This is a genomic window from Rhizorhabdus sp. GW822-FHT03C02, from assembly GCF_058801765.1.
The window spans coordinates 308,261-364,073 of the sequence record NZ_JBXANN010000004.1; the positions used below are offsets into that span (position 1 = coordinate 308,261).

Annotated in this window: 55 protein-coding genes (2 of these 55 cut by a window edge); 24 read left to right on the plus strand and 31 right to left on the minus strand. The window is 67.4% G+C overall.

Annotation, left to right across the window (positions count from 1 at the left end; translation table 11 throughout):
* Positions 1-359: the start of a formate dehydrogenase accessory sulfurtransferase FdhD gene (fdhD, locus tag AC1RM6_RS13800; RefSeq protein ID WP_493102084.1), read on the minus strand. 451 nt of this gene lie to the left of the window's left edge; 359 of the gene's 810 nt are visible here — the first part of the coding sequence; it begins with the start codon at positions 357-359; its stop codon lies off the left edge, out of view.
* 239 nt (positions 360-598) lie between these two features.
* On the opposite strand from fdhD, the gene AC1RM6_RS13805 reads away from it, so the two are divergent.
* Together AC1RM6_RS13805 and AC1RM6_RS13810 are read left to right on the plus strand one after the other, a co-directional pair.
* Entirely contained in the window at positions 599-1,204 is a 606-nt protein-coding gene (locus tag AC1RM6_RS13805) for a DUF4142 domain-containing protein (protein WP_493102086.1), read from the plus strand.
* Positions 1,205-1,509: 305 nt separating this feature from the next.
* The gene (locus tag AC1RM6_RS13810; RefSeq protein ID WP_493102088.1) at positions 1,510-3,903 is read left to right on the plus strand and encodes a membrane-bound PQQ-dependent dehydrogenase, glucose/quinate/shikimate family; all 2,394 of its coding nucleotides are present in this window, start codon (positions 1,510-1,512) and stop codon (positions 3,901-3,903) included.
* A 371-nt stretch (positions 3,904-4,274) separates the two neighbouring features.
* Here AC1RM6_RS13810 and AC1RM6_RS13815 read toward each other — a convergent pair whose 3' ends face one another.
* Positions 4,275-5,258, minus strand: coding sequence for a DUF6607 family protein (locus tag AC1RM6_RS13815; RefSeq protein WP_493102090.1), 984 nt, complete (start codon positions 5,256-5,258; stop codon positions 4,275-4,277).
* Positions 5,259-5,295: 37 nt separating this feature from the next.
* Positions 5,296-7,512 carry a TonB-dependent hemoglobin/transferrin/lactoferrin family receptor gene (locus AC1RM6_RS13820; RefSeq protein WP_493102092.1) on the minus strand — a complete coding sequence of 739 codons (2,217 nt, stop codon included), beginning with the start codon at positions 7,510-7,512 and terminating at the stop codon, positions 5,296-5,298.
* 122 nt (positions 7,513-7,634) lie between these two features.
* Between AC1RM6_RS13820 and AC1RM6_RS13825 the strand changes: the two genes are divergently transcribed.
* Positions 7,635-8,423 carry a DUF4198 domain-containing protein gene (locus AC1RM6_RS13825; protein WP_493102094.1) on the plus strand — a complete coding sequence of 263 codons (789 nt, stop codon included), beginning with the start codon at positions 7,635-7,637 and terminating at the stop codon, positions 8,421-8,423.
* Positions 8,424-8,559: 136 nt separating this feature from the next.
* Positions 8,560-9,477, plus strand: coding sequence for a polyphosphate kinase 2 (ppk2, locus tag AC1RM6_RS13830; RefSeq protein ID WP_493102096.1), 918 nt, complete (start codon positions 8,560-8,562; stop codon positions 9,475-9,477).
* Positions 9,478-9,628: 151 nt separating this feature from the next.
* Here the strand turns inward: ppk2 and AC1RM6_RS13835 are convergent, their stop codons facing one another.
* The 3 genes from AC1RM6_RS13835 to AC1RM6_RS13845 form a co-directional block, all read right to left on the minus strand.
* Positions 9,629-10,597 (minus strand): transporter, encoded by a 969-nt coding sequence (locus AC1RM6_RS13835; RefSeq protein WP_493102098.1) that lies wholly within the window; start codon positions 10,595-10,597, stop codon positions 9,629-9,631.
* A gap of 228 nt (positions 10,598-10,825) precedes the next feature.
* Positions 10,826-12,442 (minus strand): inorganic phosphate transporter, encoded by a 1,617-nt coding sequence (locus AC1RM6_RS13840; RefSeq protein ID WP_493102099.1) that lies wholly within the window; start codon positions 12,440-12,442, stop codon positions 10,826-10,828.
* A gap of 301 nt (positions 12,443-12,743) precedes the next feature.
* The gene (locus tag AC1RM6_RS13845) at positions 12,744-13,835 is read right to left on the minus strand and encodes a citrate synthase (RefSeq protein ID WP_493102101.1); all 1,092 of its coding nucleotides are present in this window, start codon (positions 13,833-13,835) and stop codon (positions 12,744-12,746) included.
* Between the two features lie 119 nt (positions 13,836-13,954).
* Here AC1RM6_RS13845 and AC1RM6_RS13850 point away from each other — a divergent pair, with 119 nt between their 5' ends.
* Positions 13,955-15,094, plus strand: a complete 1,140-nt coding sequence (locus AC1RM6_RS13850) for a citrate synthase (RefSeq protein WP_493102103.1) — start codon at positions 13,955-13,957, stop codon at positions 15,092-15,094.
* Between the two features lie 127 nt (positions 15,095-15,221).
* On the opposite strand, the gene AC1RM6_RS13855 is transcribed toward AC1RM6_RS13850, so the two are convergent.
* Complete coding sequence (locus AC1RM6_RS13855) at positions 15,222-15,833, minus strand: hypothetical protein (protein ID WP_493102105.1); 612 nt, start codon at positions 15,831-15,833, stop codon at positions 15,222-15,224.
* 119 nt (positions 15,834-15,952) lie between these two features.
* A complete protein-coding gene (locus tag AC1RM6_RS13860) occupies positions 15,953-19,240 on the minus strand; it encodes an amidohydrolase family protein (protein ID WP_493102107.1) in 3,288 nt (1,095 codons plus the stop codon).
* Positions 19,241-19,570: 330 nt separating this feature from the next.
* Here AC1RM6_RS13860 and AC1RM6_RS13865 point away from each other — a divergent pair, with 330 nt between their 5' ends.
* The 4 genes from AC1RM6_RS13865 to AC1RM6_RS13880 all read left to right on the plus strand — a co-directional run bounded on the left by AC1RM6_RS13865 (position 19,571) and on the right by AC1RM6_RS13880 (position 24,937).
* The gene (locus tag AC1RM6_RS13865; protein WP_493102109.1) at positions 19,571-21,403 is read left to right on the plus strand and encodes a diguanylate cyclase; all 1,833 of its coding nucleotides are present in this window, start codon (positions 19,571-19,573) and stop codon (positions 21,401-21,403) included.
* A 325-nt stretch (positions 21,404-21,728) separates the two neighbouring features.
* Positions 21,729-22,760 (plus strand): hypothetical protein, encoded by a 1,032-nt coding sequence (locus tag AC1RM6_RS13870; RefSeq protein ID WP_493102111.1) that lies wholly within the window; start codon positions 21,729-21,731, stop codon positions 22,758-22,760.
* A gap of 208 nt (positions 22,761-22,968) precedes the next feature.
* Positions 22,969-24,384: a mechanosensitive ion channel family protein gene (locus tag AC1RM6_RS13875; RefSeq protein ID WP_493102113.1), complete on the plus strand. Its 1,416-nt coding sequence runs from the start codon at positions 22,969-22,971 to the stop codon at positions 24,382-24,384.
* A 163-nt stretch (positions 24,385-24,547) separates the two neighbouring features.
* Entirely contained in the window at positions 24,548-24,937 is a 390-nt protein-coding gene (locus AC1RM6_RS13880) for a hypothetical protein (protein WP_493102115.1), read from the plus strand.
* Between the two features lie 16 nt (positions 24,938-24,953).
* Here the strand turns inward: AC1RM6_RS13880 and AC1RM6_RS13885 are convergent, their stop codons facing one another.
* The 3 genes from AC1RM6_RS13885 to AC1RM6_RS13895 all read right to left on the minus strand — a co-directional run bounded on the left by AC1RM6_RS13885 (position 24,954) and on the right by AC1RM6_RS13895 (position 29,983).
* The gene (locus AC1RM6_RS13885; protein ID WP_493102116.1) at positions 24,954-25,286 is read right to left on the minus strand and encodes a hypothetical protein; all 333 of its coding nucleotides are present in this window, start codon (positions 25,284-25,286) and stop codon (positions 24,954-24,956) included.
* 183 nt (positions 25,287-25,469) lie between these two features.
* Positions 25,470-28,175, minus strand: coding sequence for an adenylate/guanylate cyclase domain-containing protein (locus AC1RM6_RS13890; RefSeq protein ID WP_493102118.1), 2,706 nt, complete (start codon positions 28,173-28,175; stop codon positions 25,470-25,472).
* Positions 28,172-29,983: a GAF domain-containing protein gene (locus tag AC1RM6_RS13895; protein WP_493102120.1), complete on the minus strand. Its 1,812-nt coding sequence runs from the start codon at positions 29,981-29,983 to the stop codon at positions 28,172-28,174. The genes AC1RM6_RS13890 and AC1RM6_RS13895 overlap by 4 nt, the downstream gene beginning before the upstream one ends.
* A gap of 368 nt (positions 29,984-30,351) precedes the next feature.
* On the opposite strand from AC1RM6_RS13895, the gene AC1RM6_RS13900 reads away from it, so the two are divergent.
* The 6 genes from AC1RM6_RS13900 to AC1RM6_RS13925 all read left to right on the plus strand — a co-directional run bounded on the left by AC1RM6_RS13900 (position 30,352) and on the right by AC1RM6_RS13925 (position 35,374).
* Positions 30,352-31,095, plus strand: coding sequence for a hypothetical protein (locus tag AC1RM6_RS13900; protein ID WP_493102125.1), 744 nt, complete (start codon positions 30,352-30,354; stop codon positions 31,093-31,095).
* Positions 31,092-31,523 (plus strand): hypothetical protein, encoded by a 432-nt coding sequence (locus AC1RM6_RS13905; RefSeq protein WP_493102127.1) that lies wholly within the window; start codon positions 31,092-31,094, stop codon positions 31,521-31,523. The genes AC1RM6_RS13900 and AC1RM6_RS13905 overlap by 4 nt, the downstream gene beginning before the upstream one ends.
* 248 nt (positions 31,524-31,771) lie before the next feature.
* Positions 31,772-32,626 (plus strand): hypothetical protein, encoded by an 855-nt coding sequence (locus tag AC1RM6_RS13910; RefSeq protein ID WP_493102129.1) that lies wholly within the window; start codon positions 31,772-31,774, stop codon positions 32,624-32,626.
* Between the two features lie 174 nt (positions 32,627-32,800).
* The gene (locus AC1RM6_RS13915; RefSeq protein ID WP_493102131.1) at positions 32,801-33,706 is read left to right on the plus strand and encodes a hypothetical protein; all 906 of its coding nucleotides are present in this window, start codon (positions 32,801-32,803) and stop codon (positions 33,704-33,706) included.
* 565 nt (positions 33,707-34,271) lie between these two features.
* Complete coding sequence (locus AC1RM6_RS13920; protein ID WP_493102133.1) at positions 34,272-34,757, plus strand: WapI family immunity protein; 486 nt, start codon at positions 34,272-34,274, stop codon at positions 34,755-34,757.
* Between the two features lie 161 nt (positions 34,758-34,918).
* Positions 34,919-35,374, plus strand: a complete 456-nt coding sequence (locus AC1RM6_RS13925; RefSeq protein ID WP_493102134.1) for a YiiD C-terminal domain-containing protein — start codon at positions 34,919-34,921, stop codon at positions 35,372-35,374.
* Between the two features lie 16 nt (positions 35,375-35,390).
* Here AC1RM6_RS13925 and AC1RM6_RS13930 read toward each other — a convergent pair whose 3' ends face one another.
* The 5 genes from AC1RM6_RS13930 to AC1RM6_RS13950 all read right to left on the minus strand — a co-directional run bounded on the left by AC1RM6_RS13930 (position 35,391) and on the right by AC1RM6_RS13950 (position 37,607).
* Positions 35,391-35,873: a hypothetical protein gene (locus tag AC1RM6_RS13930; protein ID WP_493102136.1), complete on the minus strand. Its 483-nt coding sequence runs from the start codon at positions 35,871-35,873 to the stop codon at positions 35,391-35,393.
* A gap of 43 nt (positions 35,874-35,916) precedes the next feature.
* A complete protein-coding gene (locus AC1RM6_RS13935) occupies positions 35,917-36,546 on the minus strand; it encodes a GNAT family N-acetyltransferase (protein WP_493102138.1) in 630 nt (209 codons plus the stop codon).
* Positions 36,543-36,878: a hypothetical protein gene (locus AC1RM6_RS13940; RefSeq protein ID WP_493102140.1), complete on the minus strand. Its 336-nt coding sequence runs from the start codon at positions 36,876-36,878 to the stop codon at positions 36,543-36,545. Before AC1RM6_RS13940 ends, AC1RM6_RS13935 begins: the two co-directional genes overlap by 4 nt.
* Before the next feature lie 49 nt (positions 36,879-36,927).
* Complete coding sequence (locus tag AC1RM6_RS13945; protein WP_493102142.1) at positions 36,928-37,314, minus strand: hypothetical protein; 387 nt, start codon at positions 37,312-37,314, stop codon at positions 36,928-36,930.
* Between the two features lie 68 nt (positions 37,315-37,382).
* The gene (locus tag AC1RM6_RS13950) at positions 37,383-37,607 is read right to left on the minus strand and encodes a hypothetical protein (RefSeq protein WP_493102144.1); all 225 of its coding nucleotides are present in this window, start codon (positions 37,605-37,607) and stop codon (positions 37,383-37,385) included.
* Positions 37,608-37,856: 249 nt separating this feature from the next.
* Between AC1RM6_RS13950 and AC1RM6_RS13955 the strand changes: the two genes are divergently transcribed.
* Both AC1RM6_RS13955 and AC1RM6_RS13960 read left to right on the plus strand, forming a co-directional pair.
* Complete coding sequence (locus tag AC1RM6_RS13955; RefSeq protein ID WP_493102146.1) at positions 37,857-38,597, plus strand: tetratricopeptide repeat protein; 741 nt, start codon at positions 37,857-37,859, stop codon at positions 38,595-38,597.
* A gap of 225 nt (positions 38,598-38,822) precedes the next feature.
* Entirely contained in the window at positions 38,823-39,059 is a 237-nt protein-coding gene (locus AC1RM6_RS13960; protein ID WP_493102147.1) for a hypothetical protein, read from the plus strand.
* Positions 39,060-39,075: 16 nt separating this feature from the next.
* Here AC1RM6_RS13960 and AC1RM6_RS13965 read toward each other — a convergent pair whose 3' ends face one another.
* From AC1RM6_RS13965 to AC1RM6_RS14025, 13 genes are all read right to left on the minus strand, one after another.
* Positions 39,076-39,468, minus strand: a complete 393-nt coding sequence (locus AC1RM6_RS13965; RefSeq protein WP_493102149.1) for an SseB family protein — start codon at positions 39,466-39,468, stop codon at positions 39,076-39,078.
* A complete protein-coding gene (locus AC1RM6_RS13970) occupies positions 39,465-39,692 on the minus strand; it encodes a hypothetical protein (RefSeq protein WP_493102150.1) in 228 nt (75 codons plus the stop codon). Before AC1RM6_RS13970 ends, AC1RM6_RS13965 begins: the two co-directional genes overlap by 4 nt.
* Before the next feature lie 2 nt (positions 39,693-39,694).
* Positions 39,695-40,390 carry a hypothetical protein gene (locus AC1RM6_RS13975; protein WP_493102152.1) on the minus strand — a complete coding sequence of 232 codons (696 nt, stop codon included), beginning with the start codon at positions 40,388-40,390 and terminating at the stop codon, positions 39,695-39,697.
* Between the two features lie 144 nt (positions 40,391-40,534).
* Positions 40,535-42,400, minus strand: coding sequence for an LPD3 domain-containing protein (locus tag AC1RM6_RS13980; protein WP_493102154.1), 1,866 nt, complete (start codon positions 42,398-42,400; stop codon positions 40,535-40,537).
* Positions 42,401-42,813: 413 nt separating this feature from the next.
* The gene (locus AC1RM6_RS13985; protein WP_493102156.1) at positions 42,814-43,272 is read right to left on the minus strand and encodes an Imm30 family immunity protein; all 459 of its coding nucleotides are present in this window, start codon (positions 43,270-43,272) and stop codon (positions 42,814-42,816) included.
* Positions 43,269-46,088, minus strand: a complete 2,820-nt coding sequence (locus AC1RM6_RS13990; protein WP_493102158.1) for a PBECR3 domain-containing polyvalent protein — start codon at positions 46,086-46,088, stop codon at positions 43,269-43,271. Before AC1RM6_RS13990 ends, AC1RM6_RS13985 begins: the two co-directional genes overlap by 4 nt.
* Positions 46,085-46,762 carry a hypothetical protein gene (locus AC1RM6_RS13995; RefSeq protein WP_493102160.1) on the minus strand — a complete coding sequence of 226 codons (678 nt, stop codon included), beginning with the start codon at positions 46,760-46,762 and terminating at the stop codon, positions 46,085-46,087. The genes AC1RM6_RS13990 and AC1RM6_RS13995 overlap by 4 nt, the downstream gene beginning before the upstream one ends.
* A 2-nt stretch (positions 46,763-46,764) precedes the next feature.
* On the minus strand, positions 46,765-48,099 hold the full coding sequence (locus tag AC1RM6_RS14000; protein ID WP_493102162.1) for a hypothetical protein: 1,335 nt from the start codon (positions 48,097-48,099) through the stop codon (positions 46,765-46,767).
* Positions 48,100-48,476: 377 nt separating this feature from the next.
* Complete coding sequence (locus AC1RM6_RS14005; protein WP_493102164.1) at positions 48,477-48,674, minus strand: hypothetical protein; 198 nt, start codon at positions 48,672-48,674, stop codon at positions 48,477-48,479.
* 119 nt (positions 48,675-48,793) lie between these two features.
* Positions 48,794-48,943: a hypothetical protein gene (locus AC1RM6_RS14010; protein WP_493102166.1), complete on the minus strand. Its 150-nt coding sequence runs from the start codon at positions 48,941-48,943 to the stop codon at positions 48,794-48,796.
* A 185-nt stretch (positions 48,944-49,128) separates the two neighbouring features.
* The gene (locus tag AC1RM6_RS14015) at positions 49,129-49,395 is read right to left on the minus strand and encodes a hypothetical protein (protein WP_493102168.1); all 267 of its coding nucleotides are present in this window, start codon (positions 49,393-49,395) and stop codon (positions 49,129-49,131) included.
* Entirely contained in the window at positions 49,395-50,165 is a 771-nt protein-coding gene (locus AC1RM6_RS14020) for a hypothetical protein (protein ID WP_493102170.1), read from the minus strand. The genes AC1RM6_RS14015 and AC1RM6_RS14020 overlap by 1 nt, the downstream gene beginning before the upstream one ends.
* 79 nt (positions 50,166-50,244) lie before the next feature.
* On the minus strand, positions 50,245-50,511 hold the full coding sequence (locus tag AC1RM6_RS14025) for a spike base protein, RCAP_Rcc01079 family (protein WP_493102172.1): 267 nt from the start codon (positions 50,509-50,511) through the stop codon (positions 50,245-50,247).
* A 1,065-nt stretch (positions 50,512-51,576) separates the two neighbouring features.
* Here AC1RM6_RS14025 and AC1RM6_RS14030 point away from each other — a divergent pair.
* The 7 genes from AC1RM6_RS14030 to AC1RM6_RS14060 all read left to right on the plus strand — a co-directional run bounded on the left by AC1RM6_RS14030 (position 51,577) and on the right by AC1RM6_RS14060 (position 54,678).
* Positions 51,577-51,708: a hypothetical protein gene (locus AC1RM6_RS14030; RefSeq protein ID WP_493102174.1), complete on the plus strand. Its 132-nt coding sequence runs from the start codon at positions 51,577-51,579 to the stop codon at positions 51,706-51,708.
* The gene (locus AC1RM6_RS14035) at positions 51,692-52,066 is read left to right on the plus strand and encodes a hypothetical protein (RefSeq protein WP_493102176.1); all 375 of its coding nucleotides are present in this window, start codon (positions 51,692-51,694) and stop codon (positions 52,064-52,066) included. Before AC1RM6_RS14030 ends, AC1RM6_RS14035 begins: the two co-directional genes overlap by 17 nt.
* Positions 52,067-52,117: 51 nt before the next feature.
* Positions 52,118-52,462, plus strand: coding sequence for a VOC family protein (locus AC1RM6_RS14040; protein WP_493102178.1), 345 nt, complete (start codon positions 52,118-52,120; stop codon positions 52,460-52,462).
* Positions 52,463-52,475: 13 nt separating this feature from the next.
* Complete coding sequence (locus tag AC1RM6_RS14045; protein ID WP_493102180.1) at positions 52,476-52,772, plus strand: ArsR/SmtB family transcription factor; 297 nt, start codon at positions 52,476-52,478, stop codon at positions 52,770-52,772.
* 74 nt (positions 52,773-52,846) lie between these two features.
* The gene (locus AC1RM6_RS14050) at positions 52,847-53,092 is read left to right on the plus strand and encodes a hypothetical protein (protein WP_493102182.1); all 246 of its coding nucleotides are present in this window, start codon (positions 52,847-52,849) and stop codon (positions 53,090-53,092) included.
* Positions 53,093-53,277: 185 nt separating this feature from the next.
* Positions 53,278-53,820: a DUF3429 domain-containing protein gene (locus AC1RM6_RS14055; RefSeq protein WP_493102184.1), complete on the plus strand. Its 543-nt coding sequence runs from the start codon at positions 53,278-53,280 to the stop codon at positions 53,818-53,820.
* Between the two features lie 93 nt (positions 53,821-53,913).
* Positions 53,914-54,678, plus strand: a complete 765-nt coding sequence (locus AC1RM6_RS14060) for an EAL domain-containing protein (protein WP_493102186.1) — start codon at positions 53,914-53,916, stop codon at positions 54,676-54,678.
* Positions 54,679-54,836: 158 nt separating this feature from the next.
* On the opposite strand, the gene AC1RM6_RS14065 is transcribed toward AC1RM6_RS14060, so the two are convergent.
* Positions 54,837-55,352, minus strand: coding sequence for a thermonuclease family protein (locus AC1RM6_RS14065; protein ID WP_493102188.1), 516 nt, complete (start codon positions 55,350-55,352; stop codon positions 54,837-54,839).
* A 152-nt stretch (positions 55,353-55,504) separates the two neighbouring features.
* A protein-coding gene (locus AC1RM6_RS14070) for a sensor histidine kinase (protein ID WP_493102190.1) crosses the window boundary here: on the minus strand, positions 55,505-55,813 show its final stretch. It continues 1,323 nt past the right edge of the window; 309 of the gene's 1,632 nt are visible here — the last part of the coding sequence; its start codon lies off the right edge, out of view — the gene reads right to left on this strand; its stop codon occupies positions 55,505-55,507.

A 55,813-nucleotide genomic window follows, 5' to 3' on the forward strand; every position in this document is an offset into this window, starting at 1 on the left:
CCGCACAGCCCGCACGCCGATTCGGAGACGCGGTGGCGCACCCGGTCGAGCACGCGGCGACGGTTGGCATCGGCGAGCGCGAGGCGCAGGATCATGCCGTTCGCGGCGTCATGGCAATCGACGTCGATGAGGTCGGCGGCACGATCGATCAGCCGCTCGGCGAGCGCGAAGCCATAAGCGAGATCGACCAGGTCGGTGGGGGTCGCCATCAGCACCGCATAGCCGATCCCGTCGATCTCGATCGCGACCGGAACCTCTTCGGCGACGCTACGGGCGATCGGCGCGGCGGCGGCATCGGGCATGATCCGCAGGAAATCGATCGCCACCGATCCGGTCACTGCTTCGTCCCTGCTGTCCATCGGCGATCTTGTAGGGCGAAGCCGGTTGGTCGCGCAACGGACCGGGCTATCCCTTCGCCGTCATGCTGAACTTGTTCCAGCGTCCACCGTGCGACAAGGGGCCGTTCCCGAGAGGAAGAGTGGATGCTGAAACAAGTTCAGCATGACGAATTGGGGAGCGGTCCCGAGGCAGGGAAGGCGATCGGGAACGCGGTCGGGGCCAAGGCGTTGAGGGGGCTTCATATTCCCGGAGAGGTAAAATGCAGAAAATCCTGACGATCACGTCGGTCGCGGCGCTGGCGCTGAGTCTGGCGGCGTGCGGCCCCAAGGCCGAACAGAAGACCGATGCCGCGGTCAACCAGGCCGGCGACGCGATGGCGGCGGCAGGCGAGATCGCGTCGAACGCCGCGCAGGACGTCAAGGAGGCGGTGACCCCGACCCCGACCGGATCGGAGTTCGCCAACACCGCCGCCAAGAGCGACGCGTTCGAGATCGCCGCCGCCAAGCTCGCCGCGGCCAATGGCGCCTCGACCGAGGTCAAGAGCTTCGCCGCCGAGATGGTCAAGGCGCACACCGAATCGACCGCCAAGATCAAGGCCGCGGCCGCCAAGGCGAGCCCGGCGATCACCCCCGACGCGACCCTGACCGAGGACCAGACCGAGGATCTCGCCAAGCTCAAGGGGCTCAAGGGCGCCGATTTCGACACCGCCTATGTCGACGGTCAGATCGACGCGCACCAGGACGCGCTGTCGCTGATGCAGGGCTATGCCAAGGACGGCGAGGTCGCCTCGCTCAAGACCGCCGCCGGCGAGATCGCGCCGGCCGTGTCGCATCATCTGGAGATGGCGAAGGCGCTGAAGAAATAAGGGGGCGGGCGGGGCTTTCGCGGTCCCGCCGCCTTCGAAATTTGCGTCATCCCGGACTTGATCCGGGATCTCACTTCTTCTTCGGCCGCAAAAGGCAAAGAGATCCCGGATCAAGTCCGGGATGACGAAGAAGGATAGAGAGGTAAGTCAGGCCTCCGCCGGGATGACGTGTTATTTGAAGGGCGACGCACGCCGACCGCTCGCCCTCCCCATGGAACCATATAACATCACCGTCCGTTTTCCCGGCCTCGCCTGACGCGGCGATCGTCCGCGCCCTTTGCCGTTCGTTTCGAAAGCTATCGATCATGGCCCATGCCGACCGTCTTCCCTCCCGCAGCAACTGGGGGGCGATGCTCCTCGGCGGCCTGATCGCGCTGATCGGGCTGGTCCTTACGATCGGCGGGGTGTGGCTGCTCGCGGTCGGCGGTTCGGCTTATTATGCGATCACCGGCATCGCGATGATCGTCGCGGGTGTGCTGCTGGTGCGCGGAAGGTTGGCGGGCGGCTGGCTCTATATCGCGATCTTCGCGGTCACCCTGGTCTGGGCCTTCTGGGAGGTCGGCGCCAATGGCTGGGCGCTGGTGCCGCGGCTGTTCGCGCCCTTGGTGCTGCTGATCTTCACGCTGCCGGTGATGGCGTCGCTCGACGCCACCGAACATCGCTGGCGCAAGGCCTGGACCGCGGTCGGCGCGGTGCTGCTGGTCGCGGTGGTCGGCGGGGTGGCGATCGCCAAGGCCGATGAGCCACCCGTGCTCGCGTCGCTTCCGTCGGCGGGCACGGGGATGGCCGATCCGGCGCTGCTGCAGGCGGGCGCCGACTGGCCGCAATATGGCGGATCCTTCGCCGCGCGCCGCTATTCGCCGCTCGCCCAGATCACCCCGGCGAATGTCGGTTCGCTCAAGCGGGTCTGGTTGACCCACACCGGCGACCTTCCGTCGAACCCGATGATCCGCAAGACCTATGGCGCCGAGAATACCCCGCTCAAGATCGGCGATACCCTCTATGCCTGCACCCCCAAATCGATGGTGATCGCGCTCGATCCGGCGACCGGCAAGCAGCGCTGGCGCTTCGATCCCAAGGTGCCCGACACCGCGATCCCCTATACCGCCGCCTGTCGCGGGGTGAGCTATTATGCCGTCCCCAACGTCGCCGCGACCACGCCCTGCGCCACCCGGATCATCTGGGGCACGCTCGACGCGCGGGTGATGGCGATCGATGCGCGCACCGGCGCGCGCTGCGCCGATTTCGGGACCAATGGCCAGGTCTCGATCACCGAGGGGATGGGCAATGTCCCCGACGGCTTCATCTCGATCACCTCGCCGCCGACGATCGTGCGCGGGGTGGTGGTGACCGGGCACCAGGTGCTCGACGGGCAGGACCGCTGGGCGCCGTCGGGGGTGATCCAGGGCTATGACGCGGTCACCGGCAAGCTGCGCTGGGCGTGGGACATGATGCATCCCGAACGCAACGGCGCGCCGCCGGCCGGCCAGATCTATGCCCGCGGCACCCCGAACATGTGGACGATCGCCTCGGGCGACGAGCAACTCGGGCTGGTCTATCTGCCGATGGGCAATGCCGCGGCCGACTATTATTCGAGCCTGCGCCGCCCGCAGGAACATGCGTTCGCGACCTCGCTGGTCGCGCTCGACGTCACCACCGGCAAGCCGAAATGGCGGTTCCAGGCGGTGCGCCACGATGTCTGGGACTATGATTTCGGCGCACAGGCGACGCTGATCGACTATAAGGGCGTGCCCGCGCTGGTGCTGCCGAGCAAGCAGGGCGACATCTATGTCCTCGATCGCCGCACCGGCCGCGCGCTGACCCCGGTCGGACAGATCCCGGCGCCGGCCGGCGGGGTCGAGCCCGCGCAGCGATCGCCGGTGCAGATCGTCTCGCTGTGGCAGACGCTGCGCAAGCCGATGCTGACCGAGCGCGACATGTGGGGGATGTCGCCGATCGACCAGATGATCTGCCGCATCCAGTTCCGCCAGGCGAGCTACAAGGGCTTCTTCACCCCGCCCGAGGAAAGCCGGCGTTCGATCGAATATCCGGGCTATAATGGCGGCACCGACTGGGGCGGGATCGCGGTCGATCCGGCGCGCGGGGTGATCGTCGCCAATTATAACGACATGCCCAACTATGTCCGGCTGGTGAGCCGCGCCGAGGCGAATAAGCGCGGCTGGGCGCCGCGCGACCAGGCGCGCGGCCAGATCGGCGGCGCCGAGGGCGCGGGCGATCCGCAGGCGCACACGCCTTATGCGATCGACGTCAATGCCGGCTGGCGGCTGCCCTTCACCGGCATGCTGTGCAAGCAGCCGCCTTATGGCGGGATCCGCGCGATCGACATCGCCACCGGCAAGACGATCTGGGACCGGCCGCTGGGATCGGCGCGCACCAACGGCCCGTTCGGCATCCCGTCGATGCTGCCGCTGACGATCGGCACCCCGAACAATGGCGGATCGGTGGTGACTGCAAGCGGGCTGATCTTCGTCGCCGCGACCACCGACAATCTGATCCGCGCGATCGACCTGAAGACCGGCAAGGAATTGTGGCACGACGTGCTGCCTGCCGGCGGCCAGGCGACGCCGATGGTCTATCAGGCGGGCGGACGCCAGTTTCTGGTGATCATGGCCGGCGGACACCATTTCATGGAGACGCCGATCGGCGATGCCGTGGTGGCGTACGCGCTGCCGCGCTGATTTATCCTCTCCCCTTGTGGGAGAGGATGCCAAGACTTGGCAGCCTGCTGCCTAGTCGCGGCTGGAGAGGGGGCGATTGCGCAGCAATCGCGCGGCGCTTTGCGCCGCACCCCTCACCCTCCCAAACCTGCGGTTTGGGCCCCTCCCTCTCCCACAAGGGGCGAGGGGAAATGGTGGCAAGGACCTTTCCGCATCCGCGTTCCCGATGACTGGACCGATGGACGGGCCAAGAAAACGGACCACGGAAAGGCCCTTGCCCACCCGCACCCGGGAGGGGGGCGCGGGCTATTCTAAAGGGGTGCCGAGCCCGGCTGGACAGGTCCTGCGCCGTCCAGCCGGGCTCGACGCATCATGCGCGAGAGCAAGCGTCCCTACTTGCCCGTTTCGCGCACGATGATCGCATGGGCCTCGCTCTTCGCGGTCGCGAGCGGGGCTTCGCCGCTGGCGACGTCGTCGGCCAGCAGCATCAGGTCGTGGCCCGAGGTCGAGCCGTTATCGGGTTCCTCGCCGAGTTTCAGGCCCCGCGTCGTTGCGATCACCTTGTCCCAGTCGGCGCGCACCGCCGCCCAATAGTCGGCGGTCTTGCTCCAATAGGTGTCGGCGGCGGCGACCGGGAAATCGGTCGCGGGGACATAGCTGTTGATCACCACCTCGTGCGCGAAGGTGACCGGCTTCCCGTCCTTGCTGCCGATCTTGGCATTGTCCTGTTCCTGGACCCAGCCGGCCGGGGTCAGCGCATGGCGGTTGGTGCCGAGATAATGGTCGTAGGGCGGCTTGCGGGTGGCGTCGCGGCGGGCGAGGGGGCGCATCGTCTCGTCGCTCATCCAGCGGGTGACGCCGTCGTCATAGCGCCAGCGGCCGACCGCGCCGTAGCGCGGGCTGTCGTCGGTCTGCCACACCGTCTGCGACCAGGCGCCCTTGCGCTGGGCGGCGGGCACCGCCGCGAGCGTCCAGCGGCCGGGACCGGCATAGACCAGCACGCTCGCCGGCTGCCAGGTCCAGTCCTGCCGCCAATGCTTGATCACCAGCGGCTCCTTGGTGCCGCTGTCGACCACCAGCAGATGCTGGAGGATGATCAGGTCGGGGGTGTCTACGATCACCTTGACCACCTCGTGCCCGCCGCTGAGCTTGGCGGGATAGGGGGTGTAGCCTGCGACGAACGGCACGGTCTCGCGCATGTCGAAGGTCACCTTGTAGGTGCCCGACATCGCCAGGATCGCGGTGCGGTCGCGCGCCTTGTCGCCATATTCGGCCGCGGCCGACGCCGGCGCCGGCAGGATCGCGGGGGCCAGCGTCGCGAGCAGGAGTGCGGCGCCGGCAAGGAGAGGAGAGCGGAACATGGGACGTTTGTTCATATCTCGGCCTTCGCTTGTTCGGTTGCAGGGAGGATGATCAGAGCGTCAGTGCCAGCGACAGGCCGAAATTGCGGCCCGGCTGCGAGTAGGCGTCGCGGATCGTCGAGGTCGAGGCGAGCCCGCGCACGTCGCTCCACCAGAAATATTTCTTGTCGAACAGGTTGAACAGCCCGGCGCGCACCGTCGCATGGTCCATCACTTTGTACGAGACGGTCGCGTCGACGATCCAGAAGCCCGGCGGGGTGAAGCAGACCGTGGTGGTGGTGTTGCAGCTGTTGTTGGTGCGCGACTGTTTCTTGCCATCCGAATGGGTGGCGACGATTTCGGCGCGCAACGGGCTGTCGTCCTTCTGGTAGAAGAGGCCGCCGACGAACTTGATCGGCTCGACGCTGTCGAGCGGGGCGGAGACGCCGTTGCTGCGCACCGTGCCCTTGGCATAGGAGAAGGCTGCGCGCGCGCCCACGCCGCTGTCATGCCGATATTCGCCGGTCGCCTCGATCCCGTGGATCTTCACCCGGCCGATGTTCACATATTGATAGACCGCCGGATTGGCCGCGGTGAACGCGCCGCTGATCTGCACCTGGTCGATAAAATTCTTGTAGCGCCCCGAAAAGGCGGTGGCGCTCGCCGACCAGGCCGAACCGTTGAGGCGAACCCCGCCTTCATAGGCGCGGCTGGTCTCGGGTTTGAGATCGGGGTTGGGGATCGACCGGTAATTGGCGACCAGATTGGCGAAGCCGTTGTTGATCTGGTTGGGCTCGGGCGCCTTGAAACCCTGGGTGTAGTTGGCGAACAGCCGGACCATCTCGGTCGCCTTGACCACCACGCCGATCCGCGGGGTGACCTTGGAGTCGCCCTGGCCGCGCGGCACGAAGGTGGTGAACAGCGGGTCGTTCTTCGGATCGAGCTTGTAATGGTCGTAGCGCAGCGCCGGGTAGAGCAGAACCCGGCCGTCGGCGATCGAGATCTCGTCCTGGAGGAACAGCCCGGTCAGCGTGTAGTCGGTGGTCGGGAAGGCGCGGGTCGGGAAGGTTTCGCCGGCCGGCGGCACGGTGCCGTCGCGCAGGCCGGTCTGCCGGGTGTGCGAGGCATCGCCGCCATAGACGAGCAGATGCTCGACGCTGCCGGTCTCGAACCTGCTTTCGAGCTGGATCATCCCGCCATAGACTTCATTGTCGAAGCGGTTGATGCGGCGGCGGTCGGCGGCGGTGTTGCGGTCCTCGAACGCGTCCTGCAGCGTCGTGCTCTTCTGATAATAGCCGGCGACCCGGGCGCCGCTGACGAAACCCTCGCCGATATAGCGATAGTCGATCGTGCCGCGGTTGCGCTTCGTCGTGTCGTCGGCGGTGAGGCCGAGCACCGAGGTGGTGGCGAGCGGCGGCTTGGCGATCGCGCTCAGCACATTGGTTTCGACGTCGGAATCGAAATGCTCATAGGTGAAACGCAGCCGGTGCGCGTCGCTCGGCTGCCACACCAGCCGGGCGAGCACCGCGTTGCTGTCGATGTCCTGCGGATTGGGGGTGGTGCGGTCGGTGTTGGCGCTGTCGTTGCTGCCTTTGTTGTCGAGTTCCTTGCCGTCGCGGCGGGTATAGGCGACCATCGCCGAGACGGTGCCGGCCTGTCCGGCCGCGACCGCACTTTTGGTCCAGCTTTCGTCGGTGCTGTCGTAACCGATGCGCACGCCGCCGCCGATCGACTGGCCGTCTTTCAGGAAATCCTGCGGGTCCTTGGTGATGAAGCTGACCGCGCCGGCGACGCCGTCGCTGCCATAGAGCGCCGAGGCCGGACCGCGCAGGATTTCGACCGACCTGACGAGATCGAGGTCGACATAGTCGCCACGACCGACCGACTGCGCGCCGAAGCTGAACGCGTCGGGGACGCGGACGCCATCGACGGTGATCAGCACGCGATTGCCCTCGAGCCCGCGAATGTTGAAGCCGCTGTCGCGGTCGCGGCCGGCCGACGATCCGGCGGCGGTGAAGCGGGCGGGCGCGCGGCGGACGCTGACGCCCGGCTCGTAACGGACCAGGTCCTTGATGTCGGTGATGAAGCGGTCGTCGATCGTCCGCGCGTCGATCACCGATACGGTCACGGGAACGTCGATGATCGGCTTGTCGGTGCGGGTGGCGGTCACGGTGATCGTCTCGGCGTCGCTCGCGGCGGCGTCGCCAGCGGCTTCGGCGGCGAAGGCGTTGCCGTTGGCGAACAGGATGGCGATCGGCGCGATGCCGCCGAGCAGTCTATTCAGTTTCATTGCAGTCCCTTGTGGTTGCCCGTTCGGTCGAGCTTCGTCGTTGAAAAACTTGCTAATGAGAATTGTTCGCGTTAGCAAGTCCCCAACGAAACGAAATTTGGGGACGCATGATGACGCGGGTTATGACGGGACTATTGGTGGCGGGCTTCGGGGCGGGAACGCTGATCCTGCTCGCGGCGCCGGCGCTGGCGCATATGCCGGTGCTGAGCCCGAGCCTGTTCGACGCCGGCAAGCGCGACCTGGTGACGATCGAGGCGAGCTTCACCGAGGACGCCTTCCGCCCCGAGATCGCGATGAAGGATGCGCCGTTCGAGGCGACCGGTCCCGACGGTACCACCGTGAAGCTGGCCCCGCCGACGGTGCTGACCGAGGTGACCCTGGTCGAGGCGAAGCTGCCCGCCGACGGGCTCTACCGGGTGTCGTCGGGGCAGCGCTTCGGCCGGATGAACAAGATGTACCGCGACGGCGCCCAGTGGAAGATGGTCGGCGAGGGCGCCCCGGCCCCGGCGGGGGTGGCGCTGGTCGACGCGCAGAGCGCGACCCTGGCCGACGTCTATATCCTCAAGGGCAAGCCGGGCGGCGACGGCGCGCTCAAGCCGCGCGGCACCGCGCTCGAGATCGTCCCGCTCAGCGACCCGAGCGCCTATGAGGCGAAGACGGCGCTGCCGTTCGCGGTCCGCTATGACGGCAAGCCGCTCGCCGGCGCGTCGGTCGAGCTGTTCCGCGAGGCGGGCTTCTACGACGGGAAGAAGCAGGTCGCCGAGGTGAAGAGCGATGCCACGGGCAAGGTCGCCTTCACCGCCCCCGATGCGGGCCGCTACGTCCTGCTGGTGCGCTACCGCGACGCCGCGCCGGTCTCGGGCAAGCCGCTCTACAGTTTCACCGTAACCCTGGCGTTCGAGGCGATGTAATCAGCGCCTTCGCTCCGGACCGCGCCGTCCCGTTCTGCGGGCGGGACGGCGTGTTTCGAGCCATGTTCGCTTACGCCGACGTCACACCCCCGTAACCGTGCCGGCCCACAAGGAAGCCTCATCAGAGGGAAGTTCCATGTCCTACGCCGAGTCACTCTCCGAAATGGAGCGCATCAAGCAGGAGATCGCCGACAGCTTCGACGAGGAGCTGGAGATGGAGATCGACGAGAGCCGGCTCGAGACGATGCTCGCCGACATGGAGGAGCATCCCGAGCGCGAGGCGATCGAGCGGCGCACCTATTTCCGCGAGCTGTTCCGGCTCCAGCACGAGCTCGTCCGGCTGCAGGACTGGGTGGTGCACAAGGGGCTGAAGGTCGTGGTGATCTTCGAAGGCCGCGACTCCGCCGGCAAGGGCGGGGCGATCAAGCGGATCACCCAGCGATTGAACCCAAGGGTCTGCCGGGTCGCGGCGCTGCCGGCGCCGAACGAGCGCGAGCGCACCCAATGGTATTTCCAGCGTTATGCCCAGCATCTGCCCGCCGCCGGCGAGATCGTGCTGTTCGACCGCAGCTGGTACAACCGCGCCGGGGTCGAGCGGGTGATGGGCTTCTGCAACGAGGATGAGGTCGAGGAATTTTTCCGATCGGTCCCCGAATTCGAACGGATGCTGGTGCGCTCGGGCATCATCCTGCTCAAATATTGGTTCTCGATCACCGACGACGAGCAGCAGTTCCGTTTCAAGATGCGGATCCACGATCCGCTCAAGCAGTGGAAGCTGTCGCCGATGGACGTCGAGTCGCGTCGCCGCTGGGAGGATTATACCCGCGCCAAGGAAGTCATGCTGGCGCGCACCCATATCCCCGAGGCGCCGTGGTGGGTGGTCGAAGCGGTCGACAAGAAGCGCGCCCGGCTCAACTGCATCGCCCATCTGCTCGACCAGATCCCCTATGACGATGTTCCCAAGCCCGAGGTCATCCTGCCCGAGCGGGTGCGCCACGAGGATTATGAGCGGCATCCGGTGCCCGAGGAAATGTACGTGCCGGAGCGTTACTGAGGCAGAAAAAATCTTTATTTTCAACGTCATGCTGAACTTGTTTCAGCATCCACCGTGCGACAAGGGGCCGTTCCCGAGTATAGGAGTGGATCCTGAAACAAGTTCAGGATGACGAAGACAGGAAGGTGCGCGGCTTCGGATATCGCCGCGTTTACCGCCGCATGAACCCCATCGCCCGCAGCAGGACATAGGTCGCCGCCGCCGCGCCGATCGCGAGCAGGGTCGCCAGCCAGGTGCCGTGCGGGCTCTGCGCCCAGGGCATGCCGCCGGTGTTCATCCCGAACAGGCCGGTGACGAGCGTCGCCGGCAGCAGCAGCGCGGTGACGATCGAGAGCAGATAGAGATTCTGGTTGGTGCGCTGGTCGGCCTGCATGTCGATCTCGTCGCGCAGCAGCCGGAGCTGGCCCTGGACGCTCAGCGCATCGGCGTCGAGCGAGCGCAGCCGCTGCGAGAGTTTCTCGACGGTCGCCAGCAGCGGTTCGGGCAGGTCCTCATCCTCCTCGAGCCGGCGGAACAGCGCACGCATGCCGTCGAGCATGCGGTGGACCTGCGCGACCCGGCGGCGGATGCCGATCAGCGCGCGCGGGTTGGGCGGGTTGCGGCCGTCGAGGAAATCATCCTCGGCGCGCTGGACGGCGATGCTCATCTCGCGACCGACCCCGGCGAGCGCCTCGCTGATCGTGCCCGCGACCAGATCGAGCGCGGCGGCAGGGCCGGCGACGCGCTGGCCTTGCGCCAGCCGGTTGCGGACGAGGTCGGCCGACCGGATCGGGTGCATCCGCGCGGTGATCATCAGCGTCGGAGTCAAGGCGAGCCGCAGCGCGCCGACCCGGTTGGTGTCCGATCCTTCGAAATCGCGCTCATAATCATGGAGCACGCAGCCGACCACCCCGTCCTCGACCAGCGCGCGCTGGTGGGTGTCGGGGCCGAGCAGCAATTCCTTGACCGCGGCCGGCAGCGGGCCGCGGGTGATCCAGTTGGTGGTGCCCTGGTGCGCGAGCGACAGATGGAACCAGCGGAAACCCTCGCCGCCGGCATCGCATTCCTCGATCGGCTGCGCCTCGCCGGTCGACAGGTCGAAGCCCCAGATCAACCCCGGGGGTGCCGCTTGCGGCATCATGGCGTCTGGTCCGCGCAAATCCTGACCCCCGACAAAGTTGGGACCGGCTCCGTCTAGCACGGAACCGGTCCCATTTTCGATCTCGCGATGATCGGTGCCGGGCGGGTTGCCCGGCATCGCATTTTCTAGAGCGTGATGAAATCTGACTGCGTCAGATCATCTGCTCTAAGTTTTTGATTTACCGCGATATGCGAGTCATCAGGTGATTTCACCTGATTTCATATCGCTCTAGAAGATCGCCGAGAACACCGCATAGAGCCCGCCCGAGAGCAGGATCGACACCGGCAGGGTCAGCACCCAGGCGATCGCGAGGTTGCGGATCGTCGACATCTGCAGCCCCGATTTGTTCGCGGCCATCGTGCCGGCGACGCCCGAGGACAGGACATGGGTGGTCGACACCGGCAGGCCGAGCATGTCGGCCGAGGCGATCGTCCCCATCGCGACGATCTCGGCGGCGGCGCCCTGCGCATAGGTCAAATGCGACTTGCCGATCTTCTCGCCGACGGTGACGACGATCCGCTTCCAGCCGACCATCGTGCCGAGTCCGAGCGCGAAGGCGACCGCGATCTTGACCCAGGTCGGGATGAAGCGGGTCGCCTTGTCGAGCGCCTTCTTGTAGGTTTCGAGCGTCTCGACCTTGTCCTTGGGCAGGCCGAGCGCCTTGTCCTTTTCGAGCCGCTTGATCGCCTCCGACGCCAGATACATGTCGTTGCGGACATTCTCGACCGCCGCGGCCGGCACCTTGGCGAGCGAGCCATAGCCCTGGATCTGCTGGTCGATCTCGCCGATCAGCGCGGTCAAAGCGGGGACGGTGGTGTCGGCGAACTTCTTGTCGGCGATATAGGTGGTGACCGCCTTGCGGGCATCGGCCGGGGCGACCGCGGGGGCCGGGCCGGCGATCAGCGCCTGGCCGGCGGCGATCGAGCTGGTGTGGAATTCGGACACATATTGCACCGGCACCGCGCGGTTGAGCGCATAGGCCGTGGGCACGGTGCCGATCAGGATCAGCATGATCAGGCCCATGCCCTTCTGCCCGTCATTCGATCCGTGCGCGAAGCTGACCCCGGTGCAGGTGAAGATCAGCAGGCCGCGGATCCACAAGGGCGGCGGAACGCCGTCCTTGGGCTCGCTGTAGAGCGCCTTGTTCTTGATCAGCAGCTTCATCGCGAGAAACAGCAGGGCGGCGACGCCGAAGCCGATCAGTGGCGACAGCAGCAGCGCCTGGCCGATCTCGGTCGCCTTGCCCCAGTCGACCCCCGAGGTGCCGCTCTTGCCGTGGAGCATCGCATTGGCGACGCCGACGCCGATGATCGATCCGATCAGCGTGTGCGAGCTCGACGAGGGGATGCCCAGCCACCAGGTGGCGAGATTCCACATGATCGCCGCGATCAGCAGCGCGAAGACCATCGCGAAGCCGGCTTCCGAGCCGACCTGGAGGATCAGTTCGACCGGCAGCAGCGACACGATCCCGAACGCGACCGCGCCGGTCGACAGCAGCACGCCGAGGAAGTTGAAGAAGCCCGACCACACCACCGCGACATTGGCCGGCATCGCATTGGTGTAGATCACCGTCGCGACCGCATTGGCGGTGTCGTGGAAGCCGTTCACGAACTCGAAACCGAGCGCGATCAGCAGCGCGATGAACAGCAGCAGGAACGGCAGATAGGCCTTGGGCTCGACGCCCGCGGCGGCGGCATCGGTGTAGACGCTGTACGCGACATAGAGCAGCGCGGCGAGGATCGCGGCGCCGAACCCGACCAGCCCGGCGACGCCGAGGCCCCGATCGAGATTGGGGCCGGTCGTGGGCCCGGTGCTGGGCGAGTTCATCGTGGCAGTGGCGTTCATTGGGCAATCCCCCGAGTCTTTGGAAGGAGACTAGGGACGCTCGATGACAGTCGGGTTGCAGCGCAGCGTCGATTGTGACGGCGTGGCAATGTTTGGGGGAATGCGGCGGGAGGTGCGATGCTTCGCCGAAATCGCGCGCTTTTCCCTCTCCCCTTGTGGGAGAGGGGCAGGGGAGAGGGGGCGCGAGGGCGAAGCCCGAAGCGTCCCGCACGTGAGGCCGTCGTGCCCTCACCCTTCCCACGCCTTCGGCGCGGGGCCCTTCCCTCTCCCAAGAGGGAGAGGGAGTTGGGTGCAGGCCCGCCTAAGCCGCCAGCCCCACGCCCGGGCCGACATAGACCGACTGCGGCCGGATCAGCCGTCCGGTCGCCTGCTGCTCGCGGGCGTGGGCGATCCAGCCGGCGACGCGGCCGGTGGCGAAGACCGCGGTGAAGGCGTGCGGGGGGAAGCCGAGCGCCTCGAGCAGCAGCGCGGTGTAATATTCGACGTTGGTCTGGAGGCTGCGGCCGGGTTTGGCCTCGGCGAGCAGCGCGAGGGCTGCGGCCTCGATCGTCTCGGCGAGCGCGAGGCGGCCGCCACCGGTGCGGCCGAGCCGGCGGACCGCGGCCTTGAGCGCGTCGGCGCGCGGATCGCGGACCCGGTAGATGCGGTGGCCGAAGCCCATCAGTCGGGCGCCGCCCGCGACCTCGCGCCGCAGCCAGGCCTCGGCATCACCTCCCGATGCGATGGCATCCTCGATCGCGTCGAGCATCGCGATCACCGGCCCCGGCGCGCCGCCATGGAGCGGCCCCTTGAGCGCGCCGAGGCCGGCGAGCACCGTCGAGGTCAGCCCCGCCCGGGTCGAGGCGACGACCCGCGCCGCGAAGGTCGAGGCGTTGAGGCCATGGTCGCAGACGGTGACCAGATAGGTGTCGAGCGCGGCGGCAAGCGTGTCGAGGCCGCCGTCGCGGCCGAGCATGCGCAGCATGTCGACGGCATGGCCGCGCGCCGGATCGGGAGCGATCGCCGCGTCGCCCGCCTTCACGCGCAGCAGCAGCGGCAGCAGCACCGCCGGCGCCGCGATCAGTCGCAGCGCGTCGTCGAGGCCGTCGCCGTCGGGCAGCAGCGCCACCCCGGCGCGCACCCCGTCATAGACGTCGTCGAGCGCGGCGAGCGCTGGCGCCAGCGCCGCGACCCGCGCGAAGACGTCGGCGCGCGCCGCGCCGATCGCCGCCGGCAGATCGGCCGGCAGATCGTCGAAGAAGCCGTCGAGCAGCAACGCCACCACCTCTTCATAGCGGGTCCGCCCGGCGAGATCGGCAAGCGCATGGCCGCGGATCGTCAGCCGCCCGCCCGCGCCGTCGACATCCGACAGGATCGTTTCCGCCGCCACCACATCGTCGAGGCCATTGCTCATCGTCCAGCTCCTTCGCCTGCAAAACTTGACTCTTCGGCTGGCGAGATGCTCTTGGGCGCCGCGTTCATCAATCTTGATCAAGTGAATCAACATGCTGATTTTTGCGCGGTTTTTCGGTCATGGCTGAATGGATCGACCGGCAGGCCGCGCTCGACATCCTCGGGGTGCGCCCGCAGACGCTCTATGCCTATGTCAGCCGGCGGCGGATCGGCATGCGGCCCGACCCCGCCGATCCGCGCCGCAGCCTCTACCGCGCCGACGACGTCGCCGCGCTGACCGTACGGCGCGCGCGCGGGCGCCGGCCGGCGGCGATCGCGGCGAGCGCGATCGCCTGGGGCGAACCTTCGATCCCCACCGCGATCTCGACCGTCCACCATGGCCGGCTGGTCTATCGCGGCACCGACATCGCCGATCTGGTCGAGGCGGCGGGGCTCGAGGATGTCGCCCGGCTGCTCTGGCAGCAGGAGCAGCGGCCGAGCTTCGCGCATCTCCTGTCGCGCGGCGCCGGCACCACCAGCAACGACGTGTTCGTGTCGGTCGCGCGGCTGGTCGGCGAGAGCCGGCCCTCGATCGGGCGCAGCGCGGCCAGGCTCCACGCCGACGCCGCCGAGGCGATCGCCCGGATCGCGGTCGCGCTCGGTGCCGATCCCGGCCAGACCGCGGTCCATGATCGCTGGGCGCGGCACTGGAATCTGGGTGCCGACGGCGCCGATCTCGTCCGCTGCGCGCTGATCTTGTTCGCCGAGCATGAACTCAACGCCTCGACCTTCGCAGTGCGGGTCGCCGCCTCGACCGGCGCCTCGATCGCCGCCAGCCTGCTCGCCGGGCTCGCCGCGCTGACCGGCCCGCGCCATGGCGGGGCGGGGGAGGCGGCGATCGCCTTCATGGAGGATGCCGAGCGCAGCGGCACCGAGACCGCGATCGCCCGCTGGCTCGAACGCGACCGGCCGCTGCCGGGCTTCGGCCATCCGCTCTATCCCGAGGGCGATCCGCGCGCCAAGGCGCTGCTCGCGCGGCTGAAGCTCGACACGCGGGCGCGCGAACTGGCGCAGGCGGTCGCCGAAAGCACCGGCGCGCTCCCCAATATCGACTTCGCGCTGGCGGTGATGACCCGCCAGCTGCCGGTCCCGCGCGACACCCCGTTCCGCCTGTTCGCGATTGGCCGCAGCGTCGGCTGGTCGGCGCATGCGATCGAGCAGATCGCAAGCGGGCAGCTGATCCGGCCCAGAGCGGTGTATGAGGGGGTGATGGCGGGGTGATCCCGTTCTAACCCCTCCCTTTCAAGGGAGGGGCAGGGGGTGGGTGGCGAGCGTAGCGAGCCTCCCGAACGATCCACGAGAGCTGCGCCAGAGGCATCCGCCGTTGGCTTCGGCTGTAGTTCGAAGCCTATCTTGCTTGGGCTAGTGATGGCTTCATCTGCGCCGCGCCATGAACGAACGCGCAGAGGGTCTTGTCGTCCCAGGCGCTGATCTGGTCGAAGCGCGTCTGCTGATACGGCGAAAAGCCATGGGCTTGCGACCGTTCGAGCAAGGCGGTCACGCGCGATGCGCAAAGCGGGGCGGTGACCGTCGCGGTCATGCACCCCAGCAGGAAGCGCCGCTCGAAATCCGATGTGTGGTCGAAAATATAGGCGATGTCGCGGCCTTCGCTTCCAGCCGACCGCTCGCGATGTCCATCCAAAATGATTTGCAGAATGAAAGCTGCACTCGATGGATTCCAGTCGCCCCACACGCTGCTGCTTTTGTTTGGCCAGACATCAAGCTTCGGAAATGTCCCGCCGCAATAGGTTGGGGCGGGGAATTGAGTCATGGCGATGGAGTGGAGATCGCTTGGAGTCCGCGCTTTTGTCGTTTCGATCAGGATTTCGGCAAGCGCGTAATTGTCTTTGCCGCGCAGGCGCCACGCGTCGATGCCGGCGTAAAGCGCAACCGTCATGATGGGCGCGACGATGGCGATGGCGATGATCCACAAAGTCCATCGGAGCATTCGTCTTTTCACCGGTATCTCCGTGCTGGTGAGCTCGAACGCGAGCCTGCGGCTCGCCAGCCACACAAAGGCATCGAGCCTTTGTGTGGCTTACCCACCCCCTTACCCCTCCCTTTCAGGGAGGGGAGATCCTAATCCACATGCGCCCCATGCGTCCCGCCGCCCGAGGTCCCCGGTGCGCCGCCTTCCCACCAATAGGGCGCGCGTTTGGCGGTGCCGGTGACCTCCTCGTTCAGCGTCGCGGCGTCGTAGAGCCGCCCGCCGAGCATCACCTTCGACACGCGTTCGCTGTTGCGGATATTGGCGGTCGGGTCGGCGTCGAGCACCACGAGATCGGCGAGCTTGCCCACCTCGATCGAGCCGATGTCGGCCGCCATGCCGAGCGAGTTGGCTGGCACGATCGTGCCCGCGCGCAGCGCCTCGATCGGGGTCATGCCGCCGCGGACGAACGACCAGAGCTCCCAATGCGAACCGATGCCGGCCTGCTGGCCATGCGCGCCGATCGACACCAGCACCCCGCGCTTGGCGAGCTTGTGCGCCTCGCGGGCATTGGCCGCGTCGACGAAATCCTCCTCGGGCGCCTTGATCCGGCGGACATTGTCGGCAGCGAGCTTGGCCGGCGGGATATGTGCGCGCAGCAGCGGCTGGGCGAAGACGTCGGTCGCCTGACGCCAATAGGGATCGCCGGCGAGTCCGCCATAGGACACCACCAGGGTGGGCGTGTAGTTGGTCTTCGACTGGCTGAAGAAGCTCAGCACGTCCTCGTAGAAGATGTCGAGTGGGACATTATGCTCGAGCGTCGACTGGCCGTCGGCGATCAGGCTCATGTCCATCCCGAACAGCGAGCCGCCTTCGGCGACGACCTCCATATTCTCCTGCCGGGTCGCGGCGACGACCTGCTGGCGCTGGTTGCGGCGCGGCTGGTTGTAATTCTTGATGCTGTGCCCGCCCTCGGCCTTGATCCGGCGGATATGGGCGAGCGCGTCGTCGAGGCTGTCGATCTGGGCATAGACGTCGGGGGCCTTGGCGCCATAGACGATCTCCCCGGTCGAAAAGATGCGCGGGCCGATCAGCTTGCCGGCGCGCTGCATCTCCGACGCGGCGAAAATCTCGCTCGCGCGCGCCGACGGATCGTGGATCGTCGTCGTGCCGAGCGCGAGATTGACCATCAGCGACCAGTTCTGTTCGGGGACCAGCTCCTCCTCGCCCTCCGGCCCATGGGCATGGGCGTCGACCAGCCCGGGGATGATCGTCTTGCCGGCGACGTCGACGGTCTTCGCCCCCGCCGGGATCGCCACCGCGCCGCGCTGGCCGACCGCGACGATGCGATCGCCGCGGATCACCACCACGCCATCGTCGATGATCCCGCCGGCCGCGTCGGCCATGCTGACGATCCGCGCGCCGACCAGCGCGACGGTGCCCGCCGGCTTGTCGGCGGCGACCTCCATCGCCAGCGACACCCCGGTCTTCGGCGCCGCGAATTTCGGGGCGTCGGGGCCGGCCGGGGCGGATGCGAAGACCGTGTCGGCGTTCACCGTGTAGACCGTCGGCCCGAGGCTCCAGTGGAGCGCGGCGCCGTCGTTCGACCAGCCGATATTGTCGGCGCCGTCGCCGCTGACCCGGGTGACCGGCAGATTCTTGGCGTCGGCGCCGACATCGACCCCCTGGCTGCCGGGCATCAGCGGCATCAGGAAAGCCTCGTAATTCTGGCGGAAGGCGGCGAGATCACCGCGCGGTGACACGCTGTAATCGTTGACCAGCTCGCCCTTGGCATGGGTGCGCCTGGCGCCGCCGGCGAGATCGGTGCTGACCAGCGCGAGCTTGCCGTCGTCGCGCGCGACCATGAACACGCGGCTTGCGTCGGCGCCGAATTGCGGCTCGCTCATGTCCTTGGCGACCCGCTTGGCCTCGCCGCCGGCGGCGGGAATCCAGTAGACCCCGGGATTGTCGGACCAGCGCGACGAGACCAGGCTGCCATCCTCGCGCCGTTCGAAGACGATCAGCCTGCCATCGGGCGAGAAGCGCGGCTTGGCATAATGGCCGGGCTGGCGGGTGACGGTGCGCGCGGCGCCGCCGCCGGCGGCCACCGTCCGGATCTGGCCGAGTCCGGCGTCGGTCCAGGCGACGAAGACGATCGTCTTGCCGTCGCGCGACCAGCTCGGGAACAGTTCGCGGCCATCTTCTGCGCCGCTGATGAGCCGCTTCGGCGCGCCGCCCGCCATCGGCTTGATCCACAGCTTGCCGAGGGTCTCGAACACGACATTGCGGCCGTCGGGCGAGACCGCGGGCCAGCGCGCCATATGGGTGGTGAAGCGGTCGGGAGCGACATCGACCTTGGGGTGGATGCCGTCGATCATGTCGCGGCTGTCGTCGATCCGGAACGGGATCACCGCGGCGTTCGATCCGTCGGCGTCGACCCGGCGGATCTTGCCGCCGGCCCAGAAGACCAGGCTCTTGCTGTCGGGCGTCCAGGCCATGTTCGGATAGAGCCCGGTCACCGCCCAGGTCTCCTGCACATCCTGGTCAAGCGCGTCGTAGATCTTGCGCTCCTCGCCCGAGACGAGGTCCTTCACATAGAGTTTCGACTTCGCGCGCTCGCGCCGGACGAAGGCGATCGACTTGCCGTCGGGCGAGGGTTGCGGCCGCACCGATCCGCCGAGCCCCGACACCGCGGTGGTGACCTCGCCGCTGGTCAGGTCGTAACGTTCGATGTCGAACAGGTCGGTGTTCGAATTCTGGGCATATTCGAAGATATTACCCGGCGTCACGTTGCGGGTGTAGAAGATGCTCTTGCCGTCGGCGGCGTAGATCGGCTCGCCCAGCTCCTTCTGGAGCTTCTCGTTGGCGCGCTTGACCAGCTGGACCCCGCCGCCGCCCGAGACATGGTAGAGCCACACCTCGCCGGTGCCGAGCGAGCGGCCGGTGGTGAAATGCTTCTTGGCGGCGATGAAGCGGCCGTCCTTGCTCCAGGTCGGCTGGTTGAGCAGCCGGAAATCCTCCTTGGTCACCTGGCGCTTGTCCTGGCCGTCGGTGCGCATGATCCAGATATTGTCGCCGCCGCCGCGATCCGAGGTGAAGGCGATCCAGCGGCCGTCGGGCGAGAAGCGCGGCTGCACCTCCCACGCCAGCCCCTCGGCGATCCGGGTCGGGGTGCCGCCGGCGATCGGCATGACGTAGATGTCGCCGAGCAGGTCGAAGGCGATCGTCCGCCCGTCGGGGCTGACGTCGACGTCCATCCAGCTGCCCTCGTCGACCTTGATCGGCACCTTGCGGATGGTCGCCCCCGGCGGCGCGTTGACGTCCCATTTGGGCTTGTCGTCCTTCTTCGCCACGGGCGCAGCGGCCGGTGCGGGTGCCGTCTGGGCGGTGGCGGGCGCGATGAGGAGGATGGCGGCCAGGACCGTCGCGACGCTTTTCATAAGGATTCCCTGTATTATCTGGGCGACACGGTAAGCGGTGCTTGCGGCGCTGTCAGCAGGAGAGTTGGCTGCCCCTCACCGTCGCCCCGGCGGAGGCCGGGGCCGCGCAAGGCTCCTGCCCTGAGCGCGTTCCAATAGTGCCAGTTGCTTCGATAGGCTCATCAACGTCGTTCCTTGCGTCACACTATGCGTTTCTACCTTGAGCGGCCCCGGCCTCCGCCGGGGCGACGGGGGGGGGCAACAAAAGGGTTAACGGCTCGTCAACACCTCGCCGCTATCCCCTGCGTCCACTCGTGGTCCGTGGAGGCGGGCCGGGTTGGGAGGTGCGTGGTGTTGAATTCGCTGTCGCTGCGGATCTACGGGATCGGGCTGATCGTCGCCGGCGCGGTCGCGGCGCTGGTGATGATGGTGTTCATGGCGACCGAGCGCACCAGCAGCGCCTTCGTCTGGATCGGCCATACCGAGGAGGTGATCCGCACCGTCGATGAGCTGCTCGGCGACATTCGCGAGGCGGAATCGGGCCAGCGCGGTTTCCTGCTCACCCGCTCGCCCGCTTATGTCGACAGTTTCAACGAGCGGATCGACAGCGCGATCGAGCGGTCGAACGATCTCGTCCAGCTCGTCGCCGACAATCCCGACCAGAGCAAGCGGGCGCGCCGGTTGAAGGACGATGTCCAGGACAAGGTCGACGCGCTGCGCATCCCGCTGGCGCTGGCGAAGAAGCAGGATTTCGAGGCGGCGATCGCCTATGTCGCCAGCGGCCGCGGCCGCTCGCTGATGGAGGAGGTCGCCCGCCGCGCCGACGAGATGAAGTCGGCCGAGGGCAGCCTGCTGCGGGTCCGCTCCGAAAATGCCGAGGACCAGGCGGCGTGGAACCACCAGCTCGTCTTCTTCGGGGTGCCGGCGATCGCGCTGGTGATGATCGGTTTCCTCGCGCTGCTGGTGTCGGCGGTGCGGCGGCCGCTGGCGGCGGTGCTCGCCTCGATGACCGCGTTCGGCGACGGCGACCTGTCGGCGCGCGCCGCGGTCGATGCCGGCACGCGCGAGTTCGACGATCTCGCCCGCGCTTATAACGGCATGGCCGACCGGCTGGCGGCGGCGCTCGCCGGACAGAGGTCGAGTGAGGACGAACTGCAGGGCGCGAACCAGGCGCTGCGCGCGCAGGGCGAGGCGCTGCAGGCGCGCGGCGACGCGATCGAGCGGCTCGGCGGGATGGCGCACCGCATGCAGGCGGCGCGCACCGACGACGAACTGGCCGAGGTGATCAGCTGTTTCCTGCCGCAGGTGCTCGAGACCCCGGGCGCGCTCTATGTCCATGACGACGGCCGCAGCCATCTGGTGCGGCTGGTGGGCTGGGGCGGGGTCGACGATCTGCCGGCGGGCTTCACCCCGAGCGAATGCTGGGCGCTGCGCCGCGGCCAGAGCCACAGCGTCGAACAGCGCGGCGCCGATGTCTGCTGCCACCATGTCGGCGAAACGGTCGAGACCTATCAGTGCCAGCCGGTGCTCGCCGGCGGCGAGGTGATCGGGCTGCTCTATCTCCAGGGCGCGGTCAGCGCCGAGGCGCGCTTCCGGCTGACCGTGCTGACCGAGAATATTGCGTCGGCACTGGTCAACCACCGGCTGCAGAAGGGGCTGCGCGAACAGTCGATCCGCGATCCGCTGACCAATTTGTTCAACCGCCGCTATCTCGAGGAGACGCTCGGGATCGAGGCGGCGCGTGCGCGGCGCGGTGACGGCCGGCTCGGCGTGGTGATGTGCGACGTCGACCATTTCAAGCGGTTCAACGACAGTTTCGGCCATGACGCCGGCGACGTGCTGCTGCGCGAGGTCGCCGCGCTGATCCAGGCCCATGTCCGCGACGGCGACGTCGCCTGCCGCTTCGGCGGCGAGGAATTCGTGCTGGTCGGCCCCGGCGCCGAGACCGGCCAGCTCGCCCGCCGCGCCGAACGGCTGGGCGACGCGATCCGCGCGCTACAGGTCGTCCATGACGGCAAGCCGCTCGGGCAGGTGACGATGTCGTTCGGCATCGCCTGCCTGCTCCCCGGCGAGCGCGGCACCGCAGGCCTGCTGCGCCGCGCCGACAATGCGCTCTACGAGGCCAAGCGGCTGGGCCGCGACCGGGTGGTCATAGTCGGCGGCGAGGTGGGGGCGGCGGTCTGAGTTGGCAACCAATTCGGTGGGCAACCAATTCGGTGGGCAACCAATTCGGTGACAGTGCACTTTTAGCGAAGCCGCGGGTAGCTCCGGCCTGTTGTGTCGCGCCGACGACGCGCTCTGCGAGGCGAAGTGGCTGGGGCGCGACCGGGTGGTTATCGCCGGGGGCGGTGTGGAGGGGGGCGCGGCTTGAATCGGAGGCGCGCGGTGGTTGGCGGGCCGAGTCTGCAGGGTGCGGCGAGCATAGGCATGCACGGACTAGATGTCCCCAGCGGGAGGTGCGCAGAATGGCCGCTCTTGAGCCAAAGGCCGCGATAGCAGACAAAGCCCTATGACCCTGTCTGACGTACGCCTAGGTGACCCTTGGTGGTCATCTGAGACCCGCCTGAGCGAACTGCCACCTGGCTGGCAGCCGCTCCGATATTCCGTAATCGGCAACGGCGCGCTTGCCGTCATTGCGACCGATGTCGATCTTGCTGGCGAGTGGGCGCGAATCTTTGCCATGCAGGAGCGGCTGGATCCTCCCAGCCGCCTGCGCGAACTGACGGAAGCGGGTACTGCCTTACTGATGTCTTGGGACGGTGTCGGCTGGCGGGAGGAGGTACGTGTTCCGCTGGAGACGCCGCACCCGCTGGTAGAACGCTTCGCGGACGGTCGCTGGCTGATCGTTGGTTCCCGGACAGACGGTACGCCCAACGCACGTCTTCTTGCGCCTGACGGCTCGCTGCTCGATCGCTTCATGCTCGGCGACGCGATTGAGCATGTCGGGATCGATAGCATGGGAAGGATTTGGGTCGGCTGGTTCGATGAAGGCATAGGTGGTTCCGGCAACGAAGGCTGGTGCTTACCTGGCGAAGAGCGACCACCATCAGATCGGGGCATTGGCTGCTTCGACGAGACCGGCAAGCTCATTCCGCTCCCGCCGATACCGGAGGCAGGAAGGATTTCGGACTGCTATGCGCTCGCGCCTGCCTCGGAAAGCGCGTGGGCGTGCCCATACACGGACTTCCCGCTGCTCCACGTCTCACCGGGACGATCCGTGCGCTGGTGGACGAGCGACCTGGCCGGACCGAAAGCGCTGGCAGTTGATGCCCCACACGCCCTCATCGCTGGTGGCTACGGTGAGGAGGCAAACCGCCTGGTGTTGGTTTCGCTTGATGGAGAGGGGCAAGGTCAAGCCGCGAAGCAGCTTGTTCAATGGTCGCTGCCGCTACGTCGATTGCCTACTCCAATGAATGAGTGGGCTCCCGTCTGGGATCAGCCACAGCTTCTGTCCGGTCGCGGAGACACTCTGCACCTCATTGACGATGGCGTTTGGCATCGTTGGTCCGTTGCGGAAGCGGTTGCCCAAATATGCCCATAGGTCGAACGGATGGCTGCCTTCGGGTAGGCCGATCTGTCATGGGAACGACCAACTAGGGTCGCTCGCCGCCGCTAGTTCGACGAGGGTTGCCCAATACCCAATCGAGCAGCCTTCCCGACCCGAGAGGGCACTGGTCTTATCGCTTACATTGGCCGACAACGCCCCGGTGCGCCAACCGGTGGCGCGCAACGATGCGCGGAACATATCGATGGGTCTTGCCTATTTCTCCGCCGCGCTGCTGGCGCTGACGCTGGTCGGGATCTTCGTCGTCCGGTCACGGTCGATCAGGACGAAGCTGATCTGCGAGATCCTGCTGCTGGTTGCGATCGGCGGCTATCTGATGCTGCGCGGCACGACGCCATTGCCGATGGAAGAGGAGGCCGTCCTCGGCATCGACGGCGGCTGGCTGCGCGCGCTGGCGGTGGTGTGGTGGCTGGTCGGGGCGCGGCTGGTGGCGACCGTCACCGTGCTGCTGATGGGGCGCGACGCGCGGTCGCGCCAGGCGCGGCTGTTTTCGGATCTGGCGGCGGGCGCGATCTATCTGACCGCGGGGCTGATCATCCTCAACTCGGTGCTCGACCTGCCGATCAGGGGGCTGCTCGCGACATCGGGGGTGATCGCGATCGTGCTCGGCCTCGCGCTGCAGAACACGCTGGGCGACGTGTTTTCGGGGATCGCGGTCGGGCTCGAACAGCCCTTCCATGTCGGCGACCGGGTGACGATCGGCGACCATGCCGAAGGGGTGATCGTCCAGATCAACTGGCGATCGATCCGCATCCAGACCGACGGCGAGGATCTCGCGACGATACCCAATAGCATCGTCGCCAAGAGCCAGATCGTCAACCGCAGCGTGCCGACCGAACGGCGCGCCGCCAGCGTCGAGATCCCGACCCTGTCGACCGCGCGGTCGGAGACGCTGATCGGCCTGGTCCAGCAGGCGATCCTGCTCTGCCCCGCGATCCTGACCCAGCCGGCGCCGTCGGTGACGATCCGCCATGTCGGCGCGCGGACGACGACGCTGGGCGTGACCTATTTCGTCGCGCGATCGCCCGAGCTGTCGACGGCGCGCGGCCAGTTGCTGCGCCAGGTCCGCCGGCTGTTCCGCCACGCCAATATCCAGGCGGGCGAAGAGGCCTCGCCCGCCAGCCTGCTCGCCGACCTGATCCTGTTCGAATCGCTCGACGCCAGCCAGATCGCGCATCTCGCCGAGACGCTGGTGCCGCATATGCTCGACATCGGCGATGCGATCTTCGAACAGGGCAGCCGCGGCGCGTCGCTCTATGTGATCCGCTCGGGAATCTTCGAGATCGTCGGCGAGGAGGGCGGCCGCCGCACCGCCTTCGGCCGGATCGGCCCCGGCGAATATATCGGCGAGATCAGCATGATGACCGGCGATCCGCGCCCGGTCAGCGTCCGGGCGCTGTCGTCGGGCGAGGTGCTCGAACTGCCGCGCTCGGCGATCGAGAGCCTGCTCGGCACCGACAGCGCCTTGAGCGCGGCGCTCGAACGCTCGGTCCAGCGCGGGCTGCTGCTGCTCGACCGCGACCCCGCCGCGCGCGCCTGCCAGCCGCTCGACCAGGGTGGGACGCTGCTGGGGCGGATCCGGAGCTTTCTGCATCGGTGAGTGAGGCTTTGCGCGCCATCCCCCAGCCGTCGCCCCAGCGAAGGCTGGGGTCCATGTCTGGTAAGGCAAATGCTGCGTAGTGAGGTCGGGCGCCCGGTCGACGGCAACTTGCGGGCGAGAGACATGGATGCCAGCCTGCGCTGGCAAGACGGGGAGGAGGGAAGTGCGGAGACGGGTGTCGGCTTTTGCTATCGTCTTGCTGGTTGGCGGTTGCTCGGATGTTTGCACCAATCGGCTCATGGCGCGTTCCGCGTCTGCCGACGGGCGCCATGACGCGGTGCTGTTCCGGCGTGATTGCGGCGCGACCACCGGCGTGTCGACCCAGATCGCGATCGTTGATCACGGAGAAGCGCCGGCTGGCACGGGCAATGTCTTCCGTGCCGACGATGGCCATGGCGCGGCGAAGGCGGCGGCCTGGGGCGGGCCATGGGCCGATATGCGGTGGCTGGCGCCGGACCATCTGATCGTTCGCTACGACGCGCGGTCGCGGATCTTCGCTATGGAGGAAAAGCTAGCGGGGGTGTCAGTCAGCTATCGGAAGGTGGCGCGGTGAAACGCGGCGACTTGCGCTACCGCAGCCGCTTCGCCAGCCACAGCGTCGCGACATAGCTCGCCAGCAGGCTGATCGGGGTCGCTAGCGCGCCCATCGTCAGCAGCCCGACGAACGCATAGCCCTTCGCCTCGTTGGGCGGCGGCTGGTCGGGGATGGCGTAGCGGACGATGCAGGCGCCCGCGACGAACACAAGAGGCACGAACAGCCCGCACAGCAGCACCGTGGCGATCCGGCTGCGGCGGACGACCAGCCGGCCGAGGCTGAAGCTGATCGCGAAGGTGAAGACCGCCGCGAAGGCGAGCAGGCCCAGCAGGAAGGGGATGTCGTCGGCGGCGGCGATGTTGGTCATGGGGTGGTGTTAGCGGGGGATGGCGCGGGAGTCATGCGGGGCGGTCACCATCACTCCACCGCCATGCTGAACTGGTTGCAGCATTCGCTGTGCGACAAGGGGCCGTTCCCGGGTGGAAGAGCGGATCCTGAAACGCGTTCAGGATGACGGTAAAAAAGAAGAGGCGGCGGCGTGTTGGGGCCGTCACTTGTCCTTCAGCGTCCACACCCCGTCCCAGCCGGCCACCGGCGGCGCCGCGGCGAAGGTGCGGCAGCGGTCGAGATACATGGTCGAGGGGCCATCGCCGGGCATCGCCGCAAGTGCTGCGAGGAAGGCCTGCTCGGCGTCGTCCCACGCCTGCGCCTTGTACGCCGCGACGCCGCGGCCATAGGCGTCGAGCATCGTGCCGAGCCCGTAGTCGAGTTCGGCGGCGCGATATTCGAGCGATTCGAACACCCCGACCGGGAAATCCTTGCCCTTGACCCGGATCAGGTCGATCTCGCGCATCAGCGACGGCGCGGTCAGCCGCTGGCGGGTGAATTCGGAGAACAGGATCTTCGAGCCATAAGCCTTGTTCGCGCCCTCGAGCCGCGAGGCGAGGTTCACGCTGTCGCCGATCACCGTATATTCCATGCGCTTGATCGAGCCGATATTGCCGACGATCACGTCGCCGGTGCTGATCCCCAGGCCGATGTCGAGCGGCTTCTGCCCGGCGCCGATCCGCCGGCCGTTGAGCAGCGCGAGTTCGGTCATCATCTGGTTGGCGGTCGCGATCGCATTGTCGGCGTCGTTCTCGCCGGCGAAGGGCGCGCCGAACAGCGCCATGATGGCGTCGCCGATATATTTGTCGAGGATCCCGCCATGCGCGAAGATCACGTCAACCATCTCGGTAAAATAGGCGTTGAGCATCGCCACCGTCTCGCGCGCCCCGATCTGTTCGGCGATGGTGGTGAAGCCGCGCACGTCGGAGAACAGGATCGACACGGTCTGGTCCTTGCCGGTCAGCTCGCTCTCGCCGGCCTCGAGCAGCTGGTCGGCGACCTCCTTCGACATATAGCGCGCCATCGTCGATCGGACGCGTTTCTCGGAGGTGATGTCCTCCATCACCAGCATCGATCCGATCCGCTGCTCGTTGGCGTCGATCAACGGCGCCGCGGTGAGGTTGACCGACGCCGATCCGCCGCCGGGATGGGCGATCTCGGCATCGACCGCGAGCTGCGCCTCCTTGTCGAGGTCGCTGCGCTCCATCTGCTCGAATATCCAGGCATTGGCGCCGTCGAACGCGTCGCGCGCTGGCACCCCGACCAGATTGTCGGCCGTCCCCATCAGCTTGAGCGCGGCGTCGTTGGTGGTGACGATCCGGTTGTCGGCGTCGAAGGTGATCACCCCGTTCGACGTACTCTTGAGGATGCTCTCGTTATAATTCTTCATGCTCAGCACGTCATCGAACAGCCGGGCATTGTCGAGGCACACCGCGATCTGCGCCGAGAAGGCGCGCAGCCGGGCCTCGTCCTTCAAGGTGAAGCCGCCGCCGCCGCGCTTGTTGAGCACCTGGGTCACGCCGACCCGGCCGCCCTGCTTGTCGAGGATCGGGTGGCAGACGATCGAGGTGGTGTGGAAGCCGGTGTCGCGATCGACCTTCTGGTTGAAACGCGGATCGGCATAGGGATCGGAGATATTCTCGGCGATGCCGCTGGTGAACACCGCGCCGGCGATGCCGGTGTTCGACGGGATCCGGATCTCGGTGACCAGGTCGCCCTCGGCGAACAGCGAGAACAGCTCGTCGGTGCGGGCGTCGTAGACGAAGCAGGTCGATCGCTCGGCGCCGAGCAGCTCGGTGGTCGCGCGCATGATCCGCGCGATCAAGATGTCGAGCTGGAGCTCGCCGGCGAGGTCGTTGCTGATCGCCAGGATCAGCTGTTCCTCGCGCAGCGCCTCGATCATCAGCTGGAAACCGCGGAAGATGTCGGCATATTCGTCGGTCGACAGCACGTCGACCTCGACCTCGTCGAGCCGGCCATTCTCGACCGATCGCATCCCCTGGACCAGCCGGCTCGCCGATCGCGACACTTCGAGCGCGGTCAGGATCGCCATCATCACCGAACCCAGCACGCACACGATCAGCACGCCCGCGATCCAGACGTAGAAGGGCAGCATCTGCGCCAGGTCGACGCGGATGCCCTGCATCTGGAACAGCCGCCCGACCTTGAACACCATCGACAGGCCGAAGAACACCAGCGGCAGCGCGGTGACGAAGATCGCCAGATAGAGCAGCTTGCTCTTGAGGTGGATCGACACCAGCCGCTGCTGATATTCGGGGGGCAGCGGCCCCGACATCGCGTCGGACAGCCGCAGGATCGTCGGCACCATCGCCCGGCTGACCCCGAAATATTCGAAGATCGCATGGGTGGGCGAGGCGAAGAACATCGTCGTCATGCAGAAGGCGATGATCTGCCAGTTCTGGAAGCCGGCATCGACCAGGACGTTCGCCGCCGAGAACACGATCCACACCATCAGCGTCACCAGCGGCCCGTGCACGAAGGTGACCCGCAGGAACGAATAGAAGGGCAGGTTGAGCGACCATACCACCGCCTCGGCCAGCACCGGCTCGGACGGCTGCTGGCCGCGGTCGAGCGCTTCGAGCGCGGCCTTGATCGGCCGGAAATGGCGGACGATCAGATAGACGTCGGAAAGATTGTAGACCGCGACCACCAGCGGCATCTCGATGAACAGCACGATCCACTGATAGGCGCCGAGTTCGAGCCCGAGCAGGGCGAGCAGCATCGTGATGACGATCGCCGCCGCGCAGCCGCCCTGGTACAGCCACACCAGCTTCCAGAACAGCTGGCGCGCGGTCTGCGCGCGCGGCATCGCGTCGCGGGGGACCGGAATGGCGGTCTGGGTGTTCACGCGGCTCCGATCGCCAACAGCTCGGCGCGGCGCAATTCGGTTTCGACCATCGACGCCAGATCGGCGAGCAGCGCGCGCTCCTCGGGCGGCATCGCCCGCGGACGGGTGTCGAGGATGCACAAGGTGCCGATCGGCTGGCCTCCACGGGCATAGATCGGCGCGCCGGCATAGAAGCGGATGCGCGGCCCTTCCTTGACCAGCGGATGTTCGCGGAAGCGGTCGTCGAGCAGCGTGTCGGGCACCACCAGCATCGCCCGCGCCGCCACCGCATGCGCGCAGAAGCTCACCTCGCGCGGGGTCTCGTCGAGTTCGGTGCCATAGCAGGATTTGAACCATTGCCGTTCGGCATCGACCAGCGAGATCAGCGAGATCGGCACCTTGAACAAGGCCGCCGCCAGCCTCGTGTGGCGATCGAAGCGTTCCTCGGCGGGGCTGTCGAGGATGTCGAGCGCGTGGAGCGCGGCGATCCGGTCGGCCTCGTCCTCGGGGATCGGCGGGCGTTCCCAGCGCACCTCGTTGCGCAGCAGCCAGGTGCGGATGCGGGTGCGGGCATATTCGACCGACCAGGGCTCCTCGAGCCGGTCGACCGTGCCGGCGTCGGGCGGGCCGTTGCCGCCGACCAGCATCGTCGCGACCGGGGTGCCGCCATTGTCGCTGCGGATCTTCTCCAGCGCGCGGTCGAGCCCGGGCAGGCCGAGTTCGGCGATCACCAGTGCCGGCGGCCGCTGCCGCGCGAGCGCGGTGCTTTCGGGGGCGCTGCCGGCATGGCTCAGATGGATCGGCTCCTGGTTCACCGCGCGGCCGATCCGTTCGATCACCCCGGCATCGGCGGCGATCAGCAGCACCGACGGCACCGCCAGCATCGATCCGGCGCGGATCGCGCTGACATTGCTCAGCGTGTTGTTCGCGGCGATGGCGTTGGCGGCGAACGACAGCATCGTCACCGGTTTCTCGTCGAGGTCGATCACCATCCCCTCCGCCGCGGCGATCAGCTTGGGGTCGCCGGGGCGCAGCAGCTTGCGCAGCTCGGCCATCGCCGCGTCGACCGCGTCGTCGTTGCGCAATGGGTCGTGATGGGTGAGCGCCAGCCGCTTGGCGCCGGCGGCGCGGCCCATCTGCAGCGCATATTCGATCGTGCTGTGCCCCCAGCCGCGCTTCGCCTCATATTCGGTGGCGAGATATTGGGCGTCGTGGATGATCAGGTCGGCGCCGCGCATGAAATCGGCATGGGCGGCGTCCTCGCCGGCGATCTCGGCATCGCCGACCGCCAGCTCGCGCGAATGCGGTTCATGGTCGCAGGCATAGACCATCGTCGCCCCGCCCGATTCCAGCCGGAAGGCGAGGGTGAGCGCGGGATGGTTGAGATAGCGGGTGTGGATGACGACATCGTCGATGACGAAGCTGCCCTCGCCCAGATTATTGTAGCGGACCTTGCCCCCGAACGCGTCGAGCGTGACCGGGAAATAGGTATATTCCATCTGCCCGGCGAGCGCCTCCTGCAGCGACTCGTCGAAGCCCTGCGGCGCGTAGAGATCCCATTCGTGGCCAGGGACGAAGAAGGGGGTGAAGAAGGGGATGCCCTGGATATGGTCCCAATGGGTGTGGCTGATCAGCATATGGCCGCGCGACGGCCCGCCCTCGGCCATGATCGCCTGGCCGAGCTCGTGCCCGCCGGTGCCGCAATCGATCACGATCCGGGTGCCCCCGTCCGAAATCACCTCGATGCACGATGTGTTGCCGCCATATCGTATCGTCGCGGGGCCCGGCTTGGCCAATGATCCCCGCGTTCCCCAGAAGCGTACCCGCATGGCGAGCTCTCCCTGTCCCCTGCCTGCGCGACACTAGCCACAGTCGCCCCGCGAAGTCGACTGTTTTGCAGGTCTATTACAGCGGGTTGGGCGGGTGGTTTCGGGACGGGGACGCGCAACCGGCGGCGCGATCGGCGGCGATCCGGGGCAGGTGCCGTGGGCGCGGCCGGTGTGCCTGCCACCGGCCGGCACCGACCTCAGCGAATGACCAGCGCGAACGACGCGACATGCGCGGCGAGCGCGCAGGCAACGATCATCATGGCATGGCCGTCGAGATATTTCTTCATGACATACTCCCCCAAAAGCACCCGGCCGCCGACCCGTGAAGAAACGCGACCCGCCTGCCGCGACCCCGCGAAGTCGGGGGCATGGCAAGCCGGAGTCCGTTACGCCAAAGACATGAACAAAGCGTTGGCATGAGCGCATCGGGGAAGTTCGAAGGCAGGATTGCCAGTCGGACGGAGCATTTCTATCCTGCGTCGATGCCGGCTCCGCCTGATCTTCGCGACGCGCGCAAGATGTTCACCGCTTTCGATGCTCCGCTGCTCGCGGAGGCGTTCCCTGCGGCGTGGCGTGACGAGGCTCTGCCGGCGGGCGCGGCTGTCTGCCGGACGCTTCATCCGACGCAGTGGAGCGAACGCTTCCCCGTTCGGGTCATCGAAGAGACGGTCCTGATCCCGGCGCGGCTGCATTTCGCGACGATCGGGCCGCCATTGCCGCTCGACGATATGGCCGGGTTGATGGCTCGCGCGCTGCAGACCCGCAGCAACGATGGCTATGAGCGCCAGCGTGCGGCACGCGATGTCATGGTCGATCTGCAGCCATGGTCGGCCCCGTTCATCGTCGCGCTGATCGGCGAATATATCGATCGGATACTCCTCGATATCGAGGCGGCCCTCACCCCCGAGAGATTGCGAGCCCTGACCGAATTCGTCGCCGCCAACCCCCTTTATTGGGAGACGACCAAACGCCGCCTCATGAGCTATTGGAGCGTCTATCATCGCGCCACCTATCGCCGGTCGGACTATGCCGGATTCCGGATCGTCGAACGGATCGAGGCCGGCCTGGCACCCGCTTCGCTTTCGCCGCAACGAAGGATGCGCCGGGGATGAGCATCGACGCGATCGACCGGATCGGTTGGCTGGCATGGGGAACGGCGGCGATCGCGATCGCCTTCGTCGCCCGATCCGATGTGGCGGGGATGGTCGCTTTCTACCATGACAGCCTGACCCGGGCCGGCTTCGGGCTCGCGATGCTCGGCTGGATCGTCGCGACCTATGGCCCGATGACGCTGGCGGTGCTGTTCTGGCGATCGGCGCGCATGCGGTCGCATCGGTCGGCAAGACTGATGTTCCTGCCTTGCGTCATCGCCGTCGCCGCGGTCGGTGAGGCGATGCTGTACGTGGCGACCGGCGGCTTTGCCGAACTGGGGCCGGACCTCGTCCTGCGGCCGGCATGGCTGCTGCTTATCCTGATCGTCGCGGCATATCCTGTCGCGACGATGGCACCCGCGATGCTGCGCCGCCTGCGGCGCGGATGATCCGCGCCATCCGGCAACCGACTCCACTTCGGATGAAGTCGTGTCTCACAACAATTCGCTGACAGTGCACTTTTACGGCCGGACGACAAGAAAGGCGCGCCAAAAATACACTGTCACCGGTCTGATCGTCCATCGATTTGATCTTCAACCCTTCCCGAACATTCACCTTTTCGGCTTCATGCCATAAGGTCTGGCTTCGCAAGGGGGCGTGCATGGCGTCGATCGGATCGGTTCAGCCGAAAATAGGCATGATCGTGCACGCCATCATCGGCTTGCTCGTCGGTGCCGCCCTGCCGGAGGCGGCGTTCGCGCTGACCCCGCAACAGGCGCAGACGCTTCCGGTTGCCGAGCTCGCGCGCGTCGTGCTCGGCGAGGGGGGCGCGCCCGTCGTCGATGTCGACCGGCCGGCCTGGCCGGTCTGCTCGGGGCTGTGCCCGGCGCCGACCGCCGATGAGGTGCGGATGCGCGAGGGGCCGGCGCCGCTCGACAACGGCATGACCTTCTACCAGCGGCCCGTCGCGATCTGGGGCGGCCGCATCTGGACCGGCACCTGCGCGACCACCTTGATCCGGGTCGCCTATGGCGACGGCGGGGTCGCCGGGATCACGACCGAGATGCGATATGGCGCGCCGGGCGGGCTGCGGGGACGTCCGCCCGCCGGGGCGCCCGGCGCGGACGCGCAGATGCGCGCCGAAATGGCGGCCTGTGCCGGGACGGCGGGGGTGAAATCCTTCTTCCAGGCCGACAACTGGATGGTCGCCTATCGCGCGCTGGTGGCCAGCCGCCTGTTCCGCGATGCGGCGCGGGGTTCGAAGCCGCTGCGCTTCAAATTTTCGTGCGAGATCCATATGCGCCCCGATTGCGGCCTGCCCGACGCCACCGACATCGCCGGCAGCGTCGACGAAACCGCCATCCGCGCCGCGAGCCAGGTCGGGTGCGCGTCGCGATTGCCGACAGCGGGACTCGATCCGCTGGCCGATCGCGCCTGTTTCGATGTGTCGCTGGCGTCGCGAGGCGAGGGGTTCGTGGCCGAGATGGTCGGCGGCACGGACGATCCCCGCATCGCCGGCTTTCATTATTATCGGGTTCGGGTCGTCTATTGATCGCGTCCCCGATCCTCGTCGGGCTGGAAACGGCGTTTCGCCGGATCGCGATCGCCCCCGTCGTCGCCCGGCAACCGACTCCACTTCGGATGAAGTCGCGTCTCGCCGCTTGACGGCGCGGCCGCCCCGGCGTCAATCTCGCCGTGCCGTGGGGACGGCATTTCGGGGGACTATATGATCGCAATCCATCGGGCCGCCGCGGTGGCGGCACTTCTCGGCATCGCCGTGCCGGCGCTCGCCGCGCCGAACTATAGCGTCTATGCGGTCCAGACCGGGCAGGAGACGGTGCGCTATCGCCAGGGTGTGCCGACGCTCGACCTCGAGACCGACGGCGCCGCGGTGCAGGTCACCCCGCGCGCGATGGATCATGGCAGCCTGGCGTTCGACATTGCCGTCTACAACAAGGGCGCCGACGGCTTCAATTTCGACATCGGCGATATCGACGTGCGTGCCGGCGACCAGCATCTGGCGGTGTTCAGCAAGGACGAACTGATCGCCAAGGCCAAGAACCGGGCGATCTGGTCGCAGATCGGCATGGCGGTGCTCGCGGGCGCGGCTGCCGCCGCGGTCGCCAATGCGCACAGCACCAACAGCTATCGCAGCCGCACCTATTTTCCGGGCTATGGCACCGTCACCCATGTCGCGCGCTGGCGCGACAATTCGATCGGCCAGCTCGGCGTCGTCGCCTCGGTCGCGGGCGGGGCGATCGCGATCAAGGGCATCCAGAACCGGCTCGACTATACCGTGCAGAACCTGTCCGACGACGTCGTCCAGATGAACACGATCGACGGCGACAGCAGCTATGCCGGCAAGATCGTCGTCGAGAAGATCAAGGCGAAGACGCTGCCCCAGGAGATCCGCATCGTCGTCAGCGCCCATGGCGTGCCACATGCCTTCGCCTTCCGGCTGGCGCTGTCGGGGCATGACGTCCCGCCGGCCTTCACCGCGGTGACGAAGGCATCCGCGGCGCCCGTGGCCCCGCTGGGGGTGGTGGTGCCGGCGGCAGCGTCTCCGGCCGCCCAGCCGCCGGCGGCGGTGCCGGCCGCGCCGGTGACTCCGGTCGCGACCTCGATCGGCTGATGGGTTCGGGTGATCCCGTTGGCGATCCATGGGCTGGGCATGCCGTCGGCCGTCGCTCTTGCCTCGTCACGGCATGCTGCGCGCAGGAAACAGTCGCAATCCGCTCGACGATCCCAGTAATGGCAGCAGTCAGTCTTTTGTGGTCGGCTACGGGCTGCTGGGCACAAAATGGACCCCTTCCCGAGTCGGCAAGCGCGAGCATCGGCTATGAGACCGTGGCAGCCGCGATGGCGGACCTTCGTTCAAAGCCGGGCGTAGTCTTCACCACGGAGAACGGCTGGGCGATAGCAACTGATCGTGCAGCACTGAGCATTTGGTCCTTCGCCCCTGAGCAATACCCGGCCTATCCGGCCGTCGTACTGAGAAAGGCCGTTCCACGTGGACAGCAATCCACGATAGTCATGAACGTGCTCTGTGAAGCGTCGAAAACGGCATGCGACGATTTGGTGCGAACCTTTGCCACGATGAACGGCCTTCCCGTTCCGAATTAAAGATGTCAGTCCGACCGGGTCGGTTTTATCTGATGGGGCGATCCGCCGAACCCGCCCCAGTAGCGGACATCGCAGTGGGCAGCTATGCTGCGAGGGTGGAGAACGAGGCACACGCAACCTTTGAGGGATCATCGGGCTCGCTACGCATTGGCGTAGAACGCTACCAGTTTCCGGAAATCACGGATGACGATTGGGACTCCAATTGGCTGATCATCAACGGCGATGCCGTCCTTGAAGACAAATCGTGGAGCTTTCGTGATCCCTGCTTGACCACCTTTGAAATGGAGCGTCTCGCCGATTGGCTCGAGCAAGTCTCTTCCGGTGGAAACCGGAAGACATTTTGCGGCTTTACCGAACCGAACCTCGATTTTGAGCAGGTGTCGGATACGACCGTTCGAATTGCGTTTTCGCTCGAGGCCCTGCCGCCTTGGAGCAAACGCGCCGGCGACTTTGGTGTGGTTGGGTTCAACTTCCCGATCGACGATCGGCTTGGTGCTGCCGCGAGCAGCCTGCGGGCACTTTTGACACGCTTCCCGATCCGGGCGCGCAACGGCGGCTAACCACCCAAACCGACATCACCTTCCCGGACCCACAACCCGAACTCTCGCCGGCGAGCGGCGATTATGCATCGATCGGAACGCTTCGGTCGTAAATGCGCATGACTGTCTTGGATCGTCCGTCGCGACATGGCATCGCTTTGCGCCGACGACGGGCAGGGTGCATGGATAGCGAAGCGAACCTCGAAGACTATCTCCACCGACAGATCCCGCTGTCGGCGGCGATGATGGTGTCGGTGCGGTCGGTCACCGCCGATGCCGTGGTCCTCGCCGCACCGATCGAGCCCAACATCAACCACAAGCACACCGTGTTTGGCGGCAGCGCCTCGGCGCTCGGCATCCTCGCCGCCTGGTCGCTGCTCCACCTGCGGCTGGTCGATGCCGGCCACCCGAGCGAGATCGTCATCCAGTCGAACCAGATGGACTATGACCGGCCGATCATCGGCGCCTTCGCCGCCGCCTCGGCGCTCGCCGATCCCGCCGCCTGGCCGGCCTTCGTGGCGATGCTGGTGCGCAAGAAGCGCGCGCGGATCGAGGTCCGGTCGGTGCTGACCTGCGACGATGCGGTCGTCGGCCGGCTGAGCGGCCGGTTCGTCGCCTTCCTGCGCAAGGGGGCGTAGCGGCGGGCGCGATTGTTCAGGAACATGCGGGCATCCTGGCCGCCATCGTCCGGAAAATCGCCGCGCGTTGCCCTGCCGTCCAAAACACCCGGAGCCCCGCCTGTAGCAAAACGCCGCGCACATGCCACCACAGATGCGCAGACGGCACACCCGCTTCGAAATTCGCTGCTTTGGCTATCAAGATCTCCTGCTGATCGGGGGTGAAGCGGTCGTTCTTCAGCTGCGCGCGATCGGCCGGAGCAGTGCATAATTGGGGGCGGTGCGTCGCGGCCTCGACCCGATCGCCGACCCAGAACCTCGCCGCCGACAGCGCCAGGGCGGTGGCCAGCACGGCGGCAAGGATCTTGGGATATCGCCTCATCTGAACCGCACGATGGCGGGGATGGTCGATGTCGGCAAGATGATCGGCGCGGATGGCGATAGGATCGGCGCCGGCCTGCGCCGATGCAGGTATCTGCCCGTGCGGCGCGCGAGCATATCGACCGAGGCAGCAGCGCATGCCGGATCGCCGGTTCCGGATCTGCGGCCTTCGCGACCGGCGATCAGCCGCCGCCTATAGGGGCGGTGGTGCCGGCTCCGATGTGCGGTGCGGCGGCCCGCATGGCGCCCGCCAAGGCGCCGAGCCGCGCCAGGTCGCGCCAGCCATAGGCCAGCTCGACCAGCATCGCGTCCGGCCGCTCGTCGGATTTCTCGCCGGCGATCGCGCCGCCGAGCCGTTCGTAGAAGCCGCGCGCCGAAGCATTGTCGCGCAGCACCCACAGCGCCGCCGCGCGATGGCCGTGACCGGCCAGCGCCTGCGCCATCGCCGCCATCAGCACGCGTCCGATCCCGCGATGCTGACCAGCGCGCAGCAGGTAGATCGCACTGATCTCACCGTCGAACCCGGCTTGTGCGAGCCTGTCGTCGCGCTGCCGTCCGCACGAACCGAAGCCGATGACGGTGCCGCCGATCTCCGCGACGAAGACCGCCACCGCGCCCGATGCAGCGGGATCGTCGAGGATAGCGCGCCACATCGCGCTGCGCCCCTCGACCGACAGCGCCGCCAGCATCGCGTCGGGGACGATACCGCGATAGGTCTCCCGCCATGCGGCGACATGGACCGCGCCGATCGCCGCGGCGTCGGCCGCGGTCGCCGGGCGCAGCCGGGTCGCGCCGCCGGCCGCTCCGGTCATGCGGCAAGCCGATCGATCAGCCGGTCGAGCGCGCGTGGTGTCAGGATCGACAGCGCCTCGGCGATCCCGTCCAGGCGGCTTTCGGTCAGCGCCGCGATCGGATCGAGCAGGTCGCGCACATGGCCGTTGAGGCGGTGGATGGCTTCATTGCCCTCGAGGAGCCGCAGCGCGGCGTCGGCCGCGTCGTAGCAGGCCCGGTTGCGGATCGTCAGTTCGGTCACACCATCGGCCAGCGCACGCAGCAGCGCGTCGCGGGGCAGGGTGGATAATGTCGCTTGCAGGGAAGGCATCGATCGAGCCTTTCGACTGTCGTTCATGGGATCGGCGTTCATGGGATCGGCGCCTCGAAGGGCGGCGGGGGAGCTCTGCGTTGCGTTACCGTCAGCGACGCCGCACATGATAGAAGACCATCACCTCCTTGAGCCTGCCGCCGTCGTCTCGTTCGAACTGCGCGAACATGGTCTGGGTCGACAGCCTGCCATCGTCGAAGCGTCCGCTGACCTCGATGCGGCATTGCGGCGTAATATAGAGATATTCACACGATACCGCCCCCACATTCACCAACTGCGCGGCGTCGCCGGTTCGCGATGCGAAGCGGGCGAAACGCGGCGACCATTCGTCCCAATGCGCCGCGATATAGGCAGCTAGCTCGGCCTGCTCCGGAAGCGCCGGGGGCATGATCGCCTGCGATCGGGTCGTGGCACAGCCGGACAGGGTTATGCCGGACAGGGGTATGAGAACCGCCAGAATCGAAAGCTGTGTCCGCATCGTTCGATCATGATCGGTTCGGGCGTCGTGGCGCAACTGTCGAAAGCTCGGCGTCGGCCCGCGCGCCATCACCCGTCGTTCGCACCCTCGCCCGGCGCGATCCCCGCCATGTGCATCCGCGCGGTACGCTCGCGGATCCGCTGATGGTTCGACTTGAACTTGCGGAAGCCGCGATGCTTTCTGCGGCCTTTCCGGATTGCCCGGAAGCGGTGGAACCGCTCGATCAGCAGCATGCCGGTCACGAAGGTGACGAATCCCAGCAGCCAGGTCCACTCGACGTCATAATGCTTCATGGCACCTCTCCCGGGCGACAGAGCATCGGGGGGCACCCGACGGGCATCGCCGTGGAAAGCCGAAACCGTTGCGGGCGATCGGCTATCGTCCGATTCGTCCCGCGCCGACTCTCCGGGCGAGCGCCAATGATACGCCTTGTCGACGCGCTTCGCATCTTTTTCGCGCGGATCGCCGCGCCCCTGTTCAGCCACATGGCCAGATGATAACGGTTCGCAACTTTGTCCACCAAGCCCGCCAGGAAGCCGTTCATGCCCAGCCCCACCAACGATCTGCTGGCGATGGACGCCGATGCCATGCGCGCGCGCATGGCCGGATCGCCCGCGGAGGCGGCTTCATTGCTCGAGGCGGGCGCCAGGGCCGGCCTGCCCGAGGCGCAGGCGCTCTATGCGCAGGTCCTGCTCGACGGCCGCGGCGTCGCCGCCGATCCGGTCGCGGCGCTGCGCTGGTTCGGTGCCGCGGCGCGCGGGGGCCATGTCATGGCGATCAACATGGTCGGCCGCTGTTACGAGAAAGGCTGGGGCGTCACCGCCGACCCGGTGGAGGCTGCGCGCTGGTACCGGGCCGCGGCCGAGGCCGGGCTCGATTGGGGCATGTACAACCATGCCAGCGCGCTGGGGCTGGGCGCCGGGGTGGCGAAAGACGAGCGTGCCGCGCTCGCCTGGTTCGGCAAGGCGGCGGCGCTGGGCCATGCCAAGTCGATCAATTTCGTCGGCGCCTTTCACGAGGAAGGCCGGCTGGTCCCGCGGGATCTGGCGCAGGCCGCCGACTGCTATGCCCGCGCGGCCGAAGGCGGCGATTTCCGCGGCCAGTTCAACCATGCCCGGATGCTCGCCGATGCCGGCGACATCGACGGCGCGATCTTCTGGGTGACCATGGCGGACCAGAAGTGCACGCCGGCGTTCCGGGCGACGATGCAGGCCTGGCTGGCGGTGTCGCCGCTGGCCGCCTTGCGCGCGGCGGCGACGGGTCTGGGGCGCGACGATCGGTAGAAGCGGCTTCGATCGATCGCGAGAACGGCCTGTCGTGATCGATGGAAAGGCGCAAGGACGAGCCGGCCCATCCGGTCGGCGGGCGCGGCTGCGCCAGGCATGATCAGTGGTCGAAAGTCCCGGCGATCCATCGGTCGGGCGGGCCGCCGATTGACTCGTTGTTTCTGATTTGTTCTCATAATGGCGAAGCGACTCGCCACCCCGGCGATCGCGCGGGGAGGGGCCATGTCGAGGATCGTCAGCCAGTATCGCTTGCGCGCCTGGCACCGTCCGCGTGCGCCGTGGCGCTTCGATCGCGACAGCGCGATCGAGGACGGGGTCGATCTGGGCTTCGTCCATCGCCATCCCGGGCGGCGCGGCGAATGGATCGCCTATTTCGAGATCATGGTCGAGATCGAGGAACGCCGGGTCGCCGCCGAGCAGGTGGTGGTGCGGCTGGCGGCGGCGGGGCGGGCGGCATGATCCGGGTTCGATATGGTCAGGCGCGGTTCAACATCGTCCGCAGTTCGGCGACGATGTCGGGGGTGACGACAAGCTGGGCGACATAGCCGGGATTCAGCACGACGCCATAAGCCGGCGGCAATCGCCGGAAGAAATCCCCGCCCGTCATCTGCACGACGAAACCGGCGGCGTGGCTGTGCAGTTCGGACCGATCGAGCGAGGTGAAGGCCGCCACCAGCGGCTGGCCATCGGCCTCGAGCAGCAGCGGTTCGAACCCGCTGCCGTCCTGCAGGACTTCGGCGCGGCTCGACACGAACAGCGGCGCCTGGGCCAGCTGGACCAGAAGCGCACGAAGCGGCGCGCCGCCGTGCCGCGCGTCGGCGATCGCGCGTTCGGCGGCGTTGGCGGGTTCGAAGGGTCTGAGGGTCATGCGCGATCATCCTGATGGAAGCCTGGATAGAGGTCGCTGGCTTCGGCGGCCGATACCCGCCGTGCCCCGCGCAGATCCTCGTGCCACAAGGTCGTGCACAGTTTGCAGCGGTTGAGGAAGGCCGGCCCGTCCGCGATCGTCGCGACCCGTTCGAAACGCTCGAACGGGGCATGATAGCCGACCGCACAATAGGCGCATGGTGTCGGCGTGCCGTCCGCCATCATCGTCACCATCCCCTTATCGGAACGCGGGTTCCGTTCGGGCCGACCTTGAACAATGTCGATCCTGCCGGCATCGGCGATCCTCCCTGTATGACGGCTTCACGCGTGGGGTTGACCAGATAGCCGTGGCCGCCCGCGAGCTTCAACGCAGTGTGGCCGCCCTCCAGAAAATGCTCAAGCGTGGTATCGTCCGCCGTCGGCAGGCGCGGATGGAATGGGTCGAGCGGGAATTCGACCCCGAAAATATCCTTGCCGCCGACATAGGCGCGTTCGAGAGACGGGGCGCCGCCGGTATGCCGATAGGCGCTGGCGGCGTCGGTGACGACCGCCGAATCCTCCGCCGGCATGAAGAAATGCGGCTGGTCGGCGAGCCCCAGCGTCGCGTTCGGGCGGTCGATATAGGGAAGCACCGCCTGGTCGAAAAAATAGACGCCTCTGGCGCCGGGCTGCCGATCGCCATCGCTGCCGGCGCGTTGCGCGTCCGGACCGGGATCGGTTTCGGTACCGAACTGTCCGGCATCGGGAGTGGGCACCTTCCCGGGGCCGCCCGTCGGTCTGCTGCCCGCGGCGCGGTCCGCGCTGCCGGCGATGGGGCCCGGGCTCGGGAGGGACGGGATGCCCCCAGGCGCCTCGTGCCGGTCGATGTCCTGCCCGGGCGTCTCTCCGTTCGTGCGCGCCGCTATCGCGTTGCGCTGCTGCATTCGGTGCTGCGGCTGGTCCCGGCCGGCTGGGAGTGCCCGATCGGTTCGATCCAGCACAAGGGCGCGGTGGCCCGCTTCGCCATTGGCGGCCGGCCCCGCACCGTCTATAAGGGAGACGGAGCCCTCGGGGGCCACATGCCGGTTTCATCCGGGTGTGGACGTCCCTGACTGGAAGGACACCGAAGAGGGCTCCACCTCCGCCACATGCTGGACCTCGACGGTGTAGAGCGGGTTCGGCGCATCGGCGGCCGTGGTCTCCTTGACCAGCATCAGGACCTGCAGCGTCCGTCCGTCGCGCGTTGCCATCGCCGCCTGAAAGCGACGGATCGCTTTGATGGTTGGTTCTCCCCGCACATCGGGCGCGGAACCATATTCGCGTGCCACCGGGAATAATGCGTCGAGATTGGCGACGGCTAGCGACTGGTCGACGCCCGAGGTCGATTTACCGACAGCTTTGCCGCTCAGCATCTTGTTGATCGTTTTGTTCGACACGGTGGCTCGCAGTCCGGTTTCGCCGTTCACCAGCCCGCGACCGACGAACGCACGCGCCGCCTTGCGGGCGTCGGCGAAGGATCGAGCGATCCGCGACGGCGTGACGGTTGCTCCCGCCGGTGGCGCGGGGCGGAGTGCGCGACCGGGCGGCGGTCGTTGTGGATCGTGCGCCACGACATGTTCGTCCGACGGATCGTTCGGCCGGGTCGAGCCACCCAGAATGTCGGTGGCCGGGGGCTTGACTGGCTGCTCGCGAGGTACGGACTCATCGCCCGGGACCGGATCGTCATGCAGTGTTAGTGCACCGTCGAATGGTGTTTTATGGGGGGCGGGCCGAGTTGCGACATCATCCGCGTTCGTCCGATGGAACGGCGCCTCGGCCACGCTCATGCCCGCGCCCAGAACGGTGCCGACGATGCCGGCATCGAGAATCCGGCGGAGTGCTTGCCCCCAGCTCATCTTCTCGTCGAGGATGCCGCTGGCATAGCCGGTTTCGATGATCTGGCTGACCATCTCCTGCGTGCCCTCGGCGGCCATTGTCTTGAGGGTGCGCGCGAAGAAGCGTCCGCCGGGTTTCATCAGCATGCCCAGCGGAATTTTTTCCGAAAGACCGCCGACCGTGCCCATGAACGCCGCGTCGGCCAGACTCAGCGCGGGATCACGGCCGCTTTCCCGGCTTTCTACATATTGGTGGCTGCCGATCTGCCCGGCAGACATTGCGGCGGTGACGGACGGGTTGCGTGTGACGACGCCGGCGATCAGCGCGGGGGCCATTTTCAGGCCGCTTTCGGCGATCATCGTCGCATAGCGTTTCGCCGTGCTGTTGCCCACATGATAGGGGGTGGCGGCGGTCTCGCGGCGTGCTTCGCGTACCATGCGCTGTCCGGGCAGAGTGCCTCGCGCCCGGGCGGTGGCGTTCAGCGATCGCGCTTCGCTGCGCGCGTCCCATTCCGCGACGGTTAGCGGCATCTCGATGTTGGCGGTATCGCCGGTCTCGGCGATCGACTGGATCATGTCGCCGAGGCTTTCCTTGAGGCTGGGCAATATGTGCCGGCCAAATGTCCGCCCGATGTCCGACCAACTGTCGGTGGGCGCGGTGCCTGCAACAGCTCCATATTTGATCGGGCGTGGGACGAGCTTGTGATCGATCGCCTTGGGAGTGGCGTTGGCCCTACCTGCCGGTGCCGTCGTGGCTCGCGGCTTCGCGGCGGCGGCCTCCAGCTTCGCTATCGCCGCTTGCTTCTTCGCATTGGCATCCTGCATGCTGCTGGGCAGCATCGGCGCGAGCGGATCGGCTAGGCCGAGATCGGACAGACCGAGATCGGCCATCAGTTGCCCTGGCCCCTTGAGGGCTCCGTTGCCCCCTTCATTCCACCACATCAGTGACGACCGGGACGGATTGCCCGGCTCGACGCTGCCGTGCCCGTCGCCGTCCGATGGTGCGCGAACGTCTTCGTCGCTTTGCGTCCATTCTGGAAGGCCGGTTCCAACGGCATCGGCATATCGCTCATTCCCCATCCCCCTGATCTGATCGTGGTTGCGCCGGCATCGGCGACGCGGTTTGTCGGACGGGCATCGTCCGATCTCTCGCGGGCGGCCGGGGCGCCGGTCCTGCATCCGGCGTTCATCCGCCATTTGTCGCGAAAGGTCGACGATCGCCGCCGAAGCCGATCCGCGGCGAATTCAGTTCTCGCCCCGGTTCATGCACCATCCTCTCTGCAGGCGAACAGGACGGACGGGACTTCGGCACGCCTTCACACGCGATCTAGGATGCGTCGGGATCTGCGAGATCGTCCGTCATATCGTCGTGAACGTGCGGCTCGGTCTCCGCTCTGGAGTGCGCCCTGGTGATATTGATCAGAACACTCTAAATTATCTTTGTTTGCCGTGATTTCCGAGCCGGCAGATATTCTATCTGCCTCGAAATCACTCTAGCCGAAACTGGCGGCGAAGGTGACGGCGGTGGTCTTGCTCAGGAAGGCGGGATCGGCGTCGGTGATCAGGTCGCACATCCGGATGATGGATCGCCTGATCGGGAAAGCCGCGCTGCGCAATTGCGAAACCAGTTCATGACGGGTCGCCTCGTGATTCAAGGTTCGAACCAGCACGATCGACGCGATATCCGGAGCCGTGATCGAAATGAGCGGGCATGCGAGCAGCAAGGATCGTACATAATCCGCGCGATCGAAAGCTTCCGCCGCATGGATGATCGAAAATAATCCGGCATCGGACATGACGTCGTCCGACAAGGTCGAAAGAAGATCATATGCCATATTGGCCGATGGATATTGCCTGATCGTTTCGATCTCGCGATCGATCCTGACCGGATTGGCATCGTCGGCGGCGATGATGTCGATGATATTGGACAGCGCTTGATCATATGGGGTCATTTCGACGGCTTCCGAAAGACATGATGGTGATGGCGGAGGTTGAGCTTGATCAGTTCGCGAAGGCCGGAACTTATGGCTGGCGTATAGAGGCCCTCTTTCCTGTAGATACGTTGGGCGTCGAGCACGCCCGCCATCAGGGCCTCGCGTGCCGGCATGTCGATATCAGCCTGCGTTCCATAGGTAAATGTGGCGCGATGGCGGCCGCCGGGCCGGTCGGTCGGATGTTCCATATTGATCGATATGGCGTCGTTCCCACGAACGCCGTCCCGCGCCATGCGGTTTGCCGACGGAATATGGTGCGGGGTGATATTGTCTCCTGCCACGCCCGCCCTGCGAAGATCGCGATGGACCCCCGCGCGCCCCTCGCCGGGCAGGAGGGCGGGGGCCGTTTGCGCATTGCTCCGATCGGGACGGGGCGCCGCTGCACCGGAATCGCTTTCCGCATCGACCCCGCTGTCGGAGAGGCCGTCGCCTCCGCCGTGGGCGGCCGCCTCCGCCCCTGACCGCAAGAACATCGAAGAAGGCTCCGCCTCCGCGACATGTTCGATTTCGACGGTATGAGGCGGGTTGGCGGCTGCGGTGGTCGGCCGGACCAGCATCCGCACCTGCAGCGTCCGCCCGTCGGGTGTCGCCATCGCCGCCTGGAAACGGCGGCCCGCCCCGATGGTCGGTTCTCCCGGAGCATCGGGCGCGACGCCATATTCGCGGGCCGCCGGGAACAGCGTGTCGAGATTGGCCACCGCCAGCGACCGGTCGATGCCCGAGGTCGGCAGGCCCGCCGCTTCGCCGCCGAGCATCTTGTCGACGGTCTTGCCGGATATCGTCGCACGCAGGCCGGTTTCGGCGTTGATCAGCCCGCGGCCGATATAGCCACGCGCCGCCTTGCGCGCATCGGCGGCGGATCGCGCCGGGCGCGCCGGCGTCACCGGTTCGCCCGGCGGGGCCATCGGCGGATCACCGGCACCGACGCTATTCGTGTCGGCCGGTGCGCGCGACATCGTCGTCGCGTCCGGGGCGGCCACGTTTCCATCCGCGCGCGCGTCGACTGTGCGAGCGCCATCCTCCCGGCTGCTCCGGGCGTTGGAATCGAGGGGCGATGCGACGCTGTCGGCATTCGTCGCCGGGGGATATTTCCTGATCGAAACCACCGCGAGACGACCGCGGTCGTTGCGCACCTCCTCGACGACCAGCGTCGACTGGTCGGGCATGCGCTTGAGCGAAACCACCTGGTCGCGGCCCAGCTTGCTTCGCGGGCCGAATATCCGGGAGTCGGGCACGGTCACGACATCGGGGAGCGCGGCGAAATCGGTGTCGGTCACCGCGATCCGCCCGCGCGCACTTTCGCGGGCGGGATCGCCGTGATGCTTGCGCACATGCCGGACCGTCGAACTGTCGATGACATGGTCGAAGCCGGCGAGGTCGATGCCGTGGCGCGATGCTTCGGCGGCCAGCCGGTCGCCGACCGCGCCCAGCGGCGCCAGCGCATGGCGGTTGCCGACGGCCGATGCGGCCTCCAGCACCCTGGTGATCGCCGTTCGTGCACTGCTCCGGTCGGGCTTGCCGCCGGTCCCGGCATTGCCGCCGGCATCGGGATGCGGCGGCGGGGGGAGCGGGGTCGGTGGCGTGTCCGCCGTGGTTCGCGCCATCGCCGGTTCCGGGGGCGGTTCGATCGGGTCCGGCCTCGGCGGCGTCGGCGTGCGTGTGGCGGGCACGGCGCGGTGGAAGGGGGCCTCGATCCCCGCGGTGCCGGCGCCGGTGAAGGCACCGACGATCCCGGCATCGCGGATCTGCTCGAGCGCTTCGTTCAGCGTGATGCTCGGGTCGATGGCGGCGGCGGTATAGGCGGTCTGCAGTCCCTGACTGACCATGTTCTGGGCGCTGTCCGCGCCGATCGTCCCGAGCGTGCGCCCCAGCAACGTCCCGCCGGGCTTCAGCACCACGCCGAGCGGCAGCGTCTGCGGCAGGCCGTCGATCGCGCCGATCACACCGGCATCGACGAGGCTCTGGCCGGTGGTGCGCCCGCGTTCGCGGCTGTCGCCATATTGGCGGCCGCCGGTCTGCCCCGTGACCATCGCCGCGCCGATCATCGGGTTGCGGGTGGCGATGCTCACCGCCAGCGCCGGCAGCGCCTGGATCCCGCCTTCGGCGATCATCGCGGCATATTTCTTGGTGGCGCTGTCGCCGAAATGATAGGGATTGGCCTCGATCTCGCGGGTCGCCGCGCGATACATTTTCTGCCCCGGCAGGTCGCCGCGCCGGCGCGCCGCCTCGACCGCGGCGGCATGTTCGGCGCGCATCGCCTCGCGTTCCGAACTGGACAGCGGCATTTCCGGATCGGTGCCGTCGCTATTTTCGACAAGCGCCTGGAGGGCGCCGCCGATCGTCTGCCTGACCATCGGTCCGGCCCGGTCGACAAGCTTGCGGCCGATGTCGGGCCAGCTGTCCTCGGCCGGTGTCGATGCGGCGATCAGCCGGTCGAGCTCGCGCCCGGCGCGCTTGCGCTCGGCGGGGCTCATCGCGGCGAAGGCGGCGATCGTCTCGCGGGCCGACGGGCCGGCCACGCGCCGCAGCGTCGCCGCATATGCCTCGGCATCGAGTCCCCACGCGGGCCTGTCCTGTCTGAGGGCAGGGCGATCCGCGGTCGCGCGGCGGCCCGCGTTCGACCGCGCGGGATTCGGGCTGCCGGTCTGCGCGGCTGGACGCGGCGGCGACGCGGCGGAGCGGTCGCCCCCGACCGGGTCGATCAGGCCCAGCGCCGCCATCCAGCCGCCCACGCCCCTGATCGCGTCGTCGATGGCTCCGGTCAGGGCGTTCACCGCCCTCGTCTCCCGATCGCCGTCGTCAGTGCCGGCATCGACCGGGCGAGCGTACCGGCCTGGTCCTCGCGGATCAGCGCACCGAACTGCTGCTCGGCCCCGGCCTGGTCGACCATCGCCCCGGGGTTGTTCTTCAGCACGATGTCCATCGCCCGGTACATCGCCGCCTCGAGCTCTTTCTCGCCGAAATCATGGATGCGCGCGGCGTCGGCGAGGTCGGCGAGATCCTCGAGCAGCTCGACCCCGCCATGATAAGCGATGTCGGGATCGATCCGCCGGCCGGCGGCGGCGGCGTTTTCGATCAGGCCGGTGACCAGCGAAGCCGCGGTGACGGCCAGATCCTGGACCGGATCGTCGGTCGCGCGCAGCGACGCCAATATGTCGGGATCGACCCCGTTCGGGCTGCGATCGTCATAGACCAGCCGCCGGCCATTGCCGACGAACGCGTCATATTGCGCCTGTTCCTCCGGCGACACGTTCGGGGTGTCGTCGGCATGCCTGCCGCCTGCGCCGGGCGCCTGCCCGGCGATCTGGAAGGCGGCGCCGGGCACCTGCCCGGCGGTCTGGAAGGTGGCGCCGGGCGCCTGCCCGGCGGTCTGGGCGCCGCCGAGCGCCCGTGCGGTGCTTCGATCGGCGGCGCCGATCGGGGCCATGGCCTGTCCGATACCGGCCATGATCAGGCCCCCCGCAGCAGGCGCTTGGCGGCGCTGTCATAATAATAGGATCCGGCCGGATTGCCGAACACCGGATAGGATATGCCGTCATAGCTGTCGGTGACCCGGGCGGCGGCCTTGCGTTTGTCGCCGGCCTCCGCGCGCGAGATCACCCCCGTGCCGACCGTGCCGATCAGGCTGGCGGTGATCGCGGGATTGTCGACCGCGAAGGTGCCGAGCTTCGCCAGGAAGCCACCGCCGCCCGCCGACGTGGCCGCAGGTGCCGCGCTGGCGACGGCCGGCATCGTCGCTGCCGTGATCTCCTGAATCGCCCCGGCCTGCGCCGCCCCGACGCCGTTCGGCAGCGCCGATGCGGTGTTGACCGCCTGCGCAGCGCTGCTGGGCCCAAGTCCGTTAACTGGGGCCGCGCTCAGCGTGCCCTTGCCGACGTTGAGCCCGCCGCCCATCGCCCCCAGCGCGCCGCCGGTCAGGCCGCCGATCAGCGCGCCTTTTTTCAGCCCCTTCAGCCCGCCGGTCGCCAGGCCCAGCGCGCCGCTGATCCCCGCGCCCGATATCGCCCCGGTCAGCGCGCCGGTCAGCGCGGTGGGCAGGCCCAGCGACGCGACCATCGTCCCGACCGCGGGCAACGCGCCCAGCGCCGCGCCGCCGGTCAGCACCACCGCGCCGATCGCCAGCGCATAGGGGGCGACCTTCTTCACCACCTTGGCGACCTTCTTGAACACTTTCACGATCCGCCCGCTCTCGTCCCGGCGATACAGCCGATACTCCGCCCACCAGTTCTGGCAGGTCGAAAAAATCTTCAATCGCCCGGTCATCATCCGTTCCCAGACGTTCAACATCCCCGCCTCGACGCTGTTCACCGCCGGCTCCAGGTCGAGCCCCAGTGCGCGATAATCGTGGATCAGCTGATGGCCGTCGCTTTGCGCGCGCCCCTGCGCGGCGGGGTCGATCACCCCGGGCAGCCAGGTCCCGCGTGCGCGGATCGCCGCGGCATGGACCGACGGCGGCGCCTCGGCGAGATAATGTTCGGCATAGAGGAAGACGGTGTCGGTCTCGCGGTCATGCGCGCCGAAGATCGCCGCGGTCCGCTTCCAGCCGACGTCGATCGCGAAACCGCGCGGCCAATGATCGGGCAGCGCGAACGGCGCGACCTTCAGCTCGCTCTCGCCGATCGGATAGATCGCCCCCGATCCCAGCGACGGTATCCCCTTGCTGCGCGCATCGCGCAGATGCGGCGGGATCGACGCGAGCATCTCGCTTTTGGTCGACTCGTCGAGATGCGGCACGTCGTCCCAGCCGCAGGTCACGACATAACGGCTCGCGCTCACCTCGGGCATCGCGTGCCGCTGCTGCTGTGGGGGGATTGCATGCCGCCATCATCGCGGGGGCAGGGGGCCGCGGCGAGGCGATTGGGCGAAGCCTGGTCCAACCTGATCGCATGACGGCGCGATATGCCGATATCGGGGGACTATCGGCCGGCCCGTCAGTCGAACCCGTTCCCCATATTCCGTCGTCCCAGCGCAGGCTGGGACCCATGTCTCGATCGTCGAAAGCAGAGGTCTGTGTATGCGCCACAGGGCTCAACCGCACCGCGCGGGGCGAGAGCCATGGATGCCAGCCTGTGCTGGCAAGACGGAATGTCGGTAACCCCCAAACGCAAAAGGGCGACCCGCAGGCCGCCCTCTTCGTCACGATCGCCTATGTCGGCCCGGCGTCAGAACGCCAGTTGCGGCAACGGTGCCGGCGGCGGCGCCAGCCGCACGAAGATCACCGGCGACTTGCCCCGATATTCGCAGCGCTCGACCAGCGTCCGGTCGCCGCTCGCCAGGGTCAGCGTGTCGCCGACATGCGGCAACTCCTGGCCTTCGAACGTCTCGACATCACCGAACCACCTGCGCACCACTGCCTTCATGGGAAATCCTCTCGACCGTCGCTTTGTTATCGACCCTGAAAACGTCGATATCGGCCGAAGGTTTCGCGGAAATGTCACATTTTTTGACGAATCCGTAGAAACCCTGAGCGGCTCTGGGGTCAATAAGCCGATGCACCCAGCGGCGGCCGCACCAGGATCACCCGCTGCGCCCCGTCGAAATCGCAACGCTCGACCAGCATCCGCGCGCCGCTCGACAGCGTCATCATCTGCCCCGCACGCGGCAGCTCGGTCCCTTCGAAGGCATCCACATCACCAAACCAACGCCGAACAACCGCCTTCATCTCGACCTCTTCGCAAAGCTTTGCGTGAAACCTTCCACGCTCTCATTTCTCTGACGGAGGCATTAGGCGAAAACCGTATTAACATGGCGTAAACAAGCGTAACTTTCGGCGCTTTCCCGGGAAATTTCGACCAAAGTCGTAGGGTTGGAGGATCAGGGGTCGACCGGCCATTCGACCGTTGCCGTCACCACCCCGTCGGCGCGCGCCGCGACGCCGCCGTCGGGCTCGGGCCAGTCGCCGCCATTCCACTGCCCGCCCGGGCCCAGATAGCCGACCGCGCGCTGGCCATGGGCGTCGATCCGGTCGGGCAGATACCAGATCGCCCCCGGGGTGGGATCGGGATTATGCGCGTTGCAGAAATCCAGATAGGCGTCGGCGGCGGCGTCCTTGCCGGCCGGAAACAGGATGATCAGCGACATCAGGCGATGGCTCCACGGTTTTTCAGATAGCGGGCGAACTGGCTCGCCTGGTCGGGGTTCAGCAGGGTGGTGACCGCGATCAGGCTGATGCACGCCGATCCGAACTGGCTCGCGCTCGCGCTGACATTGGCGCCGATCCGCAGCCGGTCGGTGTTGGTGGCGGGAACGATCGCCGCACTGGTCGCCGCGCCCTCGTCGAGGCTGATCGCCTGGGCGGCGCCGTCGATCACCGCGCGCACCACATGCCGGCCCGAAAAATCGGCGCTGCCGTTGGTCGTGGTCGCCGCGCTGCCGTTGCCGGTGATCACGCCGGCGCGGTTGGACGACGTAACGATGTTGCGAAAGATCCGCCGCGCATTGGCGGTGCCGCCGCCATAGCCGAACAGGCAGCGTGCCAGCCCGTCCGCCGCCGGCGCGATCTGGTCGCACAGCATCCAGATCTCGCCCGCCGCCGCGCCGGTCGGCAGCGGCGATCCGGTCAGCGTCAGTTCGTCGTCGGTCCCGTCGAAGGTCACCCCCGGCCGGCCGTTGAAGCTGGTCGCCGACCAGAGCGGTTTCGACCCCGACACCGCCTGCGCCGGCGCATAGCCGCCGACCAGGTCGGTCCACGCCGACACATTGGCGCCGGCCAGGCTCAGCCGGTCGGTCCGCTCGGCATCCCACAGCGCCAGCAGCGCCGCCCCCAGATCCCCCGGCGCGAACCCGCGCCCGCCGCGCGTCGCGACAGCGGGTATCGACACCCCCAGCCCGATCACCCCGCACCGGGTCATGGAAGGTCGCCCAGATCGTCGCCCCGGCGGAGGCCGGGGCCGCCCAAGGCAAGAGCGAAACCGATCGCAACGTCCCCCATCAATACAGCGCCAAGATATCGCCGGCGGTCGTGCCGGTCGCCTTGATCAGCTCCGCCCGGACCGGCAGCACCGCCCCCGCCGGCACATTCTTCCACAGGATGTCGGCATCGTCGTCGACCGCCTGCAGGGTGATATTCCCCCCGGTCCCGACATAGAGCGCCTTGGGCGCATCGCTCAGCCGGTTGCTGTCATGCGGCACCACCGCCACCGCTCGCCGTGCGGGGCTCGAGACGCTGTCGCCCAAAAGCCCGAAACTGTCCGCCATAGCCCTGACCTCCCTGCTGTGCCGGGCGCCCGGCGCGCACCCGCACGCCGCGCCGCGACGCCGGGTCCGGTCGCGGTCCCGATGACGATGGAGACATTAGACCGCCCGGCCGTCACCGCCCAACCGCCCCGCAGGCGCCGACCCTCGCACCCGCCTCGATCCGTTCGCGGCGAGCATCGTCGAGACGCCCCGTGCCACATCGGTCCGACGCCCCTCGACCCGCCCAAAATCGAAATCCAGCCAAGCGCAGCGCCAATCCGCGCCAGCGCCCACCGGCCATTTCAGCCCGCGCCCGCGGCGAATCGTGAGTGAATCGGTTGATTGTTTGATTCTAAGACTCTCCCTGTCCCTTGCATCGCCGCTGCATCTGCCCCGGCACCCACCCGGCAATCCCGCGGCATCTCCATCGGCACGCGGCAGGCCGGACCGAAGAGCCTCGCGCCTCAGTCCAACCAGACTCGCAAAATCCCTCTCCCTTTTGGGGAGAGGGAGGGAACCGCACAGCGGCGGAAGGGTGAGGGCACGCGGCAGGCGGAGCGCATGGAGAAAACGCGAACCCGGCTGCAGACGCGCCGCGGTAGGCGGTCAGGCCGGTTATCGAGACACGCCCGCCGCACCCCATACAGACGGCTTCGACATTTTCGTCTGTACGGCTATCGTCCGGCACCGCCACCATCGGGGGAGACAGCATGCGAAAGTCGAAATCCGTTCAGGCTCTGAATGGTCTCGCTCGCTTCCGCCTCGTTGTTATGTCAGAAAGGCCCGAGTTTCTGACATAACAACACTGCCAATGTCAGAACGGGAATTCAGTACGTGCCCTTATCGGGTTCGGAACGGGCTCTGCCGGCCTATCGCAACGTCAAACATCGCCTTGTCCGTCCTTGTGACGGCGAAGCCTTCCCGATATCCTACCTACAATTGCGCTCATCAGGCCTCTTCCCCTCGGGAAAGCACACTTGGCGGGCCTCTTTGTTTTTAGGCGCCTCCGCCCCCAAACCCGCCCCTCACGAAACCCCGCCACCATCCGTCCCCTCATGCGTTCCCCCTCTTTGAGGAGACCGCATCATGACCCCGCCCCGCACCCCCGACGCGCAAGAAGACGACATCCCCGAATTGCTTCCCGATCCGATCCCGCCCGAGGAAGCTGTGAAAAATATCGAGGAGAAGGGCGAGCCCTTCGATGGCAACTTTGCCTGACGCCGCCGCCCATCCCGCGCCGGCCATGATCGGCGCCGAATTTCCCGTCACCCCCGATGGCCGCTATTTCGTCGTTCGCGGGCGGTTGTGGCGGATGTCCGATCCGACCCTCGGCGCCGATCGCCACGCCGCGCTCGTCGCCGATCTGATGAACGCGCGCCGCGCGGTCGCGGCGGCGAAGCGGGCGATGGACGGGCCTGCGATCGTCGCCGCGCGGCTGCGCGTCGACCAGGCCAAGCGCGGCCTCGGCGAACGCGGCGCCGTGTGGTGGAACGACGGCGCCCCCGATCTAGGCCGCCACATGGTCCGCACCTCGCTCTATGCCGACTGGTATGCCGGACTTGCCATCGGCGCTTGACGTTTCGTCATATCCCGAAATATCATGCGGCCTTCTCCAGGGAGGACTCGCATGGCGCAGCATATCGTCAATGGGCTCGGTCATTTCGAGGTGAAGGGGCCCGATGCCGCGGCGCTCCAGGTCTTTTACGGCGCGGTGTTCGGCTGGGGCTTCGATACCAAGGGGCCGGGCTATACGCTGGTCCGCACCCCCGACGGCGCCGTCGACGGCGCGATCGTCGAGGCCGAGGCGGCCGAACTCGCGATCGGCATCGTCGTCGCCGACATCGACGCCGCGGTCGCCGCGGCGGCGTCGGGCGGCGGCAGCGTCGCGATGCCGGTGGTCGACAATGGCTGGGTCCGCAAGGCGACCGTGGTCGATCCCGCCGGCAACCAGGTGACGCTGATCCAGGCCTGATCGCACCGGCCTTATGCCATTGCCGGCCGACCCCGCCGATCTCGACGAACTGCTGCGCGCGCTCTCGCATCATGAGCGCCGCGGCTTCGTCCGCGCCTGTCTCGACGAACCCCAGGCGGCGGGCACGCTCGCCGCGCGCTCCAGCCTGTCGCTCGCCACCGTCTCCGAACATCTCAAGGTGCTGCGCAAGACCGGGCTGCTGATCGTCGAGAAGGATGGCCGCTTCTGGCGCTACGCGACCGATCGCGCGCGGCTGGCGCAGGCGGTCGCCACGCTTGCGGCCTTGACCGAAAGCGGCGCCGCCGAGTGAAATTTGCGCACCCTTCGCAGGTGCGGGAACAATCGCCCGATCGGTTCGCTTGGGCAACGAAAGGGAGATTTCACATGGCCAATCTGCTCGGCGCGCTGATCGGCGCCGCCATCGATCGCCAGGACGGCGACAGCGGCATCAAGGGCGCGATCGTCGGCACCGTCGCCGAAAGCACGATCAAGATCGTCGCGCCGCTGCTGCTCACCTATGCGCTCGGCTGGGCGGTCCAGTACGGCATCCGCAAGGGCTGGGAAGCGGTCACCGGCGACGATCCGGTCGACGCCGACGGCCAGATGAAACCCGCCAAGGTCGTCGGCTGATCCGATGAACGGGGAGCGCGACCTTGCTCTCCAATCCCGTCGCCCCAGCGAAGGCTGGGGCCCATGGCTGGTGCCTCATGAACCGCCATCGCCTGTGAAGCTGGCCTTCGACGGCGCCCGCGACGATGTGCGGGGCGACGCGCTCCCCCTCGCCATCGCCCATCTCTTCCTCGGCGCCTGATCCGATGCTGGGGGGCACCGAAACCGAAGGCGGCCCATGGGGCAGGGGCGATCCCGCTCCCGGCCAGGCTCCGGTCGACCGGCCGGCCAGGGATCCCGCCGCCATCCCGCTGCTCAGCATGATCTTCGGCTTCGGCCCTATGCTGCCGATCCTCGCCGCCGGCATCGCCGCGCTGGTCGTCGCCGATCCGCTGCGCTCCGTCGCGATCGTCGGCGGCACCGGCTGGGCGAGCGGGATCCTGATCTTCATCGCCGGGGTCCGCCGCGGCTATGGCTTCGCGATCGCCGATCACCCGCGTCCCGGCGCGCTGACCGGCACCTTCTTCCTGTTCGCGATCGGCATGTTCGCGCTGCCCTTGTTCCTGCTGGCGCCGATCCTTGGCGTGCTGCTGCTGATCGTCGCTTATGCCGCGGTCGCCATCCTCGACCGCGCCGCCGCGCTGCGCGGCGAGGCGCCGCGCCACTTCGCGCGGCTGCGCCCGCCGCAGATGGCGGTCGGGCTGCTCGGGCTGGCGATGATCGAGGTGGCGTGCCTGTCGCTGGGCTGATCAGCCTTCGACACCCACCGCCGCTGCGCGACCATGGCACCAACGCCGCACCGCCGCGTTGACAGCCGCCGGTCGAAAAGGGAATGGCCCGCCATGCAATCGCAACCCGCCTGTTCCGGCTGCCGCGACGGCGCCGAAGCCACCCCCGACTTCACGATGGCGTTCCAGCCGATCGTCGACACGCGCACCGGCCGGCCCTTCGCCTATGAAGCGCTGGTGCGCGGGCCCGACGGCGCCGGCGCGGCCAGCGTGCTGTCGCAGGTGACCGCCGAAAATCGCTACGCCTTCGATCAGGCCTGCCGGGTTCGCGCGATCGAGGGGGCGCTGGCCGCGGGGCTGCTCGACACCGACGCCCGCCTGTCGATCAATTTCCTGCCCAACGCGGTCTATTCGCCGATGGCCTGTATCCAGCTCACCCTGCGCACCGCCCAGGCGGCGGCGATGCCGGTCGACCGGCTGATCTTCGAATTCACCGAGAATGAGGCGATGGACACCCCCGAACATGTCGCCGCGATCGTCGATACCTACAAACGGATCGGCTTCGCGGTCGCGATCGACGATTTCGGCGCCGGCCATTCGGGGCTCGACCGCTTCGCTCGCTTTGCGCCCGACCAGATCAAACTCGACATGGGCCTCGTCCGCGGCATCGACCGCGACCCGCGCCGCCGCGCGATCGTGCGCGCGCTGGTCGGGCTGTGCGCCGAACTCGACACGCTGCTGATCGCCGAGGGCATCGAAACCCCGGACGAGGCGCTATGTCTAGCCGATCTGGGTGTGCGCTATCATCAGGGTTATTGGTATGCCCGGCCTGCGGTAGCGGCGCTGCCGCCGATCGAGCAAGGGCTTGGGACCCTTTAGATGGGGGTTCCGCACGATCGATTGTCCGCTAAGCGTCGCTGGGTGAATGCTATGTCTGATTTTCGGCGGAGTGCTTCGGTCGCCATTTGCCGTCGGGGGCGATGTCGAGCGCCGCAAGGATCGCGACTCCCATAACTCCATGATAATATTTGTTGAGTTCAGTCGGCCGCTCGCGGATCGTACATATTGCCTGTTGGCCACCATAGGCTGGGGCCGAGGGGCGTTGGTTCATCTTCGTCGGCGGCGTGAAGATTGGCGTTCGCGCCACACCAGTTCCAGTGATCCGGTACATCAGCGGCGTAGCCACCGACTACCATGAGATCAGATAAATCCTCGCCGTCCGCTCGAACGACCCGCGCCCGCTTCGTCCCATCCGGACCTCTGGCTTCTTGCACCATATGCCATGCGCCATTTGAGAGTTCGGTTTCCACATAGGTCTTCGCATGCCCAGCCAAGGCCGCCTCTGCCCAGCACTTCGCCCACGGCCCGAGCTCCGGCGCGTCTATTCCAGCAATTTTGAACACCTCCCCGTGCCATAGGAGTGTGTCGCCGTCCAAAACTCGTCCGTTTTCGCCGATGGTGAACGTGCCGAGATCGCTGCCTGCACCCTGCGTAGCGGACGATAGCAGCGGTATTGCTGCGAGAAGAAGCGACAATGCGGTAGCTTTGAACATCATTCGCCTGCTTATGGTTATCGTGCAGTCTCTCATGCCGGCAGCCCAGTCGAGAGAAAATTCGATTCAAATCTGGTAAGATCCGATGTCTGAGGCGCAACCCTTGGCCCCGATCGATAATGCGGACATCCATAATCTCCGTAACAGCGCATCTACCCGCGCGGCACCCGCACCTCGAACACCGCCCCGCGCTCCCCCTCGACCAACCCGATCTCGCCCCCGCTCGCGCCCAGCAGCGACCGCACGATCGGCAATCCCAGCCCCGTCCCGCCCTCGGCGCGGCGGCTGGTGAAGAAGGGTTCGAACAGGCGCCCGCGGTCCGCTACGGGCACGCCCGGACCGTCGTCGGCGACGACGATCCGTACCCGCTCCGCATCGGCGTCGATCGCGATCGTCACCGCACCGGCGCCCGCCTGGCGGCTATTCTCGATCAGCGCCGCCATCGCCGCCTCGATCGTCGA

Excerpts from the sequence above, each read along its gene's own strand:
- AC1RM6_RS13805 (WP_493102086.1), top strand. The coding sequence starts at position 599 with ATGCAGAAAATCCTGACGATCACGTCGGTCGCGGCGCTGGCGCTGAGT.
- AC1RM6_RS13810 (WP_493102088.1), top strand. The coding sequence starts at position 1,510 with ATGGCCCATGCCGACCGTCTTCCCTCCCGCAGCAACTGGGGGGCGATG.
- AC1RM6_RS13815 (WP_493102090.1), bottom strand. The coding sequence starts at position 5,258 with ATGAACAAACGTCCCATGTTCCGCTCTCCTCTCCTTGCCGGCGCCGCA.
- AC1RM6_RS13820 (WP_493102092.1), bottom strand. The coding sequence starts at position 7,512 with ATGAAACTGAATAGACTGCTCGGCGGCATCGCGCCGATCGCCATCCTG.
- AC1RM6_RS13825 (WP_493102094.1), top strand. The coding sequence starts at position 7,635 with ATGACGGGACTATTGGTGGCGGGCTTCGGGGCGGGAACGCTGATCCTG.
- ppk2 (WP_493102096.1), top strand. The coding sequence starts at position 8,560 with ATGTCCTACGCCGAGTCACTCTCCGAAATGGAGCGCATCAAGCAGGAG.
- AC1RM6_RS13835 (WP_493102098.1), bottom strand. The coding sequence starts at position 10,597 with ATGATGCCGCAAGCGGCACCCCCGGGGTTGATCTGGGGCTTCGACCTG.
- AC1RM6_RS13840 (WP_493102099.1), bottom strand. The coding sequence starts at position 12,442 with ATGAACGCCACTGCCACGATGAACTCGCCCAGCACCGGGCCCACGACC.
- AC1RM6_RS13845 (WP_493102101.1), bottom strand. The coding sequence starts at position 13,835 with ATGAGCAATGGCCTCGACGATGTGGTGGCGGCGGAAACGATCCTGTCG.
- AC1RM6_RS13850 (WP_493102103.1), top strand. The coding sequence starts at position 13,955 with ATGGCTGAATGGATCGACCGGCAGGCCGCGCTCGACATCCTCGGGGTG.
- AC1RM6_RS13860 (WP_493102107.1), bottom strand. The coding sequence starts at position 19,240 with ATGAAAAGCGTCGCGACGGTCCTGGCCGCCATCCTCCTCATCGCGCCC.
- AC1RM6_RS13870 (WP_493102111.1), top strand. The coding sequence starts at position 21,729 with ATGACCCTGTCTGACGTACGCCTAGGTGACCCTTGGTGGTCATCTGAG.
- AC1RM6_RS13875 (WP_493102113.1), top strand. The coding sequence starts at position 22,969 with ATGGGTCTTGCCTATTTCTCCGCCGCGCTGCTGGCGCTGACGCTGGTC.
- AC1RM6_RS13885 (WP_493102116.1), bottom strand. The coding sequence starts at position 25,286 with ATGACCAACATCGCCGCCGCCGACGACATCCCCTTCCTGCTGGGCCTG.
- AC1RM6_RS13895 (WP_493102120.1), bottom strand. The coding sequence starts at position 29,983 with ATGCGGGTACGCTTCTGGGGAACGCGGGGATCATTGGCCAAGCCGGGC.
- AC1RM6_RS13900 (WP_493102125.1), top strand. The coding sequence starts at position 30,352 with ATGGCAAGCCGGAGTCCGTTACGCCAAAGACATGAACAAAGCGTTGGC.
- AC1RM6_RS13905 (WP_493102127.1), top strand. The coding sequence starts at position 31,092 with ATGAGCATCGACGCGATCGACCGGATCGGTTGGCTGGCATGGGGAACG.
- AC1RM6_RS13910 (WP_493102129.1), top strand. The coding sequence starts at position 31,772 with ATGATCGTGCACGCCATCATCGGCTTGCTCGTCGGTGCCGCCCTGCCG.
- AC1RM6_RS13915 (WP_493102131.1), top strand. The coding sequence starts at position 32,801 with ATGATCGCAATCCATCGGGCCGCCGCGGTGGCGGCACTTCTCGGCATC.
- AC1RM6_RS13925 (WP_493102134.1), top strand. The coding sequence starts at position 34,919 with ATGGATAGCGAAGCGAACCTCGAAGACTATCTCCACCGACAGATCCCG.
- AC1RM6_RS13930 (WP_493102136.1), bottom strand. The coding sequence starts at position 35,873 with ATGCGCTGCTGCCTCGGTCGATATGCTCGCGCGCCGCACGGGCAGATA.
- AC1RM6_RS13935 (WP_493102138.1), bottom strand. The coding sequence starts at position 36,546 with ATGACCGGAGCGGCCGGCGGCGCGACCCGGCTGCGCCCGGCGACCGCG.
- AC1RM6_RS13940 (WP_493102140.1), bottom strand. The coding sequence starts at position 36,878 with ATGAACGCCGATCCCATGAACGACAGTCGAAAGGCTCGATCGATGCCT.
- AC1RM6_RS13945 (WP_493102142.1), bottom strand. The coding sequence starts at position 37,314 with ATGCGGACACAGCTTTCGATTCTGGCGGTTCTCATACCCCTGTCCGGC.
- AC1RM6_RS13950 (WP_493102144.1), bottom strand. The coding sequence starts at position 37,607 with ATGAAGCATTATGACGTCGAGTGGACCTGGCTGCTGGGATTCGTCACC.
- AC1RM6_RS13955 (WP_493102146.1), top strand. The coding sequence starts at position 37,857 with ATGCCCAGCCCCACCAACGATCTGCTGGCGATGGACGCCGATGCCATG.
- AC1RM6_RS13960 (WP_493102147.1), top strand. The coding sequence starts at position 38,823 with ATGTCGAGGATCGTCAGCCAGTATCGCTTGCGCGCCTGGCACCGTCCG.
- AC1RM6_RS13965 (WP_493102149.1), bottom strand. The coding sequence starts at position 39,468 with ATGACCCTCAGACCCTTCGAACCCGCCAACGCCGCCGAACGCGCGATC.
- AC1RM6_RS13970 (WP_493102150.1), bottom strand. The coding sequence starts at position 39,692 with ATGATGGCGGACGGCACGCCGACACCATGCGCCTATTGTGCGGTCGGC.
- AC1RM6_RS13975 (WP_493102152.1), bottom strand. The coding sequence starts at position 40,390 with ATGCAGCAGCGCAACGCGATAGCGGCGCGCACGAACGGAGAGACGCCC.
- AC1RM6_RS13980 (WP_493102154.1), bottom strand. The coding sequence starts at position 42,400 with ATGGGGAATGAGCGATATGCCGATGCCGTTGGAACCGGCCTTCCAGAA.
- AC1RM6_RS13985 (WP_493102156.1), bottom strand. The coding sequence starts at position 43,272 with ATGACCCCATATGATCAAGCGCTGTCCAATATCATCGACATCATCGCC.
- AC1RM6_RS13995 (WP_493102160.1), bottom strand. The coding sequence starts at position 46,762 with ATGGCCGGTATCGGACAGGCCATGGCCCCGATCGGCGCCGCCGATCGA.
- AC1RM6_RS14000 (WP_493102162.1), bottom strand. The coding sequence starts at position 48,099 with ATGCCCGAGGTGAGCGCGAGCCGTTATGTCGTGACCTGCGGCTGGGAC.
- AC1RM6_RS14005 (WP_493102164.1), bottom strand. The coding sequence starts at position 48,674 with ATGAAGGCAGTGGTGCGCAGGTGGTTCGGTGATGTCGAGACGTTCGAA.
- AC1RM6_RS14015 (WP_493102168.1), bottom strand. The coding sequence starts at position 49,395 with ATGTCGCTGATCATCCTGTTTCCGGCCGGCAAGGACGCCGCCGCCGAC.
- AC1RM6_RS14020 (WP_493102170.1), bottom strand. The coding sequence starts at position 50,165 with ATGACCCGGTGCGGGGTGATCGGGCTGGGGGTGTCGATACCCGCTGTC.
- AC1RM6_RS14025 (WP_493102172.1), bottom strand. The coding sequence starts at position 50,511 with ATGGCGGACAGTTTCGGGCTTTTGGGCGACAGCGTCTCGAGCCCCGCA.
- AC1RM6_RS14030 (WP_493102174.1), top strand. The coding sequence starts at position 51,577 with ATGACCCCGCCCCGCACCCCCGACGCGCAAGAAGACGACATCCCCGAA.
- AC1RM6_RS14035 (WP_493102176.1), top strand. The coding sequence starts at position 51,692 with ATGGCAACTTTGCCTGACGCCGCCGCCCATCCCGCGCCGGCCATGATC.
- AC1RM6_RS14040 (WP_493102178.1), top strand. The coding sequence starts at position 52,118 with ATGGCGCAGCATATCGTCAATGGGCTCGGTCATTTCGAGGTGAAGGGG.
- AC1RM6_RS14045 (WP_493102180.1), top strand. The coding sequence starts at position 52,476 with ATGCCATTGCCGGCCGACCCCGCCGATCTCGACGAACTGCTGCGCGCG.
- AC1RM6_RS14050 (WP_493102182.1), top strand. The coding sequence starts at position 52,847 with ATGGCCAATCTGCTCGGCGCGCTGATCGGCGCCGCCATCGATCGCCAG.
- AC1RM6_RS14055 (WP_493102184.1), top strand. The coding sequence starts at position 53,278 with ATGCTGGGGGGCACCGAAACCGAAGGCGGCCCATGGGGCAGGGGCGAT.
- AC1RM6_RS14060 (WP_493102186.1), top strand. The coding sequence starts at position 53,914 with ATGCAATCGCAACCCGCCTGTTCCGGCTGCCGCGACGGCGCCGAAGCC.
- AC1RM6_RS14065 (WP_493102188.1), bottom strand. The coding sequence starts at position 55,352 with ATGTTCAAAGCTACCGCATTGTCGCTTCTTCTCGCAGCAATACCGCTG.